Raw genomic sequence first — 52,327 nt, 5'->3', positions numbered from 1 at the left:
TAATAATTGGGAATCCAGTAGTAATTCCATTGCAGCACCCGGTCCAGCGCATGGGCGTAATGCAACATGTCCGACTGGGTCGAGGCGCGGATCAGTCCGTTTATCAAGGTATCGACCGCCGGGTTTTTCAACACCATATAGTTGTTCGCGCCCGGGTCATTGGCCGCTGCCGAGCCGAAATAGTTAAGCAACTCGCCGCCCGGAGAAGTGGTAACGGGATAGCCGGTGACGATCATGTCGTAGTCGCGACTCATCAGGCGATTGACGTATTGCGAGGCGTCGATGCGACGGATATTCAGCTCGATGCCGATCTGCTTCAGCGTGCGCTTGTATGGCAACAGCAGGCGGTCCATGCCGTTCTGGCTGACCAGAAAAGTGAAGCTCAGCGGCTCGCCGGCGCTGTTGACCAATTGGTCACCATCCGGTTTCCAGCCGGCCTGCTCGAGCAGCTCCAGCGCTTGCAACTGTTTATCACGAATGATGCCGCTGCCATCGGTCTTCGGTGCCTCGAAAACTTTGCTGAACACTTCTTCAGGCACCTGACCGCGCAGCGGTTCAAGGATTTTCAGCTCTTGAGCATCGGGCAACTGCCGGGCGGCCAGGTCGGTGTTGGAAAAGTAGCTCTGCTGGCGGATGTAGACGTTGCGCATCATCTGCCGGTTGCTCCATTCGAAATCCCAGAGCATCGCCAGTGCCTGGCGCACCCGACGGTCATGGAACATGGGTTTTTGCAGGTTGAACACGAAACCCTGGGCCGACTGCGGCGCTTCAGTGGCCAGGTGGGCTTTTTGCAAGCGGCCATCGCTGAGGGCGGGGCTGTCATAGCCGATCGAGTAGCCGGTCGCGGAGAACTCCCGGTTGTAGTCGTAGGCGCCGCCACGCAGCACCTGACGCGCGACGTCGGTGTCGCCGAAGTACTCGATGCTGAAATGATCGAAGTTATACAAGCCGCGACTGACCGGCAGATCCTTGCCCCACCAGTCGCCATTGCGTTCGAAAGTGATGCTGCGCCCGGAATCGACCTTGCCAACCCGGTACGGTCCGCTGCCCAGCGGCGGTTCATAACCACCGCCGCTGGCGAAATCGCGGCTCTTCCACCAGTGTTCGGGGAACACCGGCAGGGTCGCGATATCCAGCGGCAACGTGCGGTTTTCGTTGCTTTTGAAGTCAAAGCGCACGGTCAGCGGTGCCTCGACCTCGACGCCTTTGACGTCGGCAAACTGCGTGCGATAACGCAGGCTGCCCTGGGTCATCAGCAGGTTGAAGGTGTAGCGAACGTCTTCGGCAGTAATCGGTTTGCCATCGGCAAAGCGTGCCTTGGGATTGATAAAGAAACGCAGCGACAGGCCGTCGTCCGAACGTTCCATCTTCTGCGCGACCAGACCATAGACGGTGTAAGGCTCGTCCAGCGAGCGCTGCGCCAATGGCGAATACAGCATGCCGTCGATCTGCGTTACGCCGATGCCTTTGTCTATATAAGGCAGCAAATGGTCGAAGTGACCGATTTCGATCGCTGATCGACGCATTGTTCCGCCCTTTGGCGCTTGCGGATTGGTGTAGTCGAAGTGGCTGAAACCGGCGGGGTACCTGGCTGGTTCACCGTAGACGGTCAGTGCGTGTTGCGGCGCAGCGGTCACACCGGCGGCACCCGTGAGCAGGGCGAGGGCGGTGAGCATCAGTGTGGGAAAAACCAGTCGCATCGTCAGCCTTGGAACGGAAATCGATAAGCGCAAGTTGTACGCGAGCGGCGCGCCACTCGCCAGCCGTATGTGTTACTGAAACACAACGGCCCACCAGAAGGCGGGCCGTTGTCAGCAATCGGACGAGGAATCAGTCCTGACGGCTGGTGACTTCCAGCAGGTGGTAACCGAACTGGGTCTTTACCGGGCCTTGCACGACGTTGATCGGCGCGCTGAAGACCACGGTGTCGAATTCCTTGACCATCTGGCCAGGGCCGAACGAACCCAGATCACCACCCTGACGGCTGGATGGGCAGGTGGAGTTGGTTTTGGCGACTTCGGCGAAATCGGCACCGGCTTCGATCTGAGCCTTGAGTTCGTTGCACTTGTCTTCGCTGGAAACCAGGATGTGGCGGGCAGTGGCTTTAGCCATGGGGAATTCTCCGAACTGTTTCAATAAAAGGTGGAGCCTACCGGAATCAGTGGGCGAATTCTCGGCAAAGTTCCATTGTGCGTTGCTGACTCCATTCAAAGATCCGCCGCACGCAGGCGCCGGGCATGTTCGACGTACAGCTCGATCGGATCCGCTGAAGACGGGTTGATGCCCGCGCTGCGTCGCAGGCTGGCCAGATGATCCATCGGATAATCAGAGCGGATCACTTGGCCGAGATGGCTGCTGAAGCGTCCGACGAAACCGTCATTCTGCTGGGCTTCGGTAGTGAAATATTGCGACAGCACCCGGCAGATGGCTTCAACCGGATCCAACGCTGGCAGCTTGGATTGCGCTACAACCCCGCTCCATGAGTAATAACGCACGCCGTTGACTTGCTCAGGGCCGTGGCCGCCCCAGGTTTGTGGCAATCCCTGCGGATACTTGTCGTTGAATTGACCGACGCCGACAGTCGTCAGCGCGTTGAGTGCGGCCAACGCATTTTGCGGCAGTGCCACGTTGCCACTGAGCAGCGATAACAGATCAGCAAATTGCGTCGCCACGTTTTGTGCGACGGCTTCGGGAAGCTTGCCTGGGATCAAAGCCTTGCGCAGGAAGTCGGCAAGCTCCGAACCGTGGTTCGGGCCACTGACGGAGGTGACTGAAGCGACGACGTCTGGTGCAAGCGCCGCCGCATAGCGCGCAGCGAGTGCGCCCTGACTGTGTCCTATGAGGTTGACTTTCTTCGCACCTGTGCCTCGCAGCACACAGGCAATCTGAGACAGCAATTGCTCACCCCTTGTTTCATTGTCGTGGGTGGCCGAAAGGTGTGGAACAAACAAACGACATCCGGACGCTTTGAGTGCGGTCTTGACGTCATAGAACAGCTCGAAATGACCGATACGCTCGAACCCGAACAGACCGTGGATCAACAGGATTGGATAACGAGTTGTAGCATTCCGTTGCATGTTCTTACCTTTTTCGTAGAAGTTCATGGGGAAATCACCGAGCCACTCTAAAACACTCATCTCGTTGAAGAAGTACGAAGAGGCTTCACGTTGCGTTTGAAAAGGGATTAATAGGCGTACGAAATTTCCTAGAGCTGTGAAATCCGAATCCGAAGTTCGCTGGGTCGTTTGTCGTCATAACAGCGTGAACTCCCCATTTGCCTACCTTGCGAGTAGCGGTTACGCCGTCGTCGCGGTGCATTCGGCTGACATCCGGAACATTCAAAGAAGTGCTCAATGTAGGCGTCAGTGTCGTCATTCAGGACGGCACGTTGTCCAGGGAGTGGAGACGAAAATGAATAGCCATGAAGTCGAGTTTTGCTGGCGGATACGACAGCTCGCGGTTACCGAAGCGTCTGTCGAGCCTCTGGTTGCGCCGATGATTGACGGGTTGGAGGGCAGCGTGCTGGAGCCTTCGCTGGTCAGGGCCGTCGTTCGCATTTCTCCTTACGCCAACATGAGCAGTGGCGATCAGCTCGTTCTGTACTGGGAGGGGCTGGATATCGAAGGCTTTGCGTATCAATACGAAAGTGTTCGATTCATCAGCCAGGCCCAGGTTGGCAAAGACGTTATCTTCGTCATCAAGGGCATGCATATAGCTGCGCTGGAGGGTGGCTCGCTTGAGGTTTACTGCACGCTCCAAACCGCGCTCGCACCCAAGGCAGTCGAATCAGCACGCCTGCAACTGTCGGTGGGCGATGTCCGTACGCAACTGTTGGCGCCGCTTATAGAAAACTCGGTAAACGGAGCGCTGGATCCGCCACGAGTGGTCGAGGGCACCCTGGTGACCCTGCAGCCTTACGCGAGAATGTCGGCGGGCGACCGGGTAATGTTGTCGTGGCACGGAGACACCTCACCCGAGATCTTTACCGACTCGTTGAACGTGGAGGCTACGCCGTCGCGCAAAGCCTGTCATTCTGGGTGCCGGGCAGTTACATCGAAGCGCATCGTGGTGGCGAGGTGGTTGTCGCCTACCGTGTCGAACCACGCTCTGGAACGGTTCGAATTTCGGAACCTGCGACGATTTACATCGGGCCGACCGTGCGTGGGCAACTGGCTGCGCCGGATGTCGTTGAGGCGGTTGAAAACGTGTTGTCAGTAAAGGATTCGGTTGACGGCGTTTCCATCCTCATCGAAGAAGCGCACGTGCAGGAGCAGGAACTGGTCTATCTCAAGTGTGACGGTGAGTTCTTCAGTCACCGGGATGATCTTGAAATCACCCGGGAGATGGCCGGGCAGCCGGTGAGTTTCATTGTTCCCCATCGGTTCTGGCGTGAGCACCACGGCACGACGGTGGAGATCGGCTACACGATTGAGCGACTGGATGACGTCAGTCAACTTTCGGCGGTAAGACGCATCAGCGTAGAGGCGTAGCCTTTTAGAGTCAGCCCTCCACGCCCTGTATGAGCGGGAGGGCGGCATGTGCTCAGTTTCTGACGTGAGCCAGGCGCCGCGCGGCGTCTGTCAGCAACTGTTTGGTAGCGCCGAAGCCGAGACAGCCATCGGTGATCGATACACCGTAGCGTAGAGACGAGCTCAGCGACTGACAGCCTTCGAACAGGTGAGACTCCAGCATCATGCCAATCAGCGAATGGTTGCCTCGCAAACGTTGTTCGAGCACATCGTTGAACACCGCTGGCTGACGCAGTGGATCCTTGCCGCTGTTGGCATGACTGCAGTCGACCATGATCCGGTTGGGGATCTTTAGTCGGCTGAGTTCGGCGCTGATTTTGGCTACGCTGGTTGCGTCGTGGTTTGGCCCTTGATGGCCACCGCGCAGCACGATGTGCGTGTCAGCGTTGCCGGCGGTCTGCACGATCGCCGGATGCCCTTGGCTGTCCACACCGAAGTGCCGATGAGGGTGGGCTGCCGAGCGCATGGCGTCGACGGCAACGGCGGCGCCGCCATCGGTGCCGTTCTTGAAGCCCACCGGCATGTTCAAGCCACTGGCCATTTCGCGGTGGATTTGCGATTCGGTGGTGCGGGCGCCAATGGCCACCCAGCTCAAAAGGTCATCGAAGTAATTGGCAGCCATGGGTTGGAGCAGTTCGGTGGCGATCGGTAGTCCGAGCTGGATCATTTGCAGCATCAGTTCGCGGGAAAGCGAGAGGCCGGCAGCCATGTCGTCAGTGCCGTCCAGATGCGGATCGTAGGCCAGGCCTTTCCAGCCCACTGTCGTACGAGGCTTTTCGACGTAGGCGCGCATGACCAGGAGCATTTCACTACTCACATCCTCGGCCAAGCGCGCGAGTTTGTTGGCATATTCGAGTGCCGATTGCGGATCATGGATGGAGCAGGGGCCAACGATGACGAGCAGGCGTGGGTCTTGACCGTTGAGGATGGCGCGCACCGCCTGGCGATGGGCATTGACTTGCTGAAGCAGGGAATGACCGAGCGGTAATTGCTGTTTGAGCTGCAGCGAGCTGGGCAGACGCAGGGTCAACGCTTCGTTGGCAGAATCGAGGGTGGACAGCGGCAAAGCGGAAGCGGAGGAGTTCATATTCGTTCTTCCTGGGCGGATGGCGGGTATTTCCCGCTCGCTCGGCCCTACTGGGGTGTTCGACAAATGGCCGTACTGGCTGGGCGCGTATGTTTGCCACCTGTAGGTGACCGATCGGAGGCGGCAGGCTGTCCCGAGCGGAAGCTGGTAAATCGCCAGGCGCTAAAGCTGTCGTAACGGTAATAAGTGGCGTAGTTCATGATGTATTCCTCAAAGTGTGGTGTGATGCTGAAAGTTGTGGGCCTGAAAAAACAAAACCCCCGGTCGGGAGGCCGACCGGGGGTTGAGAAATCTCTGGTAGGCGACCCGTTATCATGGGCGCCGTTTGGGTATCAGGCGCGCCAGTGGCTAAACCAATACCCAAAATAAAAAGTGGCAGGAGCGCAGGTTTCATTCACCCGGGCAGCCGCAACCGAGCGCAGGGCGCTGGCGATGCAAGACTGTGAAGGGGCGTTGAACATGGTCTGTCTCCGTAGAATGCGCCGAGCTTACTCGACGCTGATACGCGTCAGCAATCAGAAAATGCTATTGCCTGCTGCCCGAAACGACTATCAGTGGCAAACCATACGGGTAAATCGCATTTTACGGTTACGGAGAAAACCGAATGATCTACTGGATTCGCCATGCCACGGTCGACGATCTGGCTTTTGCGCGGGCTCTGACCTGTCGCAACATGCTGCGCTATTACATCGATCATGATCTGCTGTGGCAGGACAAGGCGTTTGACGCAGGCTGGCAGTCTCGTGACAACTGGATAGTCCTGCAGGATGAAACGCCAATCGGCTTTTTCAGTCTGAGCCAGGATGCACGGGCGCTATACATACGCGAACTGCAAATTGCTCAGGCCTGGCAAGGGCGGGGTGCCGGTTCCTGGTGCATAGACCAGGTTATCGAGATGGCTCGTCAGGCAAGACGACCCGCACTCAGGCTGACCGTGTTCGAGAACAACCCGGCGCAAGAACTGTATGCACGCAAAGGGCTGCACAGAGTGGGCAGGGACGAGTGTTTCATCAGGATGCAGCTTGATTTGAGTACAGCTGTGCGCTGAAACCCACGGCCGGCAAGCCCTGAATGATGAATTGAAACTTTTTAAATGCGGCTTTCCGCTAGGTGTGTCTGGCACTTTTTGCTAAGGTGTCCGGCATCCCAATAAGACCATATCGCGAGGTGTCTGCTTGATTAGGGTGCTAGTGGTCGACGACCATGATCTCGTTCGCACAGGCATTACACGGATGCTGGCCGATATCGATGGCCTGCAGGTGGTAGGGCAGGCCGAGTCAGGTGAAGAGTCCCTGATCAAAGCCCGTGAGTTGAAGCCTGACGTAGTGCTCATGGACGTCAAGATGCCCGGCATCGGCGGCCTCGAAGCCACACGGAAATTGCTGCGCAGCCACCCGGACATCAAGGTGGTTGCCGTTACGGTGTGCGAAGAAGACCCTTTCCCGACGCGCTTGCTGCAGGCAGGGGCCGCCGGTTATCTGACCAAGGGCGCAGGTCTGCCGGAAATGGTGCAGGCCATTCGATTGGTCTTCGCCGGGCAGCGTTATATCAGTCCGCAAATCGCCCAGCAGTTGGCGATCAAATCATTCCAGCCGACCAATGATTCGCCGTTCGATGCTTTGTCGGAACGCGAAATCCAGATCGCGTTGATGATCGTCGGCTGTCAGAAGGTCCAGATCATTTCCGACAAATTGTGCCTGTCGCCGAAAACCGTGAACACCTACCGCTACCGCATTTTCGAAAAGCTTTCGATCAGCAGCGACGTCGAGTTGACACTGCTCGCGGTACGGCACGGCATGGTGGATGCCAGCGCCTGACCATGACCGAGACATTCGATTCCAGTGCTTTCCTGTCGACCGTGAGCGGTCGGCCGGGCGTCTATCGCATGTTCGACAGCGAGGCGCGCCTGCTGTACGTGGGCAAAGCGAAAAACCTGAAGAAACGCCTGGCCAGCTATTTCCGCAAGACCGGCCTGGCACCGAAGACCGCCGCACTGGTCGGGCGTATCGCTCAGGTTGAGACAACCATCACCGCCAACGAAACCGAAGCGCTGTTGCTTGAACAGACGCTGATCAAGGAATGGCGACCGCCTTACAACATCCTGCTGCGCGACGATAAATCCTATCCGTACGTGTTTTTGTCAGACGGGCAGTTTCCGCGCCTGAGCATCCATCGCGGTGCAAAAAAGGCCAAGGGCAAATATTTTGGCCCGTATCCGAGTGCCGGTGCTATCCGCGAAAGCCTGAGCATCCTGCAAAAAACCTTTTTCGTCCGTCAGTGCGAAGACAGTTATTACAAAAACCGCACTCGTCCGTGCCTGCAATACCAGATCAAACGTTGCAAGGCGCCGTGTGTGGGTTTGGTCGAGCCGGACGTCTATGCCGAAGACGTGCGTCACTCGGTGATGTTCCTTGAGGGGCGCAGTCATGCGTTGACCAACGAGTTGTCCACCGCGATGGAAGAGGCGGCGATCAACCTCGAATTCGAACGCGCCGCCGAATTGCGCGACCAGATTGCCTTGCTGCGCCGGGTGCAGGACCAGCAGAGCATGGAAGGCGGAACCGGCGATATCGACGTCATTGCCGCATTCGTCAACCCTGGCGGTGCCTGCGTGCACCTGATCAGCGTTCGCGGCGGCCGAGTGCTGGGCAGCAAGAATTTCTTCCCTCAGGTCGGTATCGAGGAGGACGTCTCCGAAGTCATGGCGGCGTTCCTCGGCCAGTACTACATCAGCAGCCCTGAACGCGATCTGCCGAGCGAGTTGATCGTCAACGTGGTTCATGAAGATTTTCCTGCGCTGATCGAAGGCATCCATACCTTGCGCGGTCGCGAGTTGGCGATCAGCCATCGGGTACGTGGTACCCGTGCGCGCTGGCAACAACTGGCCGTAACCAACGCCGAGCAAGCGTTGGGCGCGCGTCTGGCCAACCGTCAGCACACTGCCGCGCGGTTCGATGCACTGGCCGAGGTGCTGAATCTGGATGATCCGCCCCAACGCCTGGAATGCTATGACATCAGTCATTCCAGCGGAGAGGCGACGGTTGCGTCCTGTGTGGTGTTCGGGCCGGAAGGCGCGATCAAGTCGGATTACCGCCGTTACAACATCGAAGGCGTCACTGCGGGCGACGATTATGCGGCCATGCATCAGGCACTCACGCGACGCTTCAGCAAGCTCAAGGACGGGGAGGGAAAGCTGCCGGACATCCTGTTGGTGGACGGGGGCAAAGGGCAATTGTCTATGGCCCGTGACGTGCTCAACGAACTGGCAGTGCCGGATCTGATACTTTTGGGCGTAGCCAAGGGCGCCACCCGCAAGGCTGGGTTCGAAACGTTGTATCTGAATGATGCAGCGCACGAGTTCACTTTGCGCGGCGATTCGCCCGCATTGCACCTTATTCAGCAGATTCGTGATGAAGCACACCGCTTCGCGATTACGGGACATCGCGCCCGTCGCGGCAAGACTCGCCGAACCTCGACCCTGGAAGGTGTCGCAGGGGTAGGGCCGACACGCCGACGTGACCTGTTGAAACATTTTGGTGGATTGCAGGAGCTGTCTCGTGCAAGCATCGAAGAGATCGCCAAAGCCCCGGGGATCAGTAAAAAGCTCGCAGAGTCGATTTATGCGAACCTGCATAGTGAGTAGAATGCCCCTTCACCTCGTAGCCAGTTGTGCCGATGAATATCCCTAATCTGATTACCGTTCTCCGCGTCCTGCTCATCCCGATCTTCATTCTGCTGTTTTATTTGCCTTACCAGTGGAGTTACATGGCTTCTGCCTCGGTGTTTGCCTTCGCGGCCGCAACCGACTGGCTCGATGGTTATCTGGCGCGCCGACTGGAACAAAGCACACCCTTCGGTGCGTTTCTCGATCCGGTCGCCGACAAGCTGATGGTTGCAGTTGCTCTGGTCTTGCTGGTGCAGGAACACGGCAACCTCTGGCTCACGCTGCCCGCAGCGGTGATCATTGGTCGCGAGATCGTGATTTCGGCACTGCGCGAATGGATGGCCGAACTCGGCGCCCGGGCACAGGTTGCAGTGTCCAATCTGGGCAAATGGAAAACCGCTGCGCAAATGCTCGCACTGGTCATACTTCTGGCCCATCCAAAGGCTTTCAACTTCTGGGTCGTGCTCGGTTATACGCTGCTGATCGTATCGGCAGGGCTGACGCTGTGGTCGATGGTTCAATACCTCCGCGCCGCATGGCCGCACCTGAAGACGGATGTCGAAAAGAAATAAAAGTTTTTTGAATCAAGGGGTTGACGGGGCTTCTTAATTCTATAGAATGCGCCACACCAAGCGGGAATAGCTCAGTTGGTAGAGCACGACCTTGCCAAGGTCGGGGTCGCGAGTTCGAGTCTCGTTTCCCGCTCCAATTTGTACAGTGTTTGTTGTTGCGCTACTGACAGCGAATACTTTGAGGCCGAGTAGCAAAATGGTTATGCAGTGGATTGCAAATCCACCTACGCCGGTTCGATTCCGACCTCGGCCTCCACTATCAAAAACCCCGTAGATCAATGATCTACGGGGTTTTTTGTTGTCTTCGAAAAAGAGTGGAATTGCGCATCCTTCAACAAGATCACTCAGCCACGCACGCTCCGGTCTTTATATGGCTGGCACCTTCCACTGTCAGATTCGAGAAAAAGATACAGCCGATAAGCCGTGCGAACAGCGTCAGTGTCTCTGCCAGGTCAGGGTTATCAAACAGAACAGACCTCGAATCAAGAGCACAAAGCGCGCCCCATAGTCGTCCGTCCGGCAGGAAAACCGGAGCGCCGGCGTAGCTTTCAATTGAATATTGCTTCACTACGGGACGCGACGAAAGTCTTCCGTCCTGGCTGATTTGTGGAAGGAAGAGGGCTTGAGGATCCCTGCGAAACTCACTGCAAAGCGTAGTCTCCAGATCCAGCGTGTCGCCGACATTTATCCCCAGTTCGATCGGATCGTAGGCCGAACAGACTATCCATTCGGTTTCTGTGAATTTTGCGATGCCAGCGAAGCGCGTGCCGGTCAACCGGGTGACGAGCTGCAAAATATTGGTGGTCGCTTCGATTTCGGCGATTGCCGAGCGCTCCTCGGGGCTCAAAGACGCTTTGAGAACGGTGTCACTCATTTGCATTCGGTTAAATCTCCTGATTGCTTGTACATCCCTGAGCTGAGCTCTGGTGACGTTTAGTGGAAGTCAGCGCCTGTGAGGCGGGATGCGGTGTGAAAAAGGTAAGCGGGTTACATGCAGTCGCTGATTCCGGCGTCATCGTTTAGCTTAGACACCCCGGCGAGTCATGGGTTGCTTCTTCATGATCGCCAGCGCAGAAAAATCTCTGGCCCGTACAGCGGATGTAGTGGTAACCTTTTGATCTTGTTGGGTTTTAGCTTCGGTTTCGAGTTTGGTTAGCGCGTTTTTTCTCAAGCTTCAGCCTCAACTTCAAACACGCTACATAGCACAATGATTTAAATGGCTTTTTAGCTTTCATGGCCAGCAAGATTTAGTCTCGAAATCTGCCACTGCGAACTTGCTTCACCGGGATGTGATGTATATATTCCCCGCTCGGCTTTTCAAGCGGTCATCCTGTCTGGATCGCAACCGCAACGCTGAACCAATCAACACCGCGCTACCGCCCGAATGGCGAAACTGGTAGACGCATGGGACTTAAAATCCCCCGCTCGTAAGGGCGTGCCGGTTCGATTCCGGCTTCGGGCACCATCTTAAATCAAGGGTTTGCGGGCGAAAGCTGATGCAAGCCCTTGTTTATTTCTGGTCCGCTATTTTGGAGTTGGTCCGCAATTCACTTGGTAGGCATGACCTTTTTGCCTTTTCGATTGCGGATGTACTGCTCGGTCATAACCACCGTCGTATGCCCAAGTTGATCTCTGGCTTGCAGAATGTCACCGCTGGATTCTGCCTTGTCGGTACCCGCCTTGGCGCGCAAGTCACGCATCTGGAACTCAGCCTTCTGCACGCCGGCCGCCTCCCTGGCCAAGTCAAACCTCCTGCGCAACATCGCCACCGTCATCGGTGTGCCGTCCTCTGTAACGATCAGCCGCGTCGAGCGGACCTTGTGTTCTGATTTCCGGGACATGATTCGATCAATCAAAACCTTCAGTTCCCCCGTTATCTCGATTCGACGCTTCGCCTTTGTCTTGCCCTGCAGCACCCAAATCTGCCCGTCGCGCACGTCGCGCTCGTCCATCAGCCGGGTATCGGTCACCCGTTGCCCGGTCAGATAGGCGAGGTCCATTGCGTCCTGTAGGCCCACGTCTGCCTTGTCGTGCACACGCTTGAACAGCGCATCTTCGACATACGTGTCCCGCCCGGTTTCCTTGTTGCCCTTGATGCCCGCGCACGGGTTGGCAAGAGAGGTGTAGCCTTTATCCCTGGCGTAATTCCAGATGGCGCTGAGCAGTGCCTTCTCGCGGTTCGCGCGCACCGGCGCGGCCTTGCGCCATGTCAGGTACTGGCGTACGTGCAACGGCTCGATCGTTTCCAGCGGCGCGGGCGGGTCGTCGAAGAAAGCGATCAGATTCTTCAGCTCGCGCTTGTTGTCAGCCTGGGTCGCCGTGCCTTTGGTGGGGACGACGTCGACCATGTATTTTTCGGCGACGTAGCGGAACGTGATGACCTTGGCGACCAGATCGGTTGCGGTGCGATCACGCTCAAGCTTCGCGTACTCCATGATCGCCAAGCCGTAGTCGCTGCCCAGCGGAATTTCCTTGCGGTCCTTGCCGCCCGTGTCGTAGTAGTAGAACACTCGGCCGCTGGCTTTCTTGCGCTCCCGCAGCCTGGCGATCGAGCCGGGTTTACTTGGTCGTCTTCCCATGTCAGCTGGCCTTACGTGATTTCCATACGGGCTTTTCAGATTCAAATGCGCCGACGGCGGTGACCGCCATCGCGGTGACACTCGGCCAGCCGTTCACTTTAATCGTATGGCGAACGCCATTCTTTTTCAGGTTGAGGATCTGACCTGCCTTGGTTCGCGCGCCGGTGAGCTCGCAAACCTCCTCGTGGGATAGAAACTGGATGGTCATGTGATGCTCCATGCCGCGCGTGGCGGCAGAAGGTGGTGATGGGGTTAATCAGCTTGGTACCAGACTCCGCAGTCGACGCCTTCGGCTTTCAGGGATTTGTACATGGCCTGCACGCCGGCGTAGCGCCTGTTGCCCTGGCCATCGAACGGCGCGCCGAGGTGAAAGGCTCGAGCGTGGTACGTGCTGGCTGACTGCATCCAGCCGTGAAGGCCGGCATCGTGGAGCGTTTTTTCTCGAAGAAGGCCGACGCGGAGATACACCCGGTCGAGGTTCGCGGTACCGGCATCGTTCGGCGCAGCTGCTGCTGCGGCTTTACCTGCTTCGAGGGCGCGAGCGACTGCTGCCACAACTACCGGCAACTGTTCTTTTTTCATGAGTGCACCTCGCCCGCCGTACACCGGCAGGCTGTTGAGTTGGGGGAGGGGGTAAGCGGAGAGTGTTAGTGCGTTGTTTCCGAGCCGGGCTTGATGCTCTCGACGTGCTGCGCAATGGCGGCGAGCACCGCCATGGTGGATTCGCGGCCAGTCTCGGCCAGCATCCCGCCGCATGCCGCCGCGATGAATCCCGCAAAGGCTTGGGCTTTTTCTGGATGGTTGCCAAAGCCATCCATGGCGGTCGCCTCGTTGAATGTGGGAGCGAGAAGCAGCCAAAGCTCCTTCCCGTATTTCGTTGCGTCGCTCATCCGATCACCGCCTTTATGGTCAGTACCAATGGAAGCCAGAAGAAGAGGGTGCAGCCGAGTAAGCACTTGGTGATCATGGCGTCACCCGTTTGAACTCGACGACCCAGACCCATGGGTTGGCGTCCCAGTCGCCGCCGGTGGAATTCCACAAATTGCCGAAAGCGTGACGGGCCGTGTCGAGGCATTGCTCATTGCTGTTCGTCTTGTCCCACATCCACCCTGGCCGCTGCTGGTGTTTGCTGGCAGGGTATTCGCACTCGGTAGCGTCACGGACGCCCCGACCGCCGTGGAAGCAGACCTTGCCGTAGTCAGTGAAGAAACAGCCCTCGGCCTTGGCCTGCTCTTCGCTGATGTCCTGCAACCGCTCGACGCGGACGTCGGTGATCTCCAGCAGGATGCGGCAGGCCCAGCGCGGCATGTGAATGCTTGGTGTCCAGCCCGTCCAACCGGAATCTGCCGCTCCGCGAAATCCATGGTTTGGGTCTGGCTCGAGGCATCTGTAGGGATGCTCATGTGTGTAATGGACCGGCGGGTAGTCACCGTCCGCTCGGTAGATCGTTTGATAAGTGACGCCTGGAGGACCAGGAATTCCGGCCCGGCCTGGCTGTGAGTAGCGATCAATTACTTGGACCGGATGCACATCTTGCCAAGCCTCGCGCACCCACAACCGCTCGCCACGTCGGCCGTATGGGCAGGGTGCGAACTCTTCTAGCTCTTTGGCGCACTCCGCCTCGGTCGCTCCGAACACGCCGAAACCGTAGCGGGGGTCGCGCTGGGCAATGGCCATCCAGCGATGGCGCTCGCCGGCAGCAACGGTGGTGTCTTCAGTTGGAACCTGCCAACCCTTGACCGGCCGCCGCGTGACCGTCTTCCGTCCATCCAGAATGGCGCGCACCATCGGCGCCGAGAACAGGATCGGCCGTTCCTTTATTTGAGACATGGGTCGTCCTTGCCGCTATAGCGGCTGACTTTGAAGGGGGAGGGAGTTACTTCTGTTCGGAGTCGAGGCGGGCCAGCAGCTTCAGCTTGGCAACTTCATGATTGGCTTCGATAATTTGAGGGATGTACTTCGACTGGGCGCGCAAAAAGCCGTACATGTAGCCCGCCAAACCGCTGATGAATCCTGTGCAAATCACGGCCAGCGGCGCGTATTCAGGGCTCATGTTTTCAGCCCGAGGAAGCCAGCTTCCTTGAGTGCGTCAATAGTTCGCTGGTTATCGACTTCTGGTTTTGGGTTGAGCGCGGCAGCGATGCGCTCGCGGTAGGCATCGGTGAACCGATACGGGTTATCGACCAAGTGCTGCAGCATCCCTGACAGCTCTTCGTTCCGCTTCTCTGCCACCCGTCCATTGTCGAATTCAGCACGGCGTGACTGCTCAAGGCTGTGCAGTCGTTCGTCCCTCTCGTTCAGCAGCAGTTGCAAGGCGTCACGCTCGGCGGTGAGTCGCGCAACCTTGCCCTCATCAGGATGGGTATAGAGCAAGAATTCGCCGCCAATCGCCCGGCATTCATCCAACCATCCAGCGCGGACGAAGGACACAGCGTACTCGCCTTGCCCGCCCCAGAGCTTTTCAGCTTCCAACTTCATCACCGGCTGCGCATCCGTTTGCGGCAGTGCAGGGGCGGCGGCCATGGCCTCGAACCACATCTGCAAGACCCCATTCCCTTTCTTCCGCTCGGTCGTCATCGCGTCAAGAATCGATTGCGTAGGCTCAACCGGCACCAGTTTCCACTGACTGTTCATCCTGCAATCTCCATCGATACCAGATCATGGGCATTCACAACCTTCATGCCGAGGCGTTCAGCGATCAGCACTTCGAGTCGGGCGCCGCTTGAAGAGTGCCAGCCGGGAAGCCTGGCCACCGTGTCGCAGTCCATCAGCGCCTTGATGTCGCGACGCATGCACTCGCTCCAAGTCCCTCCGTCCGGGTTGAGCTCGGCAGGGTTGGTCACCGTGTAGCCGGCGGCGCGGAGCTGGGCGGTCATGGCGTGGAAAGCTGGGAAGTTGAGTCCGGGCAGGCCGGTCATAGGTCCAGACAAATATATTTTCGACTGCATGATCAATTCCTGTCTTAATAGCTTTGGTGATTTTGGAGCCGTTAATTTATGCCTACCGTTCCTATAGATGCTGAGTCCAGCTGGATAGCTTTGGCAGTAACCGGAATAGCAACTTTCCCTGTCGTGCCGCTGGGGCAAGGACCAGATGTTTATCTTGCGAAGCAGAGCGATTTAGAGCCAAGTCTGTCGGCTGGATTTAATGATGCTCTAGTAAAATCATTTTCGTCTTTTGGTATTGAGCTTTCACAAAAGATAACTTTGGGTGATCCGAAACTGATATTCATCCCAATGAAAGATTTGAGCGATCATGGGATTCGGATAGGTCTGATGGTGGCTGACATGTCGCTGTCGATATTTAACAGGAAGGTCTTTTCTGCCAAAGCTCGTTTGCTTTCCTGGAATCGCCAAGCCGGCCGTGCGGTAGGAGTCATATTAAAAGGTGGGGTATGGAGCCCGATCGAGGAAGAGCCGTCATCGTTCGGCCCTTTTTTGATCATGCCTCCGGACTATGATTTTTGGGACTGGTTCCTCGGAGAAACCATTCGAGGAAGGCTTGATCCTCTAGGAGTTGCACTAAGTAAATGCATGGATTGGCAGCGTGAATCCGAGTTTTCACCACATGTTGCGCACAAATTCGCCTTCAACTGGATCGGATTAGAATCACTACTTTCAAGTGATGAAAGAAATGGGACCGGCGTTTCGAAGCGATACTCAATGTTGGTCGGAGCGCCCGGAAAATATTACGCAGGGCTTATATATAAAGATAAGGAAAAACGCGAGTTCATGAGTAAGAATGCCAATCCTTGGGCGTCGCTCTGGAAGCAATCAATCAAAGATATGTATAGCTATAGGTGTGAAATAATCCATGAAGGTGGAACGGACTTAAGTTCTTCGACGATAGATGCTCACAAGTTGGATTGGTTTGTTGCTCTGACAGAGTTTCTCTGTAAGCGCGTTATTGCACTGATTGCGGAAGCGATGATTAGAGGAATAAAAACTGAGTCCCAGTTTTGGGATCACTTCGTGCTCGATTTCATTGCCTCAGAAGATAATGGGTGGGTGAAAACAGGAGTATTTCATGGTCGGCACGTGATTGACCATGACTGGCGCTCAGGACCTATTGCCAGGTTCTGATAAAAGCGAACTTAATGTACTTCATAGCGATAAGTGAGGCCGGTTTCCCGGCCTATCCTTTTACTTTGGATCGAAAGATCCGAGGCAAAGCGATGCGTTGGTGCCGATTTTTTCCTGAAGCACTGTCTTGAATTCCTGCGCGATGTCTTCCCGCTGCACCTCTTCACCGACCCAGCGCAGCTTCAACGCTGGCACTGCGCCGCTGGTGATGACCGAGATCCGTAGGTTGATTTGTTGCTCGGTCAGGCCCTCGAACGGGATAGTGCTGAAGAGCAGTGCAGCCGGCAGTGTTTCTTTACTGCGGGCTTCGATCTGATCCATAGCGCTACGGCTGGCGCTGGTGTCGCCGACGGTGTTTTCGGATTCGCTGGTCGCTTTCACGGTGATGGTGCGCACCGCAGCGATGGCTCGGGCGACAGGAATCGCTTTACCTTCGTCATCCACTGGCGTCAGGTACTGGTGCCAGTCCTCGATCCAGTCGCTCAAATCCTTCTGCGTCATTGGTCGGCCGCCAATTGACTGAGCAGCTTTGTATCCGGCCGATGCCTTGAGTTTCAGCACCGCGCGATCGTCTGCGTGCCCTGGCTCCGCATCGGTCCCCAGGTTGAACAGCAGCGTGCAGGTCATTTCGTCCTGGTCGATGAAGCCTTTGGCGGTTGCGATCGCGCGGTCGGCGACGTAGGCGCTGAAGTCGGCCAGCGAGTGAGTGGAGTAGATGCCGCGGAAACGACTGCGGCCGGTCTGCCATTTCTCCAAGCTGACGATCTGGCAGCCATCTGGAAGAACGACGGTGGGGGTCAGGGTTTCGAGGCTTTTGCCGCTTGCTTCGAGAGCAGTATCGGTGATGAGCTGGATCGCATCTTTGGTCAGGGACATTCTTCAGTTCCTTGTGAGTGGGGTGGAATCAGGTGCGGGGTTTGATGGGGGCTTCTTCACGGGTGAAGAGCTGGTCGTGCTTTTCAGCGAACAGAGTGATCTTGCCGCCAGAGCCGACGTGCATTGGCGTATCCAGGCTGGTGTTCTCGCTGCGCGTACCACGCTTGGTCGGAACCTTGTAGTCGAGCTTGTGCTTGATCTTCACCTGGCTGGATTCACCGATCTGGCTGAAGTCCAAGGTGATGACCAGCTTGCCGGCCTTGCCGTGGTCAACCACACCGGCCGCTACTTCGGAAAGGGCATGGCCGATCTGGCTGGCGAAGGCGCCGCCGTTCAGCTCTTCGAGGAACTCGGCGGTATCAGTTGGGGTGGACATGGTTTTTTCTCCGGGTTGGCCAACAGGCCGCTGGGGGGAAGGTAGAACTGCGATTGTCGAAGGCGCTGCTGCACCTGCTTGCTGATGCGCTTCGTGACTTGAATTTGAAGCCGTTCTCACTGGCGATCAGGCGGGCGCGCTTGTGGTCGATGCCCAGTGTCTCGGCGGCCTTGTTCAGCGATGTGCCGGACAAGGCGAGCTTCTTCAGGCTGGGCGCGAGCTTCTTGCGCTCGGTGCGCAGGCGGTCGTGGTAAGCGCTGGAACCCAGCTTGGGGTCACCGGTGACGCCGGCCGGGATTTCCTCAACCGCTTTGCCGGAGCCGAAGAACTGATCCATCTGGCGGTTCAGGTCTTCGATGATGCTGTCCCGAGGGTTGGGCAGTGGCACGCCGATCACTGGACACCTCCCGCTGGCCGGTTGGCCTTCTCTTCGAATTGCATTGCGATGTCATACGCCGCCTTGAAGGTTTCACGGAAGGCGCGAGTCTTGCCGCTGCTCAGGTCGATGACCCGATACATACCGCCGCTCTCGCCGGACACTTGGAAGCGAACCTTCTTTGGTGGCATGACCTGGTCAACGCGCTTGAAGAACTCCAGTCGCGCGGCGTGGGTTTTCTGGAGCAGCACACCGAGCTCGTCGATGCGTTCTTGAAATGATGGATGCATGGCAGATGCCTCGGTGGGTTAGGCGGTAGCTGGAACGGCTTCGCGAAAGCGCGACGGGCTCCAGTCGCAGGATTCGTCCGCCGGGATGTGGCCGAACATCGCGCTGCAACGCTTGACGTGCACGCAGTCCCCGCAGGTCTTGCCTTCCGGCAGGTTCATCTGGTCGGCGTTATCTGCCGACCGTGGAAAGGGCGCTCGTTGCTCACTCATGGCTGACTCCGTGGGATTGGGTTGCGTGTATTCGTCAGCACTCTGTGCCGAATGCTGGTTGCCGTTGGGCGCAGGGGGAGAGTGCTGACGGATAAAGGCGGGCGAAGAAAAGGCCCAACTGGACGGGAGGGCCTTTTGTGTAGCAACAGATGCAGTGATTCTCGGGTTCCGGTGTTTTTGGCGGGACCGATCAGCGCCAGAACGCTGCGACCCCGGCGATACATCGCCACCGCTCACGGTGTGCACGTTGCGGATCGGTTTGCAGCGCGATAGAGCAGGGCGGTTCTGGCCGCACATGCGCAAGCGCTGCGCCGATCAGTATGATCAGGAGCATGTTGATCTCCGGTTGATTGCAGGTGTCCAGCGTCTGCTGGGTTGGCGTCCGCATCCCGCTGCCCACTCAGTGAATGGGCAGAAGTGATGCCTACTGGATGGCTCTCAGCTCGCTACGCAGCACCCAGTTGCCGGACGCTTTCACCATGCAGCCTACGAATGGTGCGTACTTGGTTTCGCGATCGGTTTGGTAGCCGTAGTAGGAGCAGACGCCGCGCTTGAAGATGCTGCTGATGAGAAGCCCTGCGACCAAGAGCACCCCGAGGATGATCAAGGCCTGGCGCAGCCGCTTGCTCACGCTTCGATACCGAAGTCTTTCAGGCGCAGGCCGAGCTCATTGCCGATCTCGGCGAGCACCTTCATCTCTTCGGGGCTGATGTTCCCGTCGCCTTCGGCCACCGTGAGCATGTTCACGAAGACTTCTTCGGCGTCCGCCGGGTTGTTTTTGATGTCGCGAATCTCGCGCAGGATGTTCATGCGACCGAGACGGAAACCCGCCTGCAACTGTTCGGTGAACAGGTTAACGGTGCTGGTGATCTCGGAGCCGAAGTGTTCGAGGGCCTTGTTGGCGCGGATCTGGATGTCGATCTGAGCCGCTTCGTTCTTGCTGATCTCGCCATCCGATGCCGCAACCAGCAGGCAGCCGCCGACGATGGCTTGCATCAGGTCACGATTTTCCAGTTTCTTGACTGCGCGCTTGGCGCCGAACAGCTTTTTACCGATACCGAACATGGGTGATTCCTCTGGGGTTGGGTTACATCCCGCTGCACCCTGTCGCCAAGGTGCAGCAGCGATGATCACTCGGCCTTCAGAGCTGCAACGGCAACGCGGTAACCAGCTGCCACGCCGTCGTTGTAATCAGCTTCCTTCCAACTGCCCTCACGCCGTTGAATTACGGCGTTGTCCTCGCACTGTTGAGCGTGCTGCTCGAGCTTCGCGATTGCGTCTTCGTACTTCATGGTCGGTCACCTGTTGGTTGTTTTCCCAATGCACCCGTCACCAGGTGCATCAGTGAAAAATTCCGTGTCCCTTCGGCGCTGCTGGCGCGGTACGGGCTCATTCAAATTTTTCTTCCGACCGCGACACCGTCCGCCGGATAACTGATTCGGGGCTTTACGCTGCGCACCCTGGGACAGTTGCCATCCCTCTGAATCGTTGAGGCCGATTCATCGCTGCCTTGTTGAGGCCGGTGGTTATCCGGCGGTGAAATTAATTTAGCTTCTAGCTAAAGATGCGTCAATAGCTCACAGCTAAATAATTTAGCTTGGGGTGAAACTTTGCCTTGGGAAGGTAGGAGGGGGCGTTTCGACGGAGGGGGCTTTTGCATTGTGCTAACTGTCGCTATGCTGCGACATGAATACTGTACGAATATACAGCACTGGAGCAACGACACATGGCGCGCCCACAAAAGCAGAAACAAGAACGCACCCCTATGTCCGGAATAGAGCGCCTGAGTTTGCGGGTCTCGAACATGATCAATCACCCGATCGCGAAATTGAACCGGACGGTGACAATCCATCGGCTGGATACGGACGGGGACAGGGAATGGGATGAGGTGATGAATGTGCTCTCGGAGGTCGACGGCATCGATATCATTTTCAACGACGACGCCGAATCGGTCACGTTACGGTGGGAGGCAGCCTCAGATAACGATGCGCAGGTAGAAATGAATGACGAGCTGGAGGCATTAGAGGAGATAGCGCCTTTTTAAAGGCGAAAAAAAAGCCCGCTGGGTAGCGGGCTTCTTGTGCTGATTCACGCCTTTCGCGCGTTCCAGATCAGCAGCACCTTTGCATGAATGTTGACGTCGTCGATCCTTGCGGTCTGGTTTTCGTAGTGCTGATTGTCAGAGATCAATCTGTAATGCTCTTCGTCTAACCGCATGACTCGCTTGATATAGAGCTCTTGGTGCCAGGTCATCAAATATATGCCCTCACCAACAAACTCGTTGACGCCCCGATCGACGATGACAAGGTCTTTGTCGTTGATGGTTCCTTCCATCGACTGTCCCCATCCCGTAATCATCGCCAGAGCGTTTGCGGCGGTATACGTCACTCCTTTTTCTCGAAGGATCTCCTCCCTAACAACGAGATTGCGAACGGCCTCGTTGTATTCCGGGGGAACCTGACCATGTCCCATAGCAGCACGGACATCGTATTGAGGGATCAAAATTTCTTCGCTTGTAGGGCGAAGCCGGGACAGGTTGCTCGAAATGACGTGCTCAGGTCCATCGTCCGGCTCTTCTGCAGCTGCGACGATACGGTCCCTGGCCTCAACCGATAGCCCCTTCACCTTGGCGAGCATCCGCTTCACCTGGTCCGCGGCGGAAGCTGCCTTTGCAGCCACGTCCGCGGTTTCCTCTGCGGGTTCCGCGCCCTTGGCAATCACGCCAACATCGCCAGGTATCGAGTCAAACCAGCCCCGCGGAAGTTTCTCGATCGACTCGATGCGCCGAGCAACGTCATCCCCAAGGTTCTTGGCGGTTTTATCCGACAGGATCTGACTTAAATGCGCAGGGGCCATCCCCCAGCGCTCTGCGCAGGCGCCTTTTCTTTGGTCGCCAATCAGCGTGATCAATTGGTGTTTGCGAATCGCATAAATATCCATGCGGCCAAGGATGACAGCGTTTAGCTCAATGCTAAATGTGCTCACAGCTAAATATTCCTTGCTCCAATGTTAGCCCTAAGCTAAATTTCTCCTACGTTTCAGGAGATTCCTTATGAATGACCATCTGCGCGACTGGCTCGCAAACGCTGCTTCCAGCCGCCGTGAAGAAGTTGCCGCTGCCGCTAAAACCACCGTCGGCCATCTCTGGCAGCTCGCGGGTGGTCACCGCAAAGCTTCTGCCGAACTTGCTGAGCGCTTGCAGGATGCCTCTGGAGGCGAAATCACCATCGCCGGCCTTCGTCCCGATCTCGTCGAGCTTGCCCACAAGGTTTTGCTCGGCGCTGCTTGATCTATCGCCCTGAGAAACATTTTGCAACGACTAATGGCATGCAGCCACATAAACAAGATTGAGGTTTTACGGATGCAAGATTTTCTGAAGGCCTGCGACGACGTGGTTGATGAAGCCAATACCAAAGAGCTGGCCACGCTTATGAATATGCCGCCGGTGAGCCTGCTCCAGCGGGCGAATGCCAACTACGACGGCGCGTGGTTTAACGCGAAGCATCTGTACGCATTGCTTCTACATACGCAAGACATGCGACCTCTGGCAGCTCTGGCTGGCGAGTTCGGGTACTCGATCGTGAAGCATGACCAGCCTGTTGCGCTGGGAATTCATGAAGCGCTTGGCCGCGCAACGCTGGAATTCGCTGAGGTTACCGTCGAGACGCACACGGCAATGGCTGATGGGCGGGTCGATCAGGTAGAGCGTGCCCGGATCTTGAAAGAGATAGGCCAGGCGGAAGAAGCACTGGCTCAGCTGAAGGCATCGGTAAAAGTCGCCTGAACCGCAGGCATAAAAAAACCGCCTGGCAGGGCGGTTCTTTCAACAACTTGTAAAACACAGTGGGGCCATTATGAACACGAACACCACCCCCGGCAATACCCCCAGTGTCGCGACACATTTCAGTAACTCGCAAAACGTGTCGCGACACATGTCATCGCGTGAGATCGCCGAGCTTATCGGTAGCTCTCACGACAACGTGCTGAAAACCATCCGATCACTGGTTGCAAGGGGTGTCGTTTCTTCAAACGACACCCCCTATATCCATCCGCAGAATGGTCAGGTCTATCGCGAGTTCCTGCTGTCTCAGCGTGACACTCTGGTCGTTGTATCCGGCTACAGCGTCGAGCTGCGCGCTCGCATTATCGACCGCTGGCAAGAGCTGGAAGCACAGGCCGGTCAGTTTCAGATCCCGGCCACCTATGCCGAGGCGCTGCAAGCCGCAGCCGATCAGGCGAAGGACAACCAGACACTGCGACTGGTAATTCTCGATCAGGCGCCGAAGGTTGCGGCAATCAATCGCCTTGCCGCTGCCGGCGGCGCGATCTGCATCACCGACGCTGCAAAGCATCTGCAGATCCAGCCTTCGAAGCTGTTCGCGTGGATGGAGCAGAACCGGTGGATCTTTCGCCGCCAAGGCTCCGGCCGCTGGACTGCTTACCAGCCACGAATCACATCAGGGTGCATGGTCCACAAGGTGACCGCGCTCAAGCCTGACCCAGAAACCGGCGTGGAACGCGCTGCTTTCGATCCTCTCGTTACCCCGAAGGGCCTTGCCCGTCTGGCCGAATTCAATATCGGAGCTTCGCTGTGAGCGTTCAAGCAATGTCATGGGCGCTCGGTTTGCCCACTCAAGTTCTCAAAGACTCCAGCGCTCGGCACGTGCTGCTGTGCCTAGCCAACTACGCCGGGTCGAACGGCACTGGCGCTTTCCCATCTGCTACCACCCTGGCCGACGACACCGGTCTGTCTGAGCGCACTGTGCGTTACAAACTGGACGATCTGGAGAAGTCCGGGCTGATCAAGAAGGGCAATCAGGCCATCGCCGCCGTACACATCGACCGTCATGACCGCCGCCCAGTCGTTTACGACCTTCAACTATCGCGGGGTGCAAATCCTGCACCCCGTTCTGAGCGGGGTGCAAATGACGCAACGGGGTGCAACTCACAACAGAACGGGGTGCAGCCTGAGACAGAACGGGGTGCAGTGGCTGCACCCAATACGTCACTTAACCATCAGGTAACCGAAGAGCAGCTGCAGCAGCGCGAGATCGATTCCGCTGTCTTCGAGCAAGACCGGGCCGCCGTCGAATCGCAAGACGACCGCCAACGCTTCGCCATGTTCGCCACCTGGGCTCCGAACGAGAAGGCGCTGTCGGATCAGATCGCAATCGCCGGACTTCCTGCCGATGCGGTTCCTGACACGGCGATCCGGGCGTTCATGGGGTTCTTCGTTGCCAAGCCTGCGACCGTTGATACCTCGGCAGGCTGGTGCTACCGGCTGGTGCAGTGGGTCAAGCGCGAACGCGTCAAGGCATCGGGGCAGGGCAAGACGCCTGACTTCGATGACACAAGCTGGGCGAACGATCTGGGAGACCTGTGATGGAGAACAAGAAACCACGCAGCACCGAACAACTGCTCAGCACGATGGGCAATCTTCCGCCGGTAACTCTCGTTCAGCCGAAGCAGTTGCCGCCGGGCACCGCCGATGTGGTGAACTCGCTGTTCAAGGAATTGCAGGCGATTTTCCCGGCTTGGAAACAGGCTTGGCCGGACGATGAAGCGCTGAAGGCTGCAAAGCGCAGCTGGATCAAGGCATTCCTTGTGGCCGGGATCAATCAGCTGGAACAGATCCGCTACGGCCTGCAGAACTGCCGGCAGATCGGCGGCGACTTCGCCCCAAGCGTCGGCAAGTTCATCAAGTGGTGCCAGCCCACCCCCGAGATGCTCGGCATTCCATCGCATGACAAGGCGTTTCGCGAAGCGCTGGAGAATTCTCACCCGAGTCGTTTCGGCGCGCGCACCTGGTCCCACGCTGCGGTGCGCCATGCTGCTCTCCAGTGCGAGATGCATAACCTCGGTGATCTGATCCCGGAGAAGGCGAGTAAGGTTTTCGACCGAGCTTACGACATCACCATCCGTCGTCTCGTCCAATGTCTGCCGCTCGAGGATATCGCCGTTGGCATTGGGCACGACGGCAGCAAGCCACCGATCGAGCGGGCAAACGAACTCACCGAACGAGTAGCGCAGGCGCAGGTCGCGCGGATGGGCATTCCGGCCAACGGCCAGGCTGCACGTGAGCAACTGCTGCGACGTCTCGGCCTAACGCCATCGGCTCGGGTCGTCGGGGGTGCCGCCCATGGCTGATTCCCGCCTTGCCCCGGTTGATCCTTCGGATTACCGCTACGCCGTCCACAGCTGCGGCTACAAATGGGACCTGACTTGCTCGCCTGACCGCGCCGTCGCGCTGTTCGCTGATTCGGCTGCCGCCATCAGGTTCGGTCAGTCGATGTGGCCATCCACTTGCGAAGTGATCGACATCACCACTGGGGAGCGGGTATGCGCGTGACCTCGAAGAAACTCCGGGCTTCGGCGAACGGCCAGGACTGCACGCTGCGCATGCCCGGCATCTGCAACCACAATCCGGAAACCACCGTGCTCGCGCATCTGCCTTGCGGGCAGAAGGGCATGGGCATGAAGGGCTTCGACACTGTGGCGGTTTACGCATGCAGCGCCTGCCATGACGTTATGGATGGCCGTGCGGCGGGCGAGATCGATTGGTCGGACGTCCCGCGCGCGATCGCCGAAACCCACGAAGCCCTGATCAGGGCAGGAATTCTCACCGTGAAGGGGGCCGCATGATCGCCTTTCTGGAAAACAATCTGCTCCACTTCTATTTCGGTTCGCTGCTGATCCTCTTCGTCGCTTGCCTGTGGGGCATTTGGCGGCTGACCCGACGTGCACGCATGGCGCGTGGTGAGCGCGTATGAAGGCATTTACCCCAAAGCTGTTCAAAGCGAAAGTCGTACGCGCGAAGCCAGTCGACCGGGAAGGGGTGGAACAGGCCGGGCTGATGCGTGAGCTTGAGCTCTGCTTACCGGCCGTGTTCGATCTGATCTATCACGTCCCGAACGGCGGGCACCGAGTGAAGGCGGTGGCAGCCAAGCTCAAAGCCCAGGGCGTTAAGGCCGGTATTCCGGATCTGGTGCTGAACATGGCGCGCGGTGGCTACTTCGGTCTCTATATCGAATTCAAGGCCACGCCGCCAAACGACGCCCCGGTGTCGCCGAGCCAGCAGGAGCGGCTACGCAAGCTGAACGAGCAGGGCTATCTCGCCATCGTGTGCCGTGGGCACTTCGACGCGATGGAGCAGATCCGCGCCTACCTTCGACTCGCTCCTACTGTGGTGGCTGCATGAGCCAGAGCCTGCTGACTACGTTTTCCGACGCCGAGATCCGTCGCCAATCGTCGAACATCGATATCCGTGACGTGCGTGACGCGCGCTTCCCGGGCGTTTACTTCCGCTTCCACAACAACCGCGACCGCGGCACCTGGTATCTGGTGGTTGGTAAGAAGTGGGAGAAGATCGCCGGCTTCCCCGAGCTGCCTGTGAAAGGGCTCATCAATGCACTGCCTAAGATCCGCGAGCGTCTGGCGGTTGACCCGAAGGCTTCGGCCGCAGCCGGTACTCTGCAGACGGTTGGACAGCTGCTCGACTGGTTCACGGCGCGGCAGGCCGTCGACCGCAGCCTTTCGGGCAAACGCCGGTCCACCAACACCTCGATCATTGCGTGCCACCTCAAGCCCAGGCTCGGGCAGCTGCTCGTGGAAGAAGTCGACCGCTTCACGCTGGACAAGGAACTGATGTGGCCCATGCAGGCCGAGTTCTCGTTGTCCTATGTTCGGTTGATGTGGGGCGTGATCGTGGTGGCGTTCCGGCAGGCCGAGAAGTTGCGGATGATCAGCGCGAACCCGATCGCCGGCTTCAAGTTCACCGACTTCACCAAGGCGAAGATCCAGCCGAAGCCATCCCGCCTGCGCGCCGTTCAGCTCGAGGAAGTCATTGATCAACTGGCCGCGGGCTTCGCCCGTGAGCCGCAGGATTGCATGCTGGCCTTGATGATGCTCTGCCATGGCACGCGGGTCGGCGAGACCCGCATGGCTCGATGGTCGCACCTGACCCTGGGCGAGCAGGGCGAGTGGTTCATCCCTGCCGAGAACACCAAGACCCGCTGCGAGCATCGGCTGCCCCTGACCCATCAAGTCTGCGCGCTGCTGGAGCGGTACCGGGACTGGCAGGCCGGCAAGGGCTACAAGGGTGCTTTCGTGTTCCCGGCACGTGGCGGTGGTTGCCTCAGTGACAGCCAGGCCTGTGCCGTATTCGCCCGGTTGGGTCAGGGTGAGTGGACAAGCCACGACCTGCGCAAGGTTGCCCGCACCGGTTGGACTGATCTGGGTGTCGACTTCCTGATCGGCGAGATGCTGGTGAACCACACGATGACTCGCAACGTCCAGACCTACATCCACACATCTGCCGAACTGCTCAAGCGCGAAGCCCTGAGCAAGTGGCACGAATGGTTAGACGGGAAAGGCTTTAGCCTGATTCATCGCTCGACTATGACCAGAAACGGAAATTCGCAGAATGCCGCCGAGGCCTTGAATGGCGCGGCTTCTAGCCAAATCACGAAACCATAAAAGGCGAGGTTTAAAAATGGATAAAAAGCAGCATGGCCCCGCTTTTGTGCGTCGCCAGATCCCGATGACAGAGTGCCCCTCGTGCCATGGCGCCGGCCTGATCCAAGGCGTTTTCCATCAACTCGAATGCATCGGCTGCCACTCGTCAGGTCTCGTTCATGCCGAGACGCTGGAGCCGCTTTTGATCGAGGACCTGGTGGTGCAACTCGGCTTGAAAGTGCGAAACCTGTCATCGCAACTAAAGGCGCTCAACTGCTCGCCACTCAGTTCTGAGGCCAAGCACTACCAGCAAACCAATACACGCGGCGCAGGCCGCTCGACTTTCCGGGGGGATTGAGCGATGGGCATCTATAAAGACGTGATGGGCACTCTGGTGCGCGTGCTCGCCGCTGACAACATCGACAACAGCACCAAGCAGTCTTGGCAAAAGCTGATCGATGCCGATCTGCGCCAAGGCGGCAATGGCAGCTCCCTATCACCCCGCGACAAGTTCGATTACGACTGCTGCCTCTATGCGCTGCTGCACCGTCAGCTTGATCCCGCGCAGTGGGACGTCCTAGTTGCGAAGTATTCGACGCACAAGGCGAATAAGTTCGCCGCGATTGGCCGTCTGGTCGCGCGCATGACCTCGCCAGCGCCCCAGCTGTTCATTTACAAGGCTCTCACAGCGTGGGCAATTCCGAAGCTCAAGGGCGTGCAGGTGGGGAAGCGGTCGACTGACATGATCGTGCTGCCGGCTGAGTTCTACGACATGAACACCTGGGATCTGGCCGGCTCGCCAGAGCGCACTCGGCGCAACTGGCGTGGTGGAATTCACAAGCGACTTGAGCAGCTGGAAGAGGCTGCGGTGATCCATGCCACCGAGATTTTCGACCGGGAACAAATCTTTGTAGACGCCGCTTGACCATGATGGCCACTTGGCCGTAAATTAACCCCATCATGTCGATCTTGCGCGTTATGAGAGACGACACACGAAGCCCCGCCACCGAGCGGGGCTTTTTCGTTTTCGGGCATTGCCCAGGCCGCGCAGGCCTCTTTTATTGATGGAGCGGCACATGGCTGAGCCGAGCACTGGCGCACTCGCTGTAACTGGTGTGGTCGCCAGCCTTGGCTTGGGTGCAGCTTTCCCCCAGATCGACCTGTCGGCACTTGTTGGAGCATTCGGCGGAGCGTTTCTCTTCGTCGTCGCAGCGGACGCCATGCCAACTTGGCGCCGCATTGGTTATCTCTTCGCCGGCTGGATCGGCGGTTATTTCGGCGCTGCCGAACTCTTGGGGCTCACCTGGACCAAAACAGCGGGATTCAGCGGATTCGTCTGTGGCGCGATATGTGTTGCAGTCGCAACCGGCATCCTCGAATGGATGCACACAGGCATCATGCCGCGCTGGCTGCAATGGTTCTTCCGCCTCCGGGCACGGAAGGAGAGTTAAATGGCTGCTGTCATTCAGGCCGCACTTTGTGCGGTCATCTTTACCATGATCGGGTTGCGCTACAGCCCCTATCCCAACTCACGCTACAAGCTCTCGATCTCGCTGATCGCTTGGGCTGCGTGTGCTGTAACCGGCATGCAGTGCGTGAGTCTGGTGGGCCGCATGGTGATCGAGGGCGAGTTCGCTGACGCGTCGTGGTTCAACACTGCTTTCTATGGGTTGGCTGCTGTTCTGGTCTGGCGTGCCCGCGGCAACGTCGCTCGCATAGTGCAGGTGGACTGAATGGCTACTTGTAGTGGATGCGCCGCCCGGCGCGAATGGATCAACAAGATGTCGAGGCTTGCATATGAACGAGCAGCAAAACTCTTTGAGCGTGGTGACGATCGTGCCCCCGCCGAATCAGAAGCCCGGCAGCGCCCAGTTAGCTCAGGGCACCAAGGTAATGCTGAGCGACGGCAGTGAGCTGACAGGCGTTACTGCGGTCACGCTTACTGCAAGCGCCGGCGGTGTATGGCAGGCGACTATCACGCTGCTCCCGCGGATCATTCAGCCGGTGAGCGCCGATGCTGAGTTCGTCGAGGCAGATCTCGTTGATCTGGATGTAACACCTCTGGGTTCAAAGACCCGCGTGTTCACCAAGGTTTCGGTATGAGCGAGCAAGTAAGCTGCTTATTGGTCGAGATCCTCGGCGAGCAGAAGAAACAGACGGCGCTCCTCGAGCAGATCGCCAAGCAACAAATCCTGATGATCGAAGTGCTGGCGGACGAGCAGGGTGAACAAGACCCGGACGCCGCACCATCGACCTACATGGACGGGAGCAAGGTGACCTGATGGCCAAGATACCCAGCCTCAAGTCCAGGCTTACACCTGTAGGGGTTCGCCAGATGTCCACGGTAAACCCGGACAGTTGGCGAACCGGCAAAGAAACATCAGCCCAGCGTGGCTACGGATACAAGTGGCAGAAAGCCAGACTCAATCACCTCGATCTTAATCCCCTCTGTGCGTATTGCGAGAGTGAAGGGCGGGTAACGGCTGCGACGGTGGTCGACCACAGCACTCCTCATCGCGGCGACATGACGATCTTCTGGGATCGGAGCCACTGGGTTTCGCTATGTGCCCACTGCCACAGCTCGACCAAACAGAAAGAGGAAGCCCAGGGGTTCTAACTCAGGAAAGACAATGCAACCGATACCGGACCTTGATGGCTACTTCGCCAACGAGGACGGGGAAGTTGTGTCCGTAAGGTCGGGGCAAGGCAGGCTGATCAAGTCCAGGGTGCGTGACGGTTACAAGGCCGTGACGTTGAGCGTCAAGTTCGGGGGCAAGAGGCAGCGTCACCGCTTCGAGGTCCACCGACTGATACTCAAGGCGTATGGCGGGCCACCACCATCTGCTGCGCATGAAGCCCGGCATCTGAATGGTGACTCACTGGATAACCGTCCCAGCAACCTTGCATGGGGGACGAGGCTCGAGAACACAGCTGATGCGATAAGGCACGGCACGCTCGGACCTGGCATGCGATCAAGGCGCAGAAAGCTGACCGACCTGCAAGTTCTTGAGATCAGGCGCAGGCATGGGGCTGGTGAGCAAAGCGCAGACCTCGCCCGCGAGTTTGGGGTGTGTCGCGAATACATCCCTCAGCTCGTCAGCGGGAAGGCCTGGAGCTGCCTTCCGCTGGCCGCTGCCTATGAAGCACGCCAGTGACGTGCATCAAGGGGGGAGGGGTGCCCTCAGAGTTCGGAGCTTTTCGACTCTAGACCACTCCCCCTCTCACGCGCGACTTTTTTCCCCTTTTTAAAGGTTTTTGTTAATGGCGTTAACAAATAAAAAACGCCGTTTTGTCGAATCAAAGGCTTCTGGTGCCTCGAATCGCGAAGCGGCGGAAGCCGCTGGATACGCGGCCGCTAGCGCTTCTGCCGCTGGATCCAGACTTGCAAAAGACCCCGATGTTGTTGCTGCCCTGGAGAAGTTAAAGGCCGGCCAGAATGTTAAAGGCTCGCCACCCGCGACCGACCTCGGCAATGACCCATCAGACGGGGACAGTGAGGACTTAGCCGAACTCCCCAATACGGATGATCCGCTCGTGTGGCTGCTGGCTCTGATGAATGAACCCAAGGCGAAAATCTTCGACCGTCGCAACGCCGCCCAATCGGCACTGCCGTATTTCCACGGTAAGAAGTCCGGCATGGGTAAGAAAGAACAGAAGCTCGAGGATGCTGCAAAGGTTGGAGCGAGCAGCCGTTTTGGTTTGCGCGAACGTCATCTGAAGGCCGTTAAATGAAAACATGGACCACCGCCTGCCCAGAGTGGGAAGACCGTATTGTGCAGGGTCAGTCGCTGGTCCCGCTTGCGCCAATCTTCCCCGATCAGGCCGAGGATGCGCTGGACGTGTTCGGCAATCTCCGGATGGTCGATGCTGACGGCAGCCCGTTGATGGCTGATACCTGCAGGGCGTGGGTTCTAGACCTGGTGGCCGCGCTATTCGGCGCGTACGACGCAGAGGCCGGCCGTCGGCTGATCACCAATTATTTCCTGATGGTGAGCAAGAAGAACGGAAAAAGCACGATCGCCGCCGGGATCATGCTAACCGCGCTGATCTTGAACACTCGACCATCAGGAGAGTTCCTGATTCTGGCGCCCACGAAGGAAGCTGCCGACAACGCCTTCAAGCCGATCAGGGACATGATCGATGCCGACGATGACCTCAAGGCAAGATTCCATGTGCAGGAATACAACCGAATCATTACCGACCACCTGAACAAGGCAAACTTGAAAGTTGTCGCTGCCGACTCCGCGACGGTCACCGGCAAAAAAGCTACCGGGGTATTCATCGACGAGCTTTGGGAGTTTGGGAAGCAAGCTAAGTCAGCGAAGATGCTCGTGGAAGCGACGGGCGGACTGGCTTCTCGGCCCGAGGGCTTCGTATTTTACTGCACTACACAATCGGATGAGCCGCCGGCTGGAGTTTTCAAGGCGAAACTCGACTACGCCAGAAACGTCCGCGATGGAAAAATTGTGGATCGTCGATTTCTTCCGGTGATCTACGAGTTCCCGCAAGAAATGATCAAGCAGGGCGATCATCGCGACCTGGCTAACGCTCATGTCACCAACCCAAATTGGGGTCTGTCCGTCGACCAGCAGGTCATTGAGCAGAAATACCAAGAGGCCCAAGCGGAAGGTGAAGGCGCCATTCGCGGGTTTCTCGCAAAGCACCTTAACGTAGAGATCGGGTTGGACCTTCGCTCTGATCGCTGGGCTGGCGCCGACCACTGGGAGGCCGCTGGCGACAAGTCGCTGACTTTTGATGAGTTGCTCAAGCGCTCCGAAGTGATTGTGGTAGGGATCGATGGTGGAGGGCTGGATGACCTATTGGGCCTCAGCCTGATTGGTCGCGAGCGAGAAACGCGGCGGTGGCTGCACTGGTCGCACGCCTGGGCCCACAAGATCGCGCTGGATCGTCGTAAGGACATTGTTTCAAACCTACTCGGCTTCGAAGCGGATGGCGACCTGACCATTGTTGACCGCCCTGGCGATGATGTTCTGCAGGTGGCTGACATCATTTGCGAAGTGCGCGATGCCGGTCTTCTGCCAGACAAACAGGCAATTGGTGTCGACTCGGCTGGTATTGGCGACATCATTGATGAGCTGACTACGGAAGAGCGCGGCATCACGATGGAGCAGATTGTTTCGATCTCCCAGGGCTGGCGGCTCAACGGGGCAATCAAAACCACTGAACGCAAGGTCGCCGGCGGCGAGTTTGTTCACGGCGGTACGCGGCTAATGGCCTGGTGCGTTGGTAACGCCAGAACGGTCGCGGTTGGCAATGCGATTGCGATCAACAAGCAGGTAAGTGGGTCGGCGAAGATTGACCCGCTGATGGCTACTTTCGACGCAACGACGCTCATAGCGCTGAACCCGGTGGGTTGCGGCGATCTTCAGGGCTTTTTCGACAATCCAATTATGGTGGGGCTTTGATGGCGCGCGAAAAGAAACCCGGGCGAATCAAGGCCGCTCTTCAAGACTGGCTTGGTGTGCCCATCGGATTAAAAGATGGCGCGTTCTGGAAGGAATGGTTTGGTAGTTCGGTCAGTGGTCAGCATGTGTCGGTCGACAAGGCGATGCAGCTGTCCACGGTCTGGGCTTGCGTGCGACTGCTCTCGGAATCCGTCTCGACGTTGCCACTGAAGCTGTACCGGCGGCTCCCGGATGGCTCTCGATCTCCGGCCACCGACCACCCTTTGTATCGGCTGCTATGTCGGGTGCCCAACGCGGAAATGACCCCGCAAAGATTCATGCTGCTGGTGGTGGCGAGCATCTGTCTGCGCGGCAACGCCTTCGTAGAGAAAAAGATGCTGGCCGGCCGGATCATCGCCCTGGTGCCGCTTCTGCCCCAGTGCATGAAGGTCAAGCGCGATGACAATGGCCGACTCAAATACACCTATACCGAAAATGGAGTTGAGCGCGACATCCCGGAAAAGACCCTTATGCACATTCGCGGCTTTGGTCTGGACGGCGTTTGCGGGATGCTACCGGTCACGACTGGCAAGGAGATTTTCGGTTCAGCCATGGCGGTGGAAGAGGCCGCTGCAAAAGTCTTCGCCCAGGGTATGCAGGCCTCCGGGATTTTGACCAGCGACAAGGTGCTTACCCCGGCACAGCGTGAGCAGCTGCGTAAAAGCCTCGGATCGTTCATGGGCTCCAAGAACGCCGGCAAGATCATGGTGGCCGAAGCGGGGCTGAAATATCAGGGCATCACGATGAACCCTGAAGCATCCCAGATGCTGGAGTCGCGTTCGTTCAGTATCGAGGAGATGTGTCGTTGGTTCCGCGTGCCGCCCTTCATGGTCGGGCACATGGATAAACAATCCAGCTGGGCCAGTTCAGTGGAGGCGCAGAACCTGCACTTTCTAACCAACAGCCTCCGCCCGCTCCTGGTGAACATTGAGCAGGAAATCACTCGCTGCCTGATCGGTGAGGTGGATGCCGACGAGTTCTTCGCTGAGTTCGCGGTAGAAGGCCTTCTACGCGCTGACAGCGCCGGTCGCGGCGCTTGGTACAACACAGCCCTGCAAAACGGCTGGATGTGCCGCAATGAAGTGCGGCGCCTGGAAAACATGGCTCCAATCCCGGGTGGCGATACGTTCACTGTTCAGTCGGCGCTTGTGCCGCTTGACCAGCTCGGCAAACAGTCGGCCGGCATGTCGCCGGCGGCTACCGCCTTCATGTTGCGCATCACTGCAGCGAATCAGAGCGGGGACAAGGAAGCCATCAAGGAAGCCTTCGACCTGGCTACCAAGGCGCTCGATGCCGGAAACCCGGATGGGCCAATGATGGCCCACGCACTGATCTCACTACCGCGGCTCCTCGCCGCTTGATCCTGGAGTAACCGATGACCCTTAAGACCATTCCGGCGGCGCCGGAGGCTCGGCCGCGCGCGCAGGTTCACTGCGACCTGACGCCGAAGGCCTTGGAGCGGTGGAACCCATCGATCAAGGCAGCCAGCACTGACGACAACACCATCACCATTTATGACCCGATCGGTTACGACTGGTGGACAGGCGAGGGAGTAACGGCAAAGCGCATCAGCGCAGCGCTCCGGTCCATTGGCGACAGTGATGTGATCGTCAAGATCAACAGTCCGGGCGGTGACGTGTTCGAGGGTTTGGCGATTTACAACCTGTTTCGCGAGCACAAAGGCAAGGTCACGGTGCAGATTCTCGGCCTTGCCGCCAGCGCAGCTTCATTCATTGCAATGGCTGCGGACGAAATCCAGATCGCCCGAGCCGGCTTCCTGATGATCCACAACAGCTGGACCATGGCCGCAGGCGATCGCAACGACATTCGCGAGGTCGCCGACTTCCTCGAGCAGATCGACGGAACACTCGCTGATATCTACGCCGTACGCACCGGTGACCCCATCGACGCCATGCGCAAGCTGATGGATGTCGAGACCTGGATGGGCGGGGCCGCTGCTATCGACGCGGGTTTTGCCGACAGCCTTCTATCGTCGGACGCCGCCATCGAGGATGCGAGCGCATCGGCGCCGCACCAGGTCGCCGCGCGCCGCATGGATCTGATCCTGGCAAAACAGGGCATGCCTCGCTCAGAGCGCCGCGCCCTCATTCAAGAACTCAAGGCTGGTACGCCTGGCGCTACCACCTCCGGCAAGCAGAACGCTGCCGCAACCCCGGCCGACTTGGCCGACCCCATTGCCGAATTACAAGCCGCACTTTCGCGGTTCTCGGCAGCAGCTACTCAAACCGGAGAAAAAACATGAGCGACACTACTGCCGACCTCTTGAAGAACGTTTCCAACGAACTCAAAAAGGCCACCGACGAATTCAGCAAGCAGGCTGAGAACGCGCTGGCCGAAGCCAAGAAAGCCGGCTCGCTGTCGGCTGAAACCAAAAATGCAGTCGACGAACTGGCTACCAAATTCAACAGCCTGACCGAGGCGGAAAAACAGTTGAAAGCGCAGCTCGGTGAGCTGGAGCAGGAGTTCGCGCGAACTCCGGCGAACACCTCGGCAGCGTCCCGCGATACGGTCGGCGGCGTAGTCATCAAAAGCGAAGCGCTGAAGCAGTTCTCTGCACATGTCGAAGGTAACCGTCGCATCAGCATCCCAGTTCATGCCGCTCTTTTGAGCGGCAATGTGCCGACGGGCATTGTTGAGCCGACTCGCCTACCTGGTATTGATTCGCCGCCGAAGCAACGACTGTTCATTCGCGATTTGATCGCGCCAGGTCGCACCGACTCTTCTGCCATTTTCTGGGTGCAGCAAACCGGTTTCACCAACGCCGCTCGGGTTGTCGCCGAGGGCACCACGAAGCCGTACAGCGATATCCAGTTCGCGACCAAAATCACCCCGGTGAGCACCATCGCTCACATGTTCAAAGCATCGAAGCAGATCCTCGATGACTTCTCGCAGTTGCAGTCCACCATCGATATCGAAATGCGTTACGGGCTGAAATACGCTGAAGAACAAGAAATCCTGTTCGGTGACGGCACTGGCGTGCATCTTCACGGCATCGTTCCGCAGGCCACCGCTTTCGATCCAGCTTTCACCGTGGAACATCAGTCGGGCATCGATGATCTGCGCCTGGCGATGTTGCAGGCCCAACTGGCTCGTCTGCCCGCTTCCGGTCACGTCCTGCACTTCATCGACTGGGCGAAGATTGAACTTACCAAGGACACCTTGGGCCGCTACATCCTGGCTAATCCACTGGGGCTTGCTGGTCCGTTGCTGTGGGGCCTGCCAGTCGTCGCGACCGAAATCGCCGCGTTCCAAGGCAAGTTCCTGACCGGCGCCTTCCAGACCGGCGCCCAGTTGTTCGATCGCGAAGACGCCAACGTGGTGATCTCCACCGAGAACGCCGACGACTTCGAGAAAAACATGATCTCGATCCGCTGCGAAGAGCGAGCGGCACTGGCGGTCAAGCGTCCGGAAGCGTTCATCTACGGCACGTTCACCCCACCAACCGCCCCTTAACTAACGCAGGGTCGCCTCACGGCGGCCCCGATTGGAGACCGTCATGAGACTGATACTGATCAAGCCGCTACTGCTCGCGGGTGTTGCCTATCCAGAAGGGAAGTCTTTCATCACCGACGAGCAGCACGGGCGCCAATTGAAGGATCGGGGTTATGCCGAGGATGACGACGGCACGGATGATCCAGTCGTTGACTTGACGGAGCAGCAACAGGACGCCGTACCGCTGACCACCGAAAAAGCTGAAGCGAAAACCTCGGCTGGCAAAAAGAAAGGCTCCTGATATGACCGTCATCGATATCCAGATCGCAATGCGCCATCTGCGCGCTGAGGACTTTGACCAATCCCATGTCGAGCTTCTACTGGCAGCTGCGGAAGATAGCGCCGCTCAATACCTGAATCGGCGCTTCTATGCAGATGCCGATGCGCTGGCGGCTGCGATTCTTGACGGTACGGCGGGGCCTGACCCCATCGTTATAAACCCGTCGATTGTTGCGGCCTGTTTGCTGAAGGCTGGGAGCCTTTACGAAAATCGTGAAGACGATGTCGCTGGCGGGACTTTTAGCGAATTGCCGTCTGGATCAAAGTCTCTATTGACGCCATACCGGGTCGAGTGGGGTGTCTGATGCAGGCCGGAAAACTGCGTCACCGCATCGAAATCCAGCACAAAATCACCCCGCGAGACCCCGTTACCGGCAACTTCCTCGAGCCGGCCTGGGTGGAGTTCGCCAAAGTCTGGGCTGCGGTTGAAGATCTGTCCGCTCGCGACTTTGTTGCCGCCAAGGCTGGTCAGTCGCAAGTCACAGGCCGGGTGGTGATTCGTTATCGATCCGGCGTGCTGCCGACGATGCGCATTGTTCATCGCGGTGAAATTTACAGCATCGAGGGACCGCCGCTCGCCGACAAGGAGTCAGGTCTTGAGTATCTGACGCTGCTGGTTTCGAAGGGGATCAAGGATGGCTAGTTCAGGTTCATTCCAATTACAGGGACTGGAATCGGTGGTTGCGAATATGCGCGGCCTGGCGCCCAAGCTGCAGAAGAGAGGCCTGCGCAAGGCTGCCCGCGAAGCGATGAACATCGTGCGCGATGATGCCAAGGCGCGGGCGAAGGTGCTGGACGATCCTGAAACCGCAGAGAAAGTCTGGAAAAACATCATCACCCAGGAAGCGACAAAGCAATCCCGGCGCGAAGGCGGTGTGGTCATGCGCGTCGGGGTCCGGGGTGGTGCTGGGGCGAACCAGCACAGCAAGGATGCGAGCGGAAACCCGGGCGGCGACACCAGGCACTGGCGTTACATCGAGTTCGGCACGCAGTTCACGCCGCCGGCGCCGTTTATGCGTCCGGCATTCTCGCAAAACGTTGGCGCGGTCACGGATCAGTTTATCGCCAGTCTCAATCGTGAAATTGATGCTGCTCTCAGGGGGCGCTGATGGATCCACCGATTTTTCTTGTCTGCTCAACCGATCCGACCGTCTCGGCGCTGATCGGTGGCGGCATTGATTGCCGAATCTACTCGTTCGACGAAGCTCCTGAAGGTGTGTTGAAGCCTTATGTCGTCTGGAACCTGATCGACGGAAGCCCTGAGAACTACCTGGCCGGCCGTCCAGACGCGGACGGATTCACGCTACAGGTCGACGTGTATGCCAGCAGCGCGGACTCGGTGATGAAGGTCACCAGGGCGTTGCGGGATGCGCTGGAATTGAGCGCAAACATCACCCACTGGGGTGCCTCTGGTACAGACCCGACGACTAAGGACTACCACCGCAGCTTTGATATCGACTGGATCACCCTTCGATAGAGCAACACCCCATACAACCCGCCGAGTGCGGGTTTTTTATGCCCTACATTTGGAGAACGCCATGTCGATCCTTTCACAAGGAACCCAGATTTACGCACTCGTCCCGCCTCTGTCCGGTACCGGCCCGAAAACCGTGCTGGCCATCGAATGCGCGACCGCATTCAGCCCAGGCGGCTCGCCGGCGGATCAGATCGAGGACACGTGCCTCGAGGACACTTCGCGGCGCTACAAGAAAGGTTTGCGCACCCCGGGCCAGGCTTCACTGACCGTCAACGCTGACCCAAACAACGCTAGCCACATCCGTCTGCATCAATTGTCGGAAACCGACGGCGATACCACCGTTCAATGGGCTGTGGGCTGGTCCGATGGCAAGGCTGCTCCGACTGTGGCTTCGGGTGGCGCCATCGACGCCGTGACAATTGGCTCTGGCGGTACCGGCTACACCACGGCACCGACAGTCGCCTTTACGGGCGGTGGCGGTACCGGTGCCGCAGGAACCGCGACCGTCTCTGGTGGCGCGGTCACTGGCGTCACCATTACAAACCCTGGCACCGGTTACACCAGCGCTCCGACCGTTGCCTTCACCGGTGCCGGCACGGGTGCCACCGCAACCGCCGAGGTCGCTCAAGGCGACAGTTTCGTACTGCCAGCGACTCGCACCTGGTTCGTGTTCGAAGGCTACGTGAGTGACTTCCCGTTCGACTTCGCGGCCAACGCCGTGGTGAGCACCGCGGCAACGATTCAACGCTCGGGCGGTTCAGCCTGGGTTCGCAAAACTGCCTAAGGGGGCGCTATGAATCTGCAACAACTGAAGAAAAAAGGCGGCGTGGTAACTGACGCGCTCGTGAAGAAAGAAGTCGTGTGGAAGCACTTGGACGAAAACGGCCAGGAGGTCGTCGACAAGTTCAAGATCCATGTGCGGCGCCATACTTTCGGCAACATGGAGGGCATGTTCGCCGGTGGTGACGCGGAAGTCTCCAAGAACGCGCGCTATTTGTCGGCCAGCATCATGCTCGGCGACAAGGGCACCGAAGAGCTTCCATTCGCCGATGCCGTCAACCTCGACCCGGCGTTGGGCTTCGTGCTTTTGACCGCCGTCAACGAGGTGAACCATCCGGTAAAGAACTCAGCCCCGCCGACGAACTGATGCACGAACTGGTGCTCAACGGAATCGGCGGGAGCACCATTGCCGAAGCGAAGGCCAATATTTCCTATTCGGAAGTGTTGGCCTGGTCTGCGTACCGGGACAAATACGGAACGCTGAATCTTGGCCGGCGCCTAGAGTTGAGCACGGCACTTATCGCGCTACAGGTGAATCGCGGGGCTGGCGGGAAAGCCGAGCTTGTCGACTTCATGCCGAACGCCGAGCGGATCGTAGAGGTAACGCTTGAACAGGCGATGGAGGAGTGGGTGTGATCATCGCCATGGATGGTGATAGATTGATGCAAATTACGATGGAGATTGGTTATGCAAAAGGCTTGCGTGTTATCGCTAGTGGTTATGGCTGCTACTGGTTGTGCTCAGCAACCATCAAAGCCGCCACTGCCCGTTTCTCAAATACACCCAACGCCAGTATGTACCGGCGAGGCTCAATGTTCGGAGATGTGGGGGCGGGCTATCAAATCTTTGCCAGCGATATCCAGAATGAGACTTATGACCGCATCCGATAGCTATCTACAAACTTTCCCAGCTAGCAAGGTTGGCTATTTGAACGGTACTGCTTACAAGCAGGTTATCTCTGATGGGAAATATTCCATCAATGCAACATTCGATTGTCGAGGTCGGTCTTGGTGTGCCGACATATCAAACAGGGCGTTAGATCTTTTTAACGCGGATGTTCAAGGCTTCGCCAAGTAACTCATTGCAAAAAACATGAAGCCCACTTCGGTGGGTTTTTTTATGCCTGGAGAAAAGTAAATGGCGTCAAGATCGCTCGGAACATTGACGCTGGATCTTATTGCGCGAATCGGCGGATTCCAGCAGAACATGGATCGAGCATCGCAATCGGTGACTCGTACTGGAGCTGCCGCTGATGCTGCTGCAGCCAGAGTAAGTGCGCTGCAAAGCCAGTTTCTTTCTCTTTCTGGAGCCGTATCAAGCCTTGCGGGTCCTCTGGCAGCAGCGTTCAGCTTGAGCGCTATCTACAGCGCCTCAGAGGCCTACACGAAGCTGACCAGTCGATTGAAGCTGGTGACCGAAAGTTCTGCGGAACTGGCTACAGCGCAAAGCGCAGTTTTCGCCATCGCTCAAAGCGCCTATCAGCCCCTCAGCTCAACAGCTGAGCTGTATCAGCGGATTGCGACCAATCAGAAGGAGCTCAAGCTCACCGGCGAGGGCGTGGCGGGTGTCGTCGGTACGATCAGCAAGACGTTGGCAATTTCCGGAGCATCAGCCGCGTCGGCCGACGCTGCACTGGTCCAGCTGGGCCAGGCTTTTGCCTCTGGCGTGCTGCGTGGCGAAGAGCTGAACAGCGTCATGGAGCAAGCGCCGGCTCTGGCGCAGGCTATCGCCGCGGGCATGGGGAAAACGGTCGGTGAATTGCGCTCGCTTGGCGCCGAGGGAAAACTAACTGCCGATGCCGTCGTAAAAGCTTTGCAGGCGCAAGAGCAAGCAGTCTCGGATCTTTTCAGCAAGACAGCTGTGACGATCGGCAACAGCATCACTGCCACTGGCAACTCCCTGACCCAGTTCATCGGCAGAATGGATCAGGCGAGCGGTGTCAGTGCCGCCATATCGGCGAATATCGTCAAGGTGTCCAAGTCCATTGATGGACTGACAAAAGATTTCGCGGCCACTTCAAAAACCTTTGAACAAATATCGAACGCAGCCGAAACGCTGGCTTACATCATCGGCACACGGCTCGTGTTCTCCGCTGGGCAAGCGGCAATCGGTTTTGCCGCAGCTACGACGGCTTCGATTAAGCAGGCGGGCGCGCTGGTCTACAGCGCGGCCGCCACCTGGAAGAGCGTGGAGGCAGACGCTGCAAACGCTAGGCAGGCGCTCGCAACCGCGCAGGCGCGCCAGGTCGACGCCAAGGCTTTGCTCGAGCGTGCAAATCTTGAGGTTTTGTCTGCCGAACAGAAAGTCGCGTCCGACCGAGTTCGTCAACAATCGGAAATCAACAACCTCAAAAGTGTTCAAGCTACGCTGGCTGCGGAAAGGGTTCTAGAAGAGCAGCGCTTGGCCGCCCAAATATCTGAGCAGGGTCGCGCCGCTGCTCGCAACAGAATGGCGCTCGCTCGCCTTGATGAAGTCGCCATCATCAGGCAGATCCAGGCAGCGGAAGCGGGACTTGCAGCAACAAGCACGGCCACTTCGGCAGAAATCCAAGCGGGTTACGCGCTGCGCAGCGCCGCCGCCGCCGGTTATGCCGAAACCACCTTGGCTGCAAACGCGGCAGTCAAAGCTTCTGAGCGCGCCGCTGCTGCGGCAAGTATTACCAATCGTTCAGTAGGAGCGGTAGCAACTGCCGGATCCGGACTTTTGGGCTTACTCAGCGGGCCGGTCGGTTTGATCGCGATGACGGCGCTGGTTGCCGCCTCTTTCATCGACTTCGGCGGCTCCGCGGACACTGCAAGTAAATCGCTCATCGATCATAACGCCACGCTTGAGCAGTCGATTCAGAAGTACAAGGAGCTTAGCGCCGCGCAGCAGCGGTATCAGGTTGATGATTGGGAGGAGGGCCGTAAAAAGGCACTGGACGCTGCCGAAAGCAGCCTGAACGAGTACGCAATAAAAACCCGCGTCACCCTCAATGGGATGGCGGGAGATAGGGACGAGTACCAAAAGCAGTTTAACCGCATGCTTGTGGAGGTAAGGGAGGGTAATCGTTCGCTTGATAGCGTCACCGATTGGGCAAAAGAAAGCATCCAACTGCATCCGGCTGTAGTTAAGCAACTGACTCAATTATCGGCCGCATACGACAACAGTTCAGGAACAGCTGCAGGCTACGCCGCCAAGCTTGAGGGCGTGGACGCATCTTCCAGGGCAGCAACTGCAAGTGCGAAAGGTCTGGCCAACGCCCAGGCGCTTACTGGGGGGCAGACCAAGGGGCAGATCGCCGATTGGGAAAAATACCTCGCCAAGCTGATCGAGAGTCGTGATCTGTTCGGGGCGAACGCCGAGGCGCAAGCTGCGTATGCGGCTGATCAGATGGGGCTTACGGCGCAGCAGCGTGAACAGGGGAAGGTGATCTCTCAGCAAAAAGACGTGCTGGAGAAGTACCGTGACGCGCTCAAGGAAAATGACAAGGTCCAGCAAGAGGCCCTCAAAAAACAACTGATCGGCCTTTATACCGCGGAACAGGCCGCCGAAGATGCCGCAGCAGCGGCGAAGAGAGCGCACGACGACTCTGCAAAGGCGGCAACCGAGAGCGCCAATACGCAGATCAGCGAAATGCGTCGGGTGATCGATGCGGCGAGCAATATTTCCAAGAGTGCGAGCTTTCTGACTGGGCGCAACCCTCTGCTCACGGCTCCAGAGCAAACAAGTGTCACCGGCCGGAGCATGGTGCTTCCAGGTGCTGAGACGCCGACCGCCGGAGTCGATCCAAGAAAAGACGCACTCGCGCGCGCGAACGCGGCACTCGCACGGATCAGCGAAACAACTGATCCAAATAAAAGCCAGAAGAAATACCAGGAAGACGCTGCTCAGAAGGTTCTCGATCAGGCCCGCCAGCAGTACGCGGTACTGAAAGAGCAATCCAATCTGCTGGATGCTCAAAAGGGAGATGTTGAAAAGATCGGTGCCGCTTCACGTGAGTTGATCAAGTGGGAGCAAGAGCTTTCCGACCTCAAGTCGAAGAAGACGCTTACCGCAGAGCAGAAATCGCTTCTCGCCAAACAGGAGTCGATCACAGCCGACTTGAAGCGCAACTCTGTATTAGAAAAAGAAATTGAGCTGCGTAAGATCGCGACCGAAGACGCGAAAAAGTTTGCTGCGTTGAGCTTTAACCTCGACGAAAGCAATCGGTCGGTGAAGGATGGTTTTGATCAGGAACTCGCTGGCGCAGGGAAAAGCGACAGGTACAAGTCCCGGCTCAAGGAGATGCTCTCCATTGATCAGGATTTCAATAAGCAGCGTCGCGAGATGTACAAGCAATATGAAGATGCGGTGCTGGCCAAGGATCCTAATGCCGAGCAGAACTACAACAAGGGAACAGATCTTCTGGACGAGGCTCTTGCCAAGCGCTTGGTCATTCAGCAGGACTACTACAACCAACTGGATGACGCTCAATCGAATTGGATGGATGGTGTCAGCGATGCCTGGCAGAACTATGTCGATGCTGCTCAGGATTACTCTTCGCAAGCCGCTGAAGCGACGGCGTCCGTGCTCGACGGTGCGACTAGCAGTCTGAGCACCTTCCTCTCCGACGTCGCAAGTGGTGCCGAGAGCGTCGGCGACGCACTCGGCGACATGCTTGGCAACTTCGCCAAGTCCACATTGCAGGCTCTGTCGGACATGGCCGCGCAATGGCTGGTCTATCAAGGTGTTCAATTGCTGGTCGGTAAAACGACACAATCAGCGTCGATTGCGGGAATGGTCGGCAATGCTCAGGCGGCATCGTTCCAGGCTCAATTGAACGCATACGCTTCGACAGCAGGAATACCGCTTATTGGCCCTGAGCTGGCACCAGCTGCTGCGCTGGCTGCAGCGGCAGCAACGGCACCGATGGTTGCTGGCGTTTCATCCGCGGCTCTTACAGGCATGGCGCACGACGGTATGGGCAACATCCCCAAGGAAGGTACATGGTTGCTCGATGGCGGCGAGCGGGTGGTAGCGCCGGCGCAGAACAAGGACCTGACAAACTTTCTCGCTCGGCAGTCTGCCGCGACTGAAAGTGTTGGCGGCGGAGGCACCACGTCTGTGGCTATTCCCATTAACATCACAGTTGAAGCGCAACCCGGAGCCACCAGAGCAGACGCTCAATTGACTGGTGACACTGTCGCGACAATCGTTGAAGAAAAAGTAAGGCAAGGCATCCAGCGTGAAATGGGGCAGGGTGGTTTGCTTTGGAGGAGGGTTTGATGAGTCCTGATGCAAGAAGAGAATTGGCTGATGAACTGGCGAGTTTGCTAGGCAAGAAATTGGGCGGTGAGCTGTATCTGGGGACAGGTCGGGACCTGCGGGAGCGCAGCGAAGATCTAGCGCGCTTAATCGCCAGAGTGACTGCTGCCGTAATGCACGAAGGCCCCGCTGACGGTGAATTGCTGATCCGGATACGGCGCTATGAGACGGAGATGCTGGCGGCTGCGAAAGAAATCGCTGTTCCGGCTTGGAAGGCTGCGACGTGACAGATAAAGGAGGTGCCAATGCCTGAAACATTCAACTACTGCGTCCAGCTCGGCGCCGACGGCGAGGTTATCCAGAATACTTGGGAAAACGACTTCGGTGACGGTTACACGCAAGCTGGCGGCATCGGCATCAACACAAAGCGGCAGACCTGGAACATGACGCACACCGGTGTTCTGGCGCCAGGCTCTGACCTGAAGGGCATTTGGGAATTCCTAGATCGCCACGAAGGTTACAAGTCGTTCCTCTGGACACCGCCCGGGGGGCAGCAAGGCCGATACCGATGCAACGGGTATAAGCCTCGGCCGCTCGGTGCCGGTCTCTACACGCTGACCTTCATCTTCAAACAGGTGTTCAACCCATAACCGTTTCGCCCAACCAGCCCCGCCTCGTGCGGGGTTTCTTGTTTCTGAGGTCTCATGAATTACAACACCGATATTCAAAAGCTCGAGCCGGGCAACCAGATCCGGCTGTTCGAGCTCGACGCTACACGCCTGGGTGCGAACCTCTGGCGGTTCCACGGTCATGCACAGGAAGGCGACATTGTCTGGCAGGGGCAGCTCTACTCGCCGCTGCAGATCACAGCGAAAGGATTCGACATCCGTGGGGACGGGCGGCCCGCGGCGCCGACGTTGCAAATTGCCAACGAGCTTGGCGGCGTGCGCGGGGCGATCACTGCGCTGTGCTTGCAGTTCCGCGACCTTGCCGGCGCGAAGTTCACGGTTATCGAGACCTTCCGCCATTACCTGGACGCGGCCAACTTCCCCGACGGCAACCCCACGGCAAGCAATCAGAGCCGGAAAAACATCTGGTACATCGAGCAGAAGACCGAGGAGACGTTCGACTCGCTGACGTTCTCGATGTCCAGTCCTACCGACATGGAAGGGCAGATGCTGCCGTCCCAGCAGATCACCAAGCTTTGCCGGTGGGCGTGCCGTGGTGGTTATCGCGGTGAGGCCTGCGCGTACATGGGAGCTGCGATGTTCACCAAGAAAAACGAAACCACCGACAACCCCGCGCTCGACCAGTGCGGCGGGTGGTGGAGCAGCTGCAAGCTGCGTGGCAACACGCGTCGCTTCGGCGGTTCCATGGGTGCAAGCCTTATCGCAAGTTCGAGGTAGCCAATGCGCATCAATCAAAAGCTGCAGGACGAAATCCGCGCCCATGCGGAGCGCGCTTACCCGGGCGAGGCTTGCGGGCTGCTGGTGAAAACCTCGACCGGTCGCCAGTACGTGCCGTGCACGAATCGCGCAAAGTCGGATCGGGAGAATTTCCAGATCGACGAGCGCGACCAGGCTGCCGCCGAGGACTTGGGCGAGGTGCTGGCTATCATTCATAGCCACCCGGACAAGGCGCCCACGCCGAGCATGGCGGACCGGGTCAGCTGTGAGCTGCACGAACTGCCGTGGGGCATTGTCGGCTGGCCGGGCGGTGAGTTCGAATGGTTCAAGCCGTCGGGCTTCGAAGCGCCGTTGCTGGGCCGCGATTTCTCTCATGGCGTGCTGGATTGCTGGGGCGCCTGCCGCGACTGGTACGCGCGCGAGGGCGGTTTGCAGTTACCGAACTTTGAGCGTCACGATCTGTGGTGGGAGGACGAGAACGGGCCGAGCCTGTACGAGGTCAACTTCAAGTCCGCGGGCTTTTACGAAGTTGGAGAGGCGCGGCGCGGCGACATGCTGGTGCTACAGGTGCCGACGATCGGGCGCCCGTGCTTTCACCCAAATCATGCCGCCATTTATCTCGGTGACAACCCGCACTTTGCCAGTGAGCAGGCACCGGCGCTCGGCGGGTCCGGCCCATTCATTTATCACCACATGCCTGGCCGGCTCGCCAGCCGAGAGGTTTACGGCTGGTCCATGACCAACCGCGTGAAACTGATCCTGCGCCACAAGGATTACTGGCCATGACGATGACAACCATCAAACTCGGCGGTGTGCTGGGCAAGCGCTTCGGCCGCGAGTACCGGCTGGATCTCTTCGGCTTCCGGGACGCGATGAGCGCGCTCTGCCAGATGAAGCCGGGCTTCGAGAAGTTTTTGCGCACCGCCGAGGAGCGAGGGCTGGTGTTTGCCGTGTTCCTCGACGAGCGAAACATCGGGGAGGAAGAGCTGGATTTGCGAGGTGCTGGCGCCAAAGTGATTCGCATCATGCCGATCATTCAGGGCAGCAAGTCGGCCGGTGTGTTCCAAACGATTTTGGGTGTGGCGCTGATCGTGGCCGGCTTGTTCACTGGCGGCACCACCTCCGCGCTCGGCATGGGGCTGCTCGCCACCGGTGCGGCTGTCGGCCTAGGCGGCGTGGTGCAGATGCTGTCGCCGACCACCAAAGCCAACACCTCCGACAAGAACGAGGACGGCAACAACCCCAGTTACGGCTTTGGCTCGGCAGTGACGACGATTGCTCAGGGGAACCCGTACCCGTTGCTGTACGGCGAGCGTGAGATCGGCGGCGCCGTAGAGTCCGGGGGGATTTACACCCAAGACAACGTCTGAATCATCAGGAACAACCAACCCGCTTCGGCGGGTTTTTGCATTTTTGGAGAAGCGCATGAGCGCAGTTGCGAAGAAGCGGAGAGCCGTCAGCGGGGCAAAGGGCGGTCAGTCCAAGCCAAAGCAGCCAAGCATTGCGTCGAACAGCGTTCCGTCGCTGGCCACCGCCCGGCTGGTGTACATCTGGAGCTGGGGACCGATTGTTGGGCCGGTCGACGGCCTGCGCTCTGTGCGGCTGGACGGGACGCCGATCCAGGCGCAAGACGGGACGATCAACTACCCCGGCGTGAAATGGCAGTTCCGCTCCGGCGAGCTTCACCAAGAGCGCTTGGCAGGGGTCACCGAGTCCAGCAATGAAATAGCCGTCGGCCAAGAGCTGCGCACGTCGACGACTTGGCTGTACAGCATCAACAACTCCATGATCGACGCCGCGCGCGTGCGCCTGAGCTGGCCGACGCTTCAATCTCAGGACGCCAGCGGCAACATCAACGGCGTGCGGATCGACTACGCCATCGATATTTCAACCGACAACGGTCCCTACGTGACCGTGCTGACTTCGTTCGTCGACCGAAAGAACGTCACCAAATACGAGCGCTCCCACCGGATCGAGTTGCCGGATGGCAACAGTTGGACCTTGCGTGCCCGCCGCCTGACGCCGGAGGCCAACAGTTCGCTGGTGCAGGACAGCATGTTCATCGAGGCCGTCGCCGAACTGGTCGACAGTGATCAGGAATACCCGCTCACGTCCGTCGGCTGTATCGAGTACGACGCCCAGCAGTTCGGCGGCGATATCGCAAAGATTGCCGTGCTGATGCGCGGTCGCATCGTGCGCGTGCCTGCGAACTATGACCCGGTCACGCGTACCTACGCCACCGGCGGCACCGGTACCAGCGGCGGGATCTGGGACGGTACCTTCAAGGAGGCCTACACCAATAACCCGGCCTGGGTTTTCTACGACCTGGTGCTGCACCCTTATTACGGCCTCGGCGAGCGCATCGACGCCACAATGGTTGATCGTTGGTCGCTGTACCGGATCGCTCAATACTGCGACCAGATGGTGCCGGACGGTAAGGGCGGGCAAGAGCCGCGTTTCACCTGCAACCTGTATTTTCAAAAGCAGGCCGAAGCCTATGCCGTGCTGCAGGACTTGGCTTCGATCTTCCACGGCATGGCCTATTGGGACGGCAGCCAGATCGTCGTCAATGCGGATATGCCGGGCGACCCCGTTTTCAGCTACAGCCCGTCGCAGATCCTCAATAACGGCGCGATCAAGTACGACGGCACCCGCTGGCGCGATCGGCACACAACCGCGATGGTGTCCTGGGACAACCCGGCGCAGGGCTTCGAAACCGACAAGGAGCCGGTATTCGATAACGAAGCAATGAGTGAGCTCGGCTCCGTTCGCGAACTCAGCGTCGACGCGTTTGGATGCACGTCTCTTGGCCAGGCGCAGCGCGCGGGTCAGTGGGCGCTGGTCACTGAGCAGCTGCAGACTCGCGGGGGAACATTCCGCGTTGGTCTTGACGGCGGCATCCCCAAACCTGGACAGATCATTTCCGTCGGCGATCCGATGCTGGCGGGGCGGGCGAACGGTGGGCGGGTATCTTCGGCGGCCGGGCGCGTAATCACCCTCGATCGCGATGTAACGATCCCGACTGGCGCGAGGCTCTTCGTCAACCTGCCCAGTGGTAAGTCCGAAGCGCGGGTAATCAGCTCGGTCAACGGCCGGGCCGTCACTGTGGCCGCGAATTACAGCGAAGTGCCAGAGCCGGAATGCGGCTGGGTGATCGACTTCGACGACCTGAAAGTCATGCAGTTCTACGTGCGCAACGTCACTCGCCCTGAGTGGCACCAGTACCAGCTCGAGGTCATCCAGCATGAGCCGAGCAAGTTCCCGTTCATCGACAACGGCGCCGTCGTTGATACCCGCCCAATCAGCGGAATTCCGATTGGCACGCAGGAAGCCCCGGCGCGAGTGCTGATCAGCCAGAACGTTGTGGTTGAGCAGGGCATTGCCGTCACCAGCATGAGCATCGCATGGGACGCCGCACCAGGCGCGGTGGGTTATGACGTCGAATGGCGGTGGGGCGCTCGAGAGTGGATCAAGGTTCCGCGCACCGGTGAACTGATGGTAGATGTTCGCGGGATCTATTCGGGGCAGTACCTGGCGCGTGTGCGCGCGGTCAGCGCCATGAATGTCTCGTCGGTGCCGACCAACTCGGTGCTGACGGACCTGCTGGGCAAAACCGGCTTGCCGCCGGCGGTGTCGTTCCTGCGTACCGTCAGCAAGGTCTACGGCATCGGCCTTGAGTGGGGGTTTCCACCTGGTGCGGAAGATACTCAGCGCACCGAGATTTGGAGCAGCAAGACCAACGACCTCGCCGCTTCTGTGAAGTTGGCAGACTTTGCCTACCCACAGGCAAACCACGAAATGCAGAACGTCGTCCCCGGTACCAGCCTGTTTTTCTGGGCGCGGCTTGTCGATCGAACTGGAAACGTTGGTCCGTGGTTCCCCGCAGTAAACGGTGTCAACGGGCAGGTAAGCATCGACCAGGCCGAATACGAGCAGTACTTCCTTGGCAAGATCCAGGAGTCGGCGCTCGGCCAAAAGCTGCTGGAGGAAATCGGGAAGATTTCTGGTGACGGTGAAGGCTCGGTGAATGAGCGGCTTGAGCAGGCCAAGCAGGAACTGCAAGACCTGATCAGCGAAATCACCGACGCCATGGCGTATGACCCGACCAAACCGTACAGCAAAGGCGAGGTGGTCCGGCTTGATGGACGATTGTTCTCGGCGGTGAAGGCGGTGCCGGTCGGCACTGCTCCTCCGAATGCCGAGTTCTGGTACGACATGGGCACGATTGCCGAGACCACCAACGCGATGGCGCTGCAGATCCAGCAGCATTCGACCAAAATCGAAGACATCGACGGCAAGGTCACCGCGCAGGCGTCAACGATGCAGGCCCTGCAAGCGGCGTGGCGAGAGGATGACGGCACCGGTGCAATGAGCGACGCGCTGAAGGCTTATCAGAACACGGCCAGCATAGTGACGAGTGAGAAGGTGATAGCGGAGGAGAAACTTGCGTCAGCGACGCGCTTTACGTCCCTCGATGCTGCGGTGGGGAAGAATGCCGCCAATCTCTCAACGCTGGAGTCTGCGGTTGCAACGGACAAGGAAGCGACTGCGCAGCGCATCGAGACGATCTCGGCCACTGCCAACAATGCCACTGCAAAAGCCGAAACCGCGAGCACCGCTGTTTCCGGCTTGAACGGCAAAGTGTCTGCGCTGACGACCATCAAAACATCCACCACTGTTGGGAACAGGACGGTAATGGCCGGCCTCGCCATCGGCGTGGAAGGTGAACAGCAAGAGTCGCAGATCCTTGCCTTCGCCCAACGGTTCGCGATCCTCGATGAGGTGAGCGGCCAAATGATTGCGCCATTTGTTGTGCAGGGTGGCCAGGTGTTCATGAACACCGCAATCATCAGCCAAGCCTTCATCAAGGAGCTGGTCCTGGGCATGACGCTGCGATCGGCGGCTCTCAACTCGCAAGGGTTGCCGCTGCTGGAGATCAATATACCGGCGGGTACGTTCACGCTTCGTGGCCAGTCCAGTACCGGTTATACGTTGCTGAACAACAACGGCATCTACGTCTACGACTTGAATTACATCGAGCGCGCAGCGCTCGGGAAGATGACGTAATGGACTACTACGGTGCGAGAACGAAAGACGCGATGGGTCGGGTGACGCTTGAGTCATCAACGATGACAGTCCGGTCGATTGTGACCAGGCAAGTCACCGTGCCGCCCATCACCAGCGACTTCACCAGCTTCATCAGCATGCCTGAGATCACCGCGCAGTCGTTTGTATGCGTGACCCTCGCCAGCCACACAAATGAAAACCTCGCTTTGCCCGCTGTTTTCTGGTCGGCAGGGCAGCTCAGAGTTCGGCGGGGTCCGGGTCTGGTGCTCAACGTGTTTATTCTTACTTACCAATAGGAGGCGGCATGGACTATGGATTCAGATCGCGTAACGGCCAGAATTTCTTCCAGATCGACAGTGACAACAAAGTCTTGAACGTGGCGGCATCTGGCAGCTACGCCATAGGGAAAACCCCCACGTCATCGATCACGATCACCACGGCGGTGATCACTTACCCAGCACCAATAACAACTGCCGAAGCGCCACACGTGTTCTTGAATCCGAACAACCACGGCATGTATCACACGCTGATGCAGACCGGCGGCCCGGGCAACTGGACCGGGTTCTACTTCAAATTGCACCTGATGGCGCCCTTCAACAGTACCGACTGCAGTGGGCGTTGGCTGGTCGCTACGTTTCGGTCTACGTCACCACCCAATGAATACGATCTGCGTTTACGCAATGCTGCCAATGAGCAGATTTTTGTCGGCGCGGACAATCTTCTGGTGATGACCGGCTTCCCCATCAACGAGGGATGGTCGCTGGACAATCGCGGGGGCGAGGTATCCGGGGTTTATTGGAGTGGGTGCCAGATGCCATGGACGGGGTCGTACGAGGACTATTTCCTCGCCTCGACGTTGCTTGGCGGGAAAATCTACAACGGTAACTCGACGCTTGAGACGCCCTGCGGCTTCCATGCCGGCATCCGCACAACCCTCAACGGCTATGTCGGGGCGATGGTCAGTTCTGAGGGAGGCACTGCCAAAAACGGCAGAACCACTTTTGCAGCACGACCCATGCGTCCGCTATGAGAACCCAGGCCCGCCCAGTGCGGGTTTTTTATTGACCAGAATTAGGATACTTCCATGCCTTGGCTTAGAGGTGGGACTGTTGCCGTCACCAACGGATCAACGACCGTTGTCGGCACGAATGCAGATTTTGCTGCTAATGCAAAAAATGGTGATGCATTTGTCGGCCCGGACGGTGCGAACTATGAGATAGGCAACGTCGCCAGCGCCACTGTCATCTCCATCATTCCGGCTTATAAAGGGCCAACAGCAAGTGGTGCGGCATACGCGATCATGCCCGTGCAAGGGTATCCGAAGGCGCTCGCTGACGCGTTCAGCGAAATCAATCGGCAATGGGGAGCGACTCTTTCCGCGCTCGGAACCACTGGCAACTATGACGTCCTTCCCACGCAAAAAGGCGGCACAGGCATTACAGACCTGTCGATATTCATGCAGGGATTACTCAATGATGCTGATGATGGTGCCGCTAGGCAAACATTAGGCGCTGCGAAGTCGGGCGCCAACAGTGACATCACTTCCTTGTCAAATCTGACGACAGCACTGTCTCTCGCTCAGGGCGGAACCGGCGGTAAGAATGCTACTGACGCTCGCACCGGGCTCGGGCTGGGAACAGCTGCTGTAGCGGCAGTGCTTGGCACGGTCTCACAAAACGCCGGCGTTCCTACTGGTGCAATTTTTGAATCCGGCTCGAGCAGCGCCGGGTCATGGGTGAAGTTTGCGTCAGGTCTGATGATCACTGCGCAATATCTTAGCCTCACCCCCGGCTGGTCTGCAGTGGCAGCGAACCGCTTTTCCGGGCCAATAGTCGGCAATATGCCCGCATTGTTTTCCGCCGCACCGCTGCTTTTTGTTCAAGTGCGAGACCCTGCTGCAGCGGGACGTGCAGCATGGTGCCCCTTGGCAGAAGCCACCAACGGCAACACGTTCAGTCTGTTTCTCGCCTCCCCGGCATCGTCGACTGTTACTTCGAGCGTGGCATTCAATATTTTTTC

At 58.2% G+C, this 52,327-nt stretch carries 71 protein-coding genes, 3 tRNA genes and 1 pseudogene (1 of these 75 cut by a window edge); 53 read left to right on the top strand and 22 right to left on the bottom strand.

The window, feature by feature from the left end:
- From ACP7D9_RS09025 to ACP7D9_RS09015, 3 genes are all read right to left on the bottom strand, one after another.
- On the bottom strand, positions 1-1,700 hold the 5' portion of the coding sequence (locus tag ACP7D9_RS09025; protein WP_426156840.1) for an extracellular solute-binding protein. The gene continues 169 nt to the left of window position 1, outside the view; the window shows 1,700 of its 1,869 coding nt (coding positions 1-1,700); its start codon is at positions 1,698-1,700; the stop codon falls past the left edge of the window.
- A gap of 130 nt (positions 1,701-1,830) precedes the next feature.
- Positions 1,831-2,112, bottom strand: a complete 282-nt coding sequence (locus tag ACP7D9_RS09020) for a peptidylprolyl isomerase (RefSeq protein ID WP_042610373.1) — start codon at positions 2,110-2,112, stop codon at positions 1,831-1,833.
- A 95-nt stretch (positions 2,113-2,207) separates the two neighbouring features.
- The gene (locus tag ACP7D9_RS09015) at positions 2,208-3,077 is read right to left on the bottom strand and encodes an esterase/lipase family protein (protein WP_426157375.1); all 870 of its coding nucleotides are present in this window, start codon (positions 3,075-3,077) and stop codon (positions 2,208-2,210) included.
- A 334-nt stretch (positions 3,078-3,411) separates the two neighbouring features.
- On the opposite strand from ACP7D9_RS09015, the gene ACP7D9_RS09010 reads away from it, so the two are divergent.
- Both ACP7D9_RS09010 and ACP7D9_RS09005 read left to right on the top strand, forming a co-directional pair.
- Positions 3,412-4,218 (top strand): hypothetical protein, encoded by an 807-nt coding sequence (locus ACP7D9_RS09010; RefSeq protein ID WP_426156837.1) that lies wholly within the window; start codon positions 3,412-3,414, stop codon positions 4,216-4,218.
- A complete protein-coding gene (locus ACP7D9_RS09005; RefSeq protein WP_426156835.1) occupies positions 4,206-4,490 on the top strand; it encodes a hypothetical protein in 285 nt (94 codons plus the stop codon). The genes ACP7D9_RS09010 and ACP7D9_RS09005 overlap by 13 nt, the downstream gene beginning before the upstream one ends.
- A 52-nt stretch (positions 4,491-4,542) precedes the next feature.
- Here ACP7D9_RS09005 and ACP7D9_RS09000 read toward each other — a convergent pair whose 3' ends face one another.
- The gene (locus tag ACP7D9_RS09000) at positions 4,543-5,616 is read right to left on the bottom strand and encodes a 3-deoxy-7-phosphoheptulonate synthase (RefSeq protein WP_426156833.1); all 1,074 of its coding nucleotides are present in this window, start codon (positions 5,614-5,616) and stop codon (positions 4,543-4,545) included.
- A 604-nt stretch (positions 5,617-6,220) separates the two neighbouring features.
- Between ACP7D9_RS09000 and ACP7D9_RS08995 the strand changes: the two genes are divergently transcribed.
- The 6 genes from ACP7D9_RS08995 to ACP7D9_RS08970 all read left to right on the top strand — a co-directional run bounded on the left by ACP7D9_RS08995 (position 6,221) and on the right by ACP7D9_RS08970 (position 10,108).
- Positions 6,221-6,664: a GNAT family N-acetyltransferase gene (locus ACP7D9_RS08995; RefSeq protein ID WP_426156831.1), complete on the top strand. Its 444-nt coding sequence runs from the start codon at positions 6,221-6,223 to the stop codon at positions 6,662-6,664.
- Positions 6,665-6,791: 127 nt separating this feature from the next.
- Positions 6,792-7,433 (top strand): response regulator transcription factor GacA, encoded by a 642-nt coding sequence (gene gacA, locus ACP7D9_RS08990; RefSeq protein WP_024012761.1) that lies wholly within the window; start codon positions 6,792-6,794, stop codon positions 7,431-7,433.
- A gap of 2 nt (positions 7,434-7,435) precedes the next feature.
- Positions 7,436-9,259 carry an excinuclease ABC subunit UvrC gene (gene uvrC / locus ACP7D9_RS08985; RefSeq protein WP_426156830.1) on the top strand — a complete coding sequence of 608 codons (1,824 nt, stop codon included), beginning with the start codon at positions 7,436-7,438 and terminating at the stop codon, positions 9,257-9,259.
- A 32-nt stretch (positions 9,260-9,291) separates the two neighbouring features.
- Positions 9,292-9,852, top strand: coding sequence for a CDP-diacylglycerol--glycerol-3-phosphate 3-phosphatidyltransferase (gene pgsA / locus ACP7D9_RS08980; protein WP_101159438.1), 561 nt, complete (start codon positions 9,292-9,294; stop codon positions 9,850-9,852).
- Between the two features lie 60 nt (positions 9,853-9,912).
- Positions 9,913-9,988: transfer RNA gene (locus ACP7D9_RS08975), tRNA-Gly, on the top strand.
- A gap of 46 nt (positions 9,989-10,034) precedes the next feature.
- A tRNA-Cys gene (locus ACP7D9_RS08970) sits at positions 10,035-10,108 on the top strand.
- An 84-nt stretch (positions 10,109-10,192) separates the two neighbouring features.
- On the opposite strand, the gene ACP7D9_RS08965 is transcribed toward ACP7D9_RS08970, so the two are convergent.
- Positions 10,193-10,726 carry a GAF domain-containing protein gene (locus tag ACP7D9_RS08965; protein ID WP_178081207.1) on the bottom strand — a complete coding sequence of 178 codons (534 nt, stop codon included), beginning with the start codon at positions 10,724-10,726 and terminating at the stop codon, positions 10,193-10,195.
- 504 nt (positions 10,727-11,230) lie between these two features.
- On the opposite strand from ACP7D9_RS08965, the gene ACP7D9_RS08960 reads away from it, so the two are divergent.
- Positions 11,231-11,317, top strand: a tRNA-Leu gene (locus tag ACP7D9_RS08960).
- Between the two features lie 82 nt (positions 11,318-11,399).
- Here the strand turns inward: ACP7D9_RS08960 and ACP7D9_RS08955 are convergent.
- From ACP7D9_RS08955 to ACP7D9_RS08920, 8 genes are all read right to left on the bottom strand, one after another.
- Positions 11,400-12,431, bottom strand: coding sequence for a site-specific integrase (locus ACP7D9_RS08955; protein ID WP_280074920.1), 1,032 nt, complete (start codon positions 12,429-12,431; stop codon positions 11,400-11,402).
- Position 12,432: 1 nt separating this feature from the next.
- Entirely contained in the window at positions 12,433-12,639 is a 207-nt protein-coding gene (locus ACP7D9_RS08950; protein ID WP_056785291.1) for a DUF4224 domain-containing protein, read from the bottom strand.
- A gap of 44 nt (positions 12,640-12,683) precedes the next feature.
- Entirely contained in the window at positions 12,684-13,013 is a 330-nt protein-coding gene (locus ACP7D9_RS08945) for a hypothetical protein (protein WP_426156826.1), read from the bottom strand.
- Positions 13,014-13,078: 65 nt separating this feature from the next.
- On the bottom strand, positions 13,079-13,321 hold the full coding sequence (locus ACP7D9_RS08940) for a hypothetical protein (RefSeq protein ID WP_024011817.1): 243 nt from the start codon (positions 13,319-13,321) through the stop codon (positions 13,079-13,081).
- A gap of 73 nt (positions 13,322-13,394) precedes the next feature.
- Positions 13,395-14,261: a hypothetical protein gene (locus ACP7D9_RS08935; protein WP_426156824.1), complete on the bottom strand. Its 867-nt coding sequence runs from the start codon at positions 14,259-14,261 to the stop codon at positions 13,395-13,397.
- 46 nt (positions 14,262-14,307) lie between these two features.
- Positions 14,308-14,484: a hypothetical protein gene (locus ACP7D9_RS08930; RefSeq protein WP_426156822.1), complete on the bottom strand. Its 177-nt coding sequence runs from the start codon at positions 14,482-14,484 to the stop codon at positions 14,308-14,310.
- Positions 14,481-15,065 (bottom strand): hypothetical protein, encoded by a 585-nt coding sequence (locus tag ACP7D9_RS08925; protein ID WP_426156820.1) that lies wholly within the window; start codon positions 15,063-15,065, stop codon positions 14,481-14,483. Before ACP7D9_RS08925 ends, ACP7D9_RS08930 begins: the two co-directional genes overlap by 4 nt.
- Positions 15,062-15,379 carry a DUF4406 domain-containing protein gene (locus ACP7D9_RS08920; protein WP_426156818.1) on the bottom strand — a complete coding sequence of 106 codons (318 nt, stop codon included), beginning with the start codon at positions 15,377-15,379 and terminating at the stop codon, positions 15,062-15,064. Before ACP7D9_RS08920 ends, ACP7D9_RS08925 begins: the two co-directional genes overlap by 4 nt.
- A 48-nt stretch (positions 15,380-15,427) precedes the next feature.
- Here ACP7D9_RS08920 and ACP7D9_RS08915 point away from each other — a divergent pair, with 48 nt between their 5' ends.
- Complete coding sequence (locus ACP7D9_RS08915) at positions 15,428-16,513, top strand: hypothetical protein (protein ID WP_426156817.1); 1,086 nt, start codon at positions 15,428-15,430, stop codon at positions 16,511-16,513.
- 60 nt (positions 16,514-16,573) lie between these two features.
- Here the strand turns inward: ACP7D9_RS08915 and ACP7D9_RS08910 are convergent, their stop codons facing one another.
- The 8 genes from ACP7D9_RS08910 to ACP7D9_RS08875 form a co-directional block, all read right to left on the bottom strand.
- On the bottom strand, positions 16,574-17,389 hold the full coding sequence (locus ACP7D9_RS08910) for a YfdQ family protein (protein ID WP_426156815.1): 816 nt from the start codon (positions 17,387-17,389) through the stop codon (positions 16,574-16,576).
- 28 nt (positions 17,390-17,417) lie between these two features.
- Positions 17,418-17,765, bottom strand: a complete 348-nt coding sequence (locus tag ACP7D9_RS08905; protein WP_426156813.1) for a hypothetical protein — start codon at positions 17,763-17,765, stop codon at positions 17,418-17,420.
- Positions 17,749-18,162, bottom strand: coding sequence for a hypothetical protein (locus ACP7D9_RS08900; protein ID WP_426156811.1), 414 nt, complete (start codon positions 18,160-18,162; stop codon positions 17,749-17,751). Before ACP7D9_RS08900 ends, ACP7D9_RS08905 begins: the two co-directional genes overlap by 17 nt.
- Entirely contained in the window at positions 18,159-18,431 is a 273-nt protein-coding gene (locus tag ACP7D9_RS08895) for a hypothetical protein (protein WP_151550792.1), read from the bottom strand. The genes ACP7D9_RS08900 and ACP7D9_RS08895 overlap by 4 nt, the downstream gene beginning before the upstream one ends.
- Positions 18,432-18,449: 18 nt before the next feature.
- Positions 18,450-18,641 carry a hypothetical protein gene (locus ACP7D9_RS08890; protein WP_426156809.1) on the bottom strand — a complete coding sequence of 64 codons (192 nt, stop codon included), beginning with the start codon at positions 18,639-18,641 and terminating at the stop codon, positions 18,450-18,452.
- Between the two features lie 424 nt (positions 18,642-19,065).
- The gene (locus tag ACP7D9_RS08885) at positions 19,066-19,272 is read right to left on the bottom strand and encodes a hypothetical protein (protein ID WP_252886520.1); all 207 of its coding nucleotides are present in this window, start codon (positions 19,270-19,272) and stop codon (positions 19,066-19,068) included.
- Positions 19,269-19,706 carry a tellurite resistance TerB family protein gene (locus tag ACP7D9_RS08880; protein WP_128613734.1) on the bottom strand — a complete coding sequence of 146 codons (438 nt, stop codon included), beginning with the start codon at positions 19,704-19,706 and terminating at the stop codon, positions 19,269-19,271. The genes ACP7D9_RS08885 and ACP7D9_RS08880 overlap by 4 nt, the downstream gene beginning before the upstream one ends.
- A gap of 65 nt (positions 19,707-19,771) precedes the next feature.
- Complete coding sequence (locus ACP7D9_RS08875) at positions 19,772-19,933, bottom strand: hypothetical protein (protein WP_426156806.1); 162 nt, start codon at positions 19,931-19,933, stop codon at positions 19,772-19,774.
- A gap of 434 nt (positions 19,934-20,367) precedes the next feature.
- Here ACP7D9_RS08875 and ACP7D9_RS08870 point away from each other — a divergent pair, with 434 nt between their 5' ends.
- On the top strand, positions 20,368-20,685 hold the full coding sequence (locus ACP7D9_RS08870) for a DUF1654 domain-containing protein (protein ID WP_426156804.1): 318 nt from the start codon (positions 20,368-20,370) through the stop codon (positions 20,683-20,685).
- A gap of 44 nt (positions 20,686-20,729) precedes the next feature.
- Here the strand turns inward: ACP7D9_RS08870 and ACP7D9_RS08865 are convergent, their stop codons facing one another.
- Positions 20,730-21,581, bottom strand: a complete 852-nt coding sequence (locus ACP7D9_RS08865) for a S24 family peptidase (RefSeq protein WP_426157373.1) — start codon at positions 21,579-21,581, stop codon at positions 20,730-20,732.
- Positions 21,582-21,693: 112 nt separating this feature from the next.
- On the opposite strand from ACP7D9_RS08865, the gene ACP7D9_RS08860 reads away from it, so the two are divergent.
- The 42 genes and pseudogenes from ACP7D9_RS08860 to ACP7D9_RS08655 all read left to right on the top strand — a co-directional run.
- Complete coding sequence (locus ACP7D9_RS08860; protein ID WP_122597369.1) at positions 21,694-21,930, top strand: hypothetical protein; 237 nt, start codon at positions 21,694-21,696, stop codon at positions 21,928-21,930.
- 72 nt (positions 21,931-22,002) lie between these two features.
- Complete coding sequence (locus tag ACP7D9_RS08855; protein ID WP_426156802.1) at positions 22,003-22,425, top strand: phage regulatory CII family protein; 423 nt, start codon at positions 22,003-22,005, stop codon at positions 22,423-22,425.
- A 148-nt stretch (positions 22,426-22,573) separates the two neighbouring features.
- Positions 22,574-23,236: a phage antirepressor KilAC domain-containing protein gene (locus ACP7D9_RS08850; protein WP_426157371.1), complete on the top strand. Its 663-nt coding sequence runs from the start codon at positions 22,574-22,576 to the stop codon at positions 23,234-23,236.
- An 11-nt stretch (positions 23,237-23,247) separates the two neighbouring features.
- Positions 23,248-24,024, top strand: a complete 777-nt coding sequence (locus ACP7D9_RS08845; RefSeq protein WP_426157369.1) for a DnaT-like ssDNA-binding domain-containing protein — start codon at positions 23,248-23,250, stop codon at positions 24,022-24,024.
- The gene (locus tag ACP7D9_RS08840) at positions 24,024-24,788 is read left to right on the top strand and encodes a replication protein P (RefSeq protein WP_426156800.1); all 765 of its coding nucleotides are present in this window, start codon (positions 24,024-24,026) and stop codon (positions 24,786-24,788) included. Before ACP7D9_RS08845 ends, ACP7D9_RS08840 begins: the two co-directional genes overlap by 1 nt.
- Positions 24,781-24,990, top strand: a complete 210-nt coding sequence (locus tag ACP7D9_RS08835; protein WP_426156798.1) for a hypothetical protein — start codon at positions 24,781-24,783, stop codon at positions 24,988-24,990. The genes ACP7D9_RS08840 and ACP7D9_RS08835 overlap by 8 nt, the downstream gene beginning before the upstream one ends.
- Positions 24,981-25,283 carry a nuclease domain-containing protein gene (locus tag ACP7D9_RS08830; RefSeq protein WP_426156796.1) on the top strand — a complete coding sequence of 101 codons (303 nt, stop codon included), beginning with the start codon at positions 24,981-24,983 and terminating at the stop codon, positions 25,281-25,283. Before ACP7D9_RS08835 ends, ACP7D9_RS08830 begins: the two co-directional genes overlap by 10 nt.
- Entirely contained in the window at positions 25,280-25,411 is a 132-nt protein-coding gene (locus ACP7D9_RS08825) for a hypothetical protein (protein WP_426156794.1), read from the top strand. Before ACP7D9_RS08830 ends, ACP7D9_RS08825 begins: the two co-directional genes overlap by 4 nt.
- Positions 25,408-25,839, top strand: a complete 432-nt coding sequence (locus ACP7D9_RS08820) for a VRR-NUC domain-containing protein (RefSeq protein ID WP_426156792.1) — start codon at positions 25,408-25,410, stop codon at positions 25,837-25,839. Before ACP7D9_RS08825 ends, ACP7D9_RS08820 begins: the two co-directional genes overlap by 4 nt.
- Positions 25,836-27,116 (top strand): tyrosine-type recombinase/integrase, encoded by a 1,281-nt coding sequence (locus tag ACP7D9_RS08815; protein WP_426156790.1) that lies wholly within the window; start codon positions 25,836-25,838, stop codon positions 27,114-27,116. The genes ACP7D9_RS08820 and ACP7D9_RS08815 overlap by 4 nt, the downstream gene beginning before the upstream one ends.
- 16 nt (positions 27,117-27,132) lie before the next feature.
- Positions 27,133-27,453, top strand: coding sequence for a hypothetical protein (locus ACP7D9_RS08810; protein WP_426156788.1), 321 nt, complete (start codon positions 27,133-27,135; stop codon positions 27,451-27,453).
- A gap of 3 nt (positions 27,454-27,456) precedes the next feature.
- Positions 27,457-28,020 carry a hypothetical protein gene (locus ACP7D9_RS08805; protein ID WP_426156786.1) on the top strand — a complete coding sequence of 188 codons (564 nt, stop codon included), beginning with the start codon at positions 27,457-27,459 and terminating at the stop codon, positions 28,018-28,020.
- Between the two features lie 151 nt (positions 28,021-28,171).
- A complete protein-coding gene (locus ACP7D9_RS08800) occupies positions 28,172-28,546 on the top strand; it encodes a putative holin (protein WP_071171686.1) in 375 nt (124 codons plus the stop codon).
- Positions 28,547-28,828, top strand: coding sequence for a phage holin family protein (locus ACP7D9_RS08795; protein WP_071171687.1), 282 nt, complete (start codon positions 28,547-28,549; stop codon positions 28,826-28,828).
- A 64-nt stretch (positions 28,829-28,892) separates the two neighbouring features.
- The gene (locus ACP7D9_RS08790; RefSeq protein WP_426156784.1) at positions 28,893-29,198 is read left to right on the top strand and encodes a hypothetical protein; all 306 of its coding nucleotides are present in this window, start codon (positions 28,893-28,895) and stop codon (positions 29,196-29,198) included.
- Complete coding sequence (locus ACP7D9_RS08785) at positions 29,195-29,377, top strand: hypothetical protein (RefSeq protein WP_426156782.1); 183 nt, start codon at positions 29,195-29,197, stop codon at positions 29,375-29,377. Before ACP7D9_RS08790 ends, ACP7D9_RS08785 begins: the two co-directional genes overlap by 4 nt.
- On the top strand, positions 29,377-29,712 hold the full coding sequence (locus tag ACP7D9_RS08780; RefSeq protein WP_426156780.1) for an HNH endonuclease: 336 nt from the start codon (positions 29,377-29,379) through the stop codon (positions 29,710-29,712). The genes ACP7D9_RS08785 and ACP7D9_RS08780 overlap by 1 nt, the downstream gene beginning before the upstream one ends.
- A gap of 13 nt (positions 29,713-29,725) precedes the next feature.
- Complete coding sequence (locus ACP7D9_RS08775; protein ID WP_426156778.1) at positions 29,726-30,250, top strand: HNH endonuclease; 525 nt, start codon at positions 29,726-29,728, stop codon at positions 30,248-30,250.
- A gap of 106 nt (positions 30,251-30,356) precedes the next feature.
- A complete protein-coding gene (locus tag ACP7D9_RS08770) occupies positions 30,357-30,827 on the top strand; it encodes a terminase small subunit (protein ID WP_426156776.1) in 471 nt (156 codons plus the stop codon).
- Entirely contained in the window at positions 30,824-32,521 is a 1,698-nt protein-coding gene (locus tag ACP7D9_RS08765; RefSeq protein ID WP_426156774.1) for a terminase large subunit, read from the top strand. Before ACP7D9_RS08770 ends, ACP7D9_RS08765 begins: the two co-directional genes overlap by 4 nt.
- Positions 32,521-33,921 carry a phage portal protein gene (locus ACP7D9_RS08760; RefSeq protein WP_426156772.1) on the top strand — a complete coding sequence of 467 codons (1,401 nt, stop codon included), beginning with the start codon at positions 32,521-32,523 and terminating at the stop codon, positions 33,919-33,921. Before ACP7D9_RS08765 ends, ACP7D9_RS08760 begins: the two co-directional genes overlap by 1 nt.
- Positions 33,922-33,935: 14 nt before the next feature.
- Positions 33,936-34,823, top strand: coding sequence for a head maturation protease, ClpP-related (locus ACP7D9_RS08755; protein WP_426156770.1), 888 nt, complete (start codon positions 33,936-33,938; stop codon positions 34,821-34,823).
- A complete protein-coding gene (locus ACP7D9_RS08750; protein ID WP_426156768.1) occupies positions 34,820-36,034 on the top strand; it encodes a phage major capsid protein in 1,215 nt (404 codons plus the stop codon). The genes ACP7D9_RS08755 and ACP7D9_RS08750 overlap by 4 nt, the downstream gene beginning before the upstream one ends.
- A gap of 43 nt (positions 36,035-36,077) precedes the next feature.
- Positions 36,078-36,314, top strand: a complete 237-nt coding sequence (locus ACP7D9_RS08745) for a hypothetical protein (protein ID WP_426156766.1) — start codon at positions 36,078-36,080, stop codon at positions 36,312-36,314.
- Position 36,315: 1 nt separating this feature from the next.
- Positions 36,316-36,657 (top strand): head-tail connector protein, encoded by a 342-nt coding sequence (locus tag ACP7D9_RS08740; protein ID WP_426156764.1) that lies wholly within the window; start codon positions 36,316-36,318, stop codon positions 36,655-36,657.
- The gene (locus ACP7D9_RS08735) at positions 36,657-36,995 is read left to right on the top strand and encodes a phage head closure protein (RefSeq protein ID WP_426156762.1); all 339 of its coding nucleotides are present in this window, start codon (positions 36,657-36,659) and stop codon (positions 36,993-36,995) included. Before ACP7D9_RS08740 ends, ACP7D9_RS08735 begins: the two co-directional genes overlap by 1 nt.
- Positions 36,988-37,461, top strand: a complete 474-nt coding sequence (locus ACP7D9_RS08730; RefSeq protein ID WP_426156760.1) for an HK97-gp10 family putative phage morphogenesis protein — start codon at positions 36,988-36,990, stop codon at positions 37,459-37,461. The genes ACP7D9_RS08735 and ACP7D9_RS08730 overlap by 8 nt, the downstream gene beginning before the upstream one ends.
- Entirely contained in the window at positions 37,461-37,829 is a 369-nt protein-coding gene (locus ACP7D9_RS08725) for a DUF3168 domain-containing protein (protein ID WP_426156758.1), read from the top strand. The genes ACP7D9_RS08730 and ACP7D9_RS08725 overlap by 1 nt, the downstream gene beginning before the upstream one ends.
- Before the next feature lie 61 nt (positions 37,830-37,890).
- On the top strand, positions 37,891-38,613 hold the full coding sequence (locus tag ACP7D9_RS08720; RefSeq protein ID WP_426156756.1) for a phage tail tube protein: 723 nt from the start codon (positions 37,891-37,893) through the stop codon (positions 38,611-38,613).
- A 9-nt stretch (positions 38,614-38,622) separates the two neighbouring features.
- Positions 38,623-38,976, top strand: coding sequence for a phage tail assembly chaperone family protein, TAC (locus ACP7D9_RS08715; RefSeq protein WP_426156754.1), 354 nt, complete (start codon positions 38,623-38,625; stop codon positions 38,974-38,976).
- Positions 38,976-39,245: a phage tail assembly protein T gene (locus tag ACP7D9_RS08710; protein ID WP_426156752.1), complete on the top strand. Its 270-nt coding sequence runs from the start codon at positions 38,976-38,978 to the stop codon at positions 39,243-39,245. Before ACP7D9_RS08715 ends, ACP7D9_RS08710 begins: the two co-directional genes overlap by 1 nt.
- On the top strand, positions 39,242-39,499 hold the full coding sequence (locus tag ACP7D9_RS08705; protein ID WP_426156750.1) for a hypothetical protein: 258 nt from the start codon (positions 39,242-39,244) through the stop codon (positions 39,497-39,499). The genes ACP7D9_RS08710 and ACP7D9_RS08705 overlap by 4 nt, the downstream gene beginning before the upstream one ends.
- A 247-nt stretch (positions 39,500-39,746) precedes the next feature.
- Positions 39,747-43,856 (top strand): tape measure protein, encoded by a 4,110-nt coding sequence (locus ACP7D9_RS08700; RefSeq protein WP_426156748.1) that lies wholly within the window; start codon positions 39,747-39,749, stop codon positions 43,854-43,856.
- On the top strand, positions 43,856-44,122 hold the full coding sequence (locus ACP7D9_RS08695; RefSeq protein WP_426156746.1) for a hypothetical protein: 267 nt from the start codon (positions 43,856-43,858) through the stop codon (positions 44,120-44,122). The genes ACP7D9_RS08700 and ACP7D9_RS08695 overlap by 1 nt, the downstream gene beginning before the upstream one ends.
- A gap of 18 nt (positions 44,123-44,140) precedes the next feature.
- A complete protein-coding gene (locus tag ACP7D9_RS08690; protein WP_426156744.1) occupies positions 44,141-44,485 on the top strand; it encodes a phage tail protein in 345 nt (114 codons plus the stop codon).
- Between the two features lie 54 nt (positions 44,486-44,539).
- Positions 44,540-45,241 (top strand): phage minor tail protein L, encoded by a 702-nt coding sequence (locus ACP7D9_RS08685; protein WP_426156742.1) that lies wholly within the window; start codon positions 44,540-44,542, stop codon positions 45,239-45,241.
- Positions 45,242-45,244: 3 nt separating this feature from the next.
- On the top strand, positions 45,245-46,027 hold the full coding sequence (locus tag ACP7D9_RS08680; RefSeq protein ID WP_426156740.1) for a C40 family peptidase: 783 nt from the start codon (positions 45,245-45,247) through the stop codon (positions 46,025-46,027).
- Complete coding sequence (locus ACP7D9_RS08675; protein WP_426156738.1) at positions 46,024-46,611, top strand: tail assembly protein; 588 nt, start codon at positions 46,024-46,026, stop codon at positions 46,609-46,611. The genes ACP7D9_RS08680 and ACP7D9_RS08675 overlap by 4 nt, the downstream gene beginning before the upstream one ends.
- Positions 46,612-46,666: 55 nt before the next feature.
- Positions 46,667-50,308, top strand: coding sequence for a host specificity protein J (locus tag ACP7D9_RS08670; protein ID WP_426156736.1), 3,642 nt, complete (start codon positions 46,667-46,669; stop codon positions 50,306-50,308).
- The gene (locus tag ACP7D9_RS08665) at positions 50,308-50,604 is read left to right on the top strand and encodes a hypothetical protein (protein WP_397478852.1); all 297 of its coding nucleotides are present in this window, start codon (positions 50,308-50,310) and stop codon (positions 50,602-50,604) included. Before ACP7D9_RS08670 ends, ACP7D9_RS08665 begins: the two co-directional genes overlap by 1 nt.
- An 8-nt stretch (positions 50,605-50,612) precedes the next feature.
- Positions 50,613-51,338 carry a hypothetical protein gene (locus ACP7D9_RS08660; protein WP_426156734.1) on the top strand — a complete coding sequence of 242 codons (726 nt, stop codon included), beginning with the start codon at positions 50,613-50,615 and terminating at the stop codon, positions 51,336-51,338.
- A 54-nt stretch (positions 51,339-51,392) separates the two neighbouring features.
- A pseudogene (locus ACP7D9_RS08655) lies at positions 51,393-52,327 on the top strand (hypothetical protein); the annotation flags it as partial.

This window comes from Pseudomonas sp. TSRC2-2 (genome assembly GCF_049897785.1).
GTDB lineage: Bacteria > Pseudomonadota > Gammaproteobacteria > Pseudomonadales > Pseudomonadaceae > Aquipseudomonas.
The sequence above is the reverse complement of the archived record's forward strand: the minus strand, read 5'-3'. Positions and strand labels throughout refer to the sequence as shown.

Coding starts and splice junctions, on each gene's coding strand:
- pgsA (WP_101159438.1), top strand. CDS start 9,292: ATGAATATCCCTAATCTGATTACCGTTCTCCGCGTCCTGCTCATCCCG.
- ACP7D9_RS08680 (WP_426156740.1), top strand. CDS start 45,245: ATGCGCATCAATCAAAAGCTGCAGGACGAAATCCGCGCCCATGCGGAG.
- ACP7D9_RS08940 (WP_024011817.1), bottom strand. CDS start 13,321: ATGAGCGACGCAACGAAATACGGGAAGGAGCTTTGGCTGCTTCTCGCT.
- ACP7D9_RS08925 (WP_426156820.1), bottom strand. CDS start 15,065: ATGAACAGTCAGTGGAAACTGGTGCCGGTTGAGCCTACGCAATCGATT.
- ACP7D9_RS08695 (WP_426156746.1), top strand. CDS start 43,856: ATGAGTCCTGATGCAAGAAGAGAATTGGCTGATGAACTGGCGAGTTTG.
- ACP7D9_RS08930 (WP_426156822.1), bottom strand. CDS start 14,484: ATGAGCCCTGAATACGCGCCGCTGGCCGTGATTTGCACAGGATTCATC.
- ACP7D9_RS08850 (WP_426157371.1), top strand. CDS start 22,574: ATGTCATCGCGTGAGATCGCCGAGCTTATCGGTAGCTCTCACGACAAC.
- ACP7D9_RS08830 (WP_426156796.1), top strand. CDS start 24,981: ATGCGCGTGACCTCGAAGAAACTCCGGGCTTCGGCGAACGGCCAGGAC.
- ACP7D9_RS08905 (WP_426156813.1), bottom strand. CDS start 17,765: ATGTCCACCCCAACTGATACCGCCGAGTTCCTCGAAGAGCTGAACGGC.
- ACP7D9_RS08890 (WP_426156809.1), bottom strand. CDS start 18,641: ATGAGTGAGCAACGAGCGCCCTTTCCACGGTCGGCAGATAACGCCGAC.
- ACP7D9_RS08800 (WP_071171686.1), top strand. CDS start 28,172: ATGGCTGAGCCGAGCACTGGCGCACTCGCTGTAACTGGTGTGGTCGCC.
- ACP7D9_RS08685 (WP_426156742.1), top strand. CDS start 44,540: ATGAATTACAACACCGATATTCAAAAGCTCGAGCCGGGCAACCAGATC.
- ACP7D9_RS08735 (WP_426156762.1), top strand. CDS start 36,657: ATGCAGGCCGGAAAACTGCGTCACCGCATCGAAATCCAGCACAAAATC.
- ACP7D9_RS08815 (WP_426156790.1), top strand. CDS start 25,836: ATGAGCCAGAGCCTGCTGACTACGTTTTCCGACGCCGAGATCCGTCGC.
- ACP7D9_RS09000 (WP_426156833.1), bottom strand. CDS start 5,616: ATGAACTCCTCCGCTTCCGCTTTGCCGCTGTCCACCCTCGATTCTGCC.
- ACP7D9_RS08775 (WP_426156778.1), top strand. CDS start 29,726: ATGCAACCGATACCGGACCTTGATGGCTACTTCGCCAACGAGGACGGG.
- ACP7D9_RS08935 (WP_426156824.1), bottom strand. CDS start 14,261: ATGTCTCAAATAAAGGAACGGCCGATCCTGTTCTCGGCGCCGATGGTG.
- ACP7D9_RS08950 (WP_056785291.1), bottom strand. CDS start 12,639: ATGACCATCCAGTTTCTATCCCACGAGGAGGTTTGCGAGCTCACCGGC.
- ACP7D9_RS08790 (WP_426156784.1), top strand. CDS start 28,893: ATGAACGAGCAGCAAAACTCTTTGAGCGTGGTGACGATCGTGCCCCCG.
- ACP7D9_RS08880 (WP_128613734.1), bottom strand. CDS start 19,706: ATGTTCGGTATCGGTAAAAAGCTGTTCGGCGCCAAGCGCGCAGTCAAG.
- ACP7D9_RS08965 (WP_178081207.1), bottom strand. CDS start 10,726: ATGAGTGACACCGTTCTCAAAGCGTCTTTGAGCCCCGAGGAGCGCTCG.
- ACP7D9_RS08835 (WP_426156798.1), top strand. CDS start 24,781: ATGGCTGATTCCCGCCTTGCCCCGGTTGATCCTTCGGATTACCGCTAC.
- ACP7D9_RS08750 (WP_426156768.1), top strand. CDS start 34,820: ATGAGCGACACTACTGCCGACCTCTTGAAGAACGTTTCCAACGAACTC.
- ACP7D9_RS08745 (WP_426156766.1), top strand. CDS start 36,078: ATGAGACTGATACTGATCAAGCCGCTACTGCTCGCGGGTGTTGCCTAT.
- ACP7D9_RS08915 (WP_426156817.1), top strand. CDS start 15,428: ATGCCTACCGTTCCTATAGATGCTGAGTCCAGCTGGATAGCTTTGGCA.
- ACP7D9_RS08730 (WP_426156760.1), top strand. CDS start 36,988: ATGGCTAGTTCAGGTTCATTCCAATTACAGGGACTGGAATCGGTGGTT.
- ACP7D9_RS08700 (WP_426156748.1), top strand. CDS start 39,747: ATGGCGTCAAGATCGCTCGGAACATTGACGCTGGATCTTATTGCGCGA.
- ACP7D9_RS08820 (WP_426156792.1), top strand. CDS start 25,408: ATGAAGGCATTTACCCCAAAGCTGTTCAAAGCGAAAGTCGTACGCGCG.
- ACP7D9_RS08740 (WP_426156764.1), top strand. CDS start 36,316: ATGACCGTCATCGATATCCAGATCGCAATGCGCCATCTGCGCGCTGAG.
- ACP7D9_RS08810 (WP_426156788.1), top strand. CDS start 27,133: ATGGATAAAAAGCAGCATGGCCCCGCTTTTGTGCGTCGCCAGATCCCG.
- ACP7D9_RS08670 (WP_426156736.1), top strand. CDS start 46,667: ATGAGCGCAGTTGCGAAGAAGCGGAGAGCCGTCAGCGGGGCAAAGGGC.
- ACP7D9_RS08840 (WP_426156800.1), top strand. CDS start 24,024: ATGGAGAACAAGAAACCACGCAGCACCGAACAACTGCTCAGCACGATG.
- ACP7D9_RS08795 (WP_071171687.1), top strand. CDS start 28,547: ATGGCTGCTGTCATTCAGGCCGCACTTTGTGCGGTCATCTTTACCATG.
- ACP7D9_RS08855 (WP_426156802.1), top strand. CDS start 22,003: ATGCAAGATTTTCTGAAGGCCTGCGACGACGTGGTTGATGAAGCCAAT.
- ACP7D9_RS08860 (WP_122597369.1), top strand. CDS start 21,694: ATGAATGACCATCTGCGCGACTGGCTCGCAAACGCTGCTTCCAGCCGC.
- ACP7D9_RS08725 (WP_426156758.1), top strand. CDS start 37,461: ATGGATCCACCGATTTTTCTTGTCTGCTCAACCGATCCGACCGTCTCG.
- ACP7D9_RS08715 (WP_426156754.1), top strand. CDS start 38,623: ATGAATCTGCAACAACTGAAGAAAAAAGGCGGCGTGGTAACTGACGCG.
- ACP7D9_RS09010 (WP_426156837.1), top strand. CDS start 3,412: ATGAATAGCCATGAAGTCGAGTTTTGCTGGCGGATACGACAGCTCGCG.
- ACP7D9_RS08760 (WP_426156772.1), top strand. CDS start 32,521: ATGGCGCGCGAAAAGAAACCCGGGCGAATCAAGGCCGCTCTTCAAGAC.
- ACP7D9_RS08675 (WP_426156738.1), top strand. CDS start 46,024: ATGACGATGACAACCATCAAACTCGGCGGTGTGCTGGGCAAGCGCTTC.
- ACP7D9_RS08710 (WP_426156752.1), top strand. CDS start 38,976: ATGCACGAACTGGTGCTCAACGGAATCGGCGGGAGCACCATTGCCGAA.
- ACP7D9_RS08865 (WP_426157373.1), bottom strand. CDS start 21,581: ATGGATATTTATGCGATTCGCAAACACCAATTGATCACGCTGATTGGC.
- ACP7D9_RS08780 (WP_426156780.1), top strand. CDS start 29,377: ATGGCCAAGATACCCAGCCTCAAGTCCAGGCTTACACCTGTAGGGGTT.
- ACP7D9_RS08660 (WP_426156734.1), top strand. CDS start 50,613: ATGGACTATGGATTCAGATCGCGTAACGGCCAGAATTTCTTCCAGATC.
- ACP7D9_RS09020 (WP_042610373.1), bottom strand. CDS start 2,112: ATGGCTAAAGCCACTGCCCGCCACATCCTGGTTTCCAGCGAAGACAAG.
- ACP7D9_RS08825 (WP_426156794.1), top strand. CDS start 25,280: ATGATCGCCTTTCTGGAAAACAATCTGCTCCACTTCTATTTCGGTTCG.
- ACP7D9_RS09015 (WP_426157375.1), bottom strand. CDS start 3,077: ATGCAACGGAATGCTACAACTCGTTATCCAATCCTGTTGATCCACGGT.
- ACP7D9_RS08955 (WP_280074920.1), bottom strand. CDS start 12,431: ATGGGAAGACGACCAAGTAAACCCGGCTCGATCGCCAGGCTGCGGGAG.
- ACP7D9_RS08755 (WP_426156770.1), top strand. CDS start 33,936: ATGACCCTTAAGACCATTCCGGCGGCGCCGGAGGCTCGGCCGCGCGCG.
- ACP7D9_RS08895 (WP_151550792.1), bottom strand. CDS start 18,431: ATGCATCCATCATTTCAAGAACGCATCGACGAGCTCGGTGTGCTGCTC.
- ACP7D9_RS08875 (WP_426156806.1), bottom strand. CDS start 19,933: ATGAAGTACGAAGACGCAATCGCGAAGCTCGAGCAGCACGCTCAACAG.
- ACP7D9_RS08770 (WP_426156776.1), top strand. CDS start 30,357: ATGGCGTTAACAAATAAAAAACGCCGTTTTGTCGAATCAAAGGCTTCT.
- uvrC (WP_426156830.1), top strand. CDS start 7,436: ATGACCGAGACATTCGATTCCAGTGCTTTCCTGTCGACCGTGAGCGGT.
- ACP7D9_RS08945 (WP_426156826.1), bottom strand. CDS start 13,013: ATGAAAAAAGAACAGTTGCCGGTAGTTGTGGCAGCAGTCGCTCGCGCC.
- ACP7D9_RS08665 (WP_397478852.1), top strand. CDS start 50,308: ATGGACTACTACGGTGCGAGAACGAAAGACGCGATGGGTCGGGTGACG.
- ACP7D9_RS08845 (WP_426157369.1), top strand. CDS start 23,248: ATGTCATGGGCGCTCGGTTTGCCCACTCAAGTTCTCAAAGACTCCAGC.
- ACP7D9_RS08765 (WP_426156774.1), top strand. CDS start 30,824: ATGAAAACATGGACCACCGCCTGCCCAGAGTGGGAAGACCGTATTGTG.
- ACP7D9_RS08805 (WP_426156786.1), top strand. CDS start 27,457: ATGGGCATCTATAAAGACGTGATGGGCACTCTGGTGCGCGTGCTCGCC.
- ACP7D9_RS08995 (WP_426156831.1), top strand. CDS start 6,221: ATGATCTACTGGATTCGCCATGCCACGGTCGACGATCTGGCTTTTGCG.
- ACP7D9_RS08785 (WP_426156782.1), top strand. CDS start 29,195: ATGAGCGAGCAAGTAAGCTGCTTATTGGTCGAGATCCTCGGCGAGCAG.
- ACP7D9_RS08870 (WP_426156804.1), top strand. CDS start 20,368: ATGGCGCGCCCACAAAAGCAGAAACAAGAACGCACCCCTATGTCCGGA.
- ACP7D9_RS08920 (WP_426156818.1), bottom strand. CDS start 15,379: ATGCAGTCGAAAATATATTTGTCTGGACCTATGACCGGCCTGCCCGGA.
- ACP7D9_RS08720 (WP_426156756.1), top strand. CDS start 37,891: ATGTCGATCCTTTCACAAGGAACCCAGATTTACGCACTCGTCCCGCCT.
- ACP7D9_RS08690 (WP_426156744.1), top strand. CDS start 44,141: ATGCCTGAAACATTCAACTACTGCGTCCAGCTCGGCGCCGACGGCGAG.
- ACP7D9_RS08910 (WP_426156815.1), bottom strand. CDS start 17,389: ATGTCCCTGACCAAAGATGCGATCCAGCTCATCACCGATACTGCTCTC.